This is a genomic window from Telmatospirillum siberiense, from assembly GCF_002845745.1.
Lineage (GTDB): Bacteria > Pseudomonadota > Alphaproteobacteria > Rhodospirillales > Magnetospirillaceae > Telmatospirillum > Telmatospirillum siberiense.
The window spans coordinates 284,926-342,596 of the sequence record NZ_PIUM01000001.1 but is presented as its reverse complement, the minus strand read 5'-3'; the positions used below and the strand labels follow the sequence as shown (position 1 = coordinate 342,596).

Genomic DNA, 57,671 nt, shown 5'->3' with positions numbered 1-57,671 from the left:
TCATGTAGATGAAATTTTCGGCATCGAAATAACCCCAAAGTTATGAAGATCTTAAAAATAGGAACTAGATTCCATAATTGAATTGAAAGTATACTTCGCTGCAAAATTAAAAAGTTACCAGAGATTGATTTATTGACAGATAACTTCCCGCAAAAGTCGTCAATGCTCAATGAAAAAATCCAAAGCGGAATGCCGGGAGAAGCGCATGTTGAACCTGCAGAAACTGTCGATCCGGACTATTCTTGGCTCTCTCGTCGGACTGATGGGAGTGCTGCTGGTCGCCCTGACCATCGGAACCTTGACCGACGCGGCCAAGTCCTGGCGTGACGCGGATCGCCTATCGACCCTCACCACGACCAGCCGCTTTCTTTTCAAGACGCTGTTGGCGACCCGCATGGAACGGGGGACGGAAATCGGCGCCAGCCTCAGCGAGGCGGCAGTCGATGGCGCGGCCCTGACCCGGATCACCGACAATCGCAAATTGGCGGAGGAAGCCTTCGCCGAATGCCTGAAACGGCTATCCGCCATCGAGCTTCCCGACTTGCCGTCCACCTTGTCGCGCCTGAAGGCGGCACATGACGACATGGTTGCATTGCGAACCAGGATCGATCCCGCCATTCAAAAACCCAAGGCCGACCGCGATCCCGAATTGGTGCGGGACATTCCGAAAGTCGGCAGCACCTATCTCGATGCCATCACCACCACCATCGATCTCCTCGACGCTTCGGCGCGGTTGACCGACCCGAACGTCGACCAGTTGCTGACGGTCAAGCGCTCCGCCTGGACGATCCGGGGATTCGGCGGAATGATCGCCGTCCGCATCGAAGGCGCGGCCGCCGCGAAAAAAAGCTGGACCTCCGCCGATGTCGTGGCGGCCGCCGAGGACGCCGGACGGGTGACCAACGCCTGGGCGGTGATCAATGAGGTCGGCATAAGGCCCGATACGCCGCGGACGATCGTCGACGGCATCGCCACGGCCAAGCAATATTTCACCGGCCCGATGGCCGACGAACGGAAATCCATCATCGACACGCTGAGCCGGGACGGCATCGTCACCATGCCGATGGCGGATCTGCAAAAGCGCGACACGGTCGAACTCAATATCGTCGTCGATCTGCTGAATACCGCCCTTGATGAAATGATTGCGCGGGCCAAGGAACTGGGAAGCCAAGCCACGACGACGCTCGTCGTCAGCGTAATCGAACTGTTGGCGGCGACTTTTCTGACGGTGGCGGGTTTTCTTCTGGTCTATCGCCGGGTCAGCCTTCCCCTTTTGCAAATGACCGAGGCGATGCGGCGTCTGGCCGAACATGATCTCGCCGTGGTCGTTCCCGGTGTCGGGCGTTCGGATGAAATCGGCTCGATGGCGCAAGCCGTGCAAGTCTTCAAGGACAACGCCATCAAGGCCGAACACATGGCCAGCGAACGGGAAACTCAAAGAAAAGTCCAGGAAAAGCGCGCCAGCACCCTGGAGACCTTGACCGGAGAATTCAACGACACGATCGAAAAAGTCCTGGAGACGCTACGCGGATCGGCGACGCATATGGAAACCAGCGCGCAATCCATGTCGAGCACCGCCGAACGGACCAACGCGCAGACCAGCGCCGTCGCGGCGGCCACGGAACAGACGTCGAGCAGCGTGCAGACGGTGGCCAGCGCCGCCGAGGAACTTTCGTCGTCGATCCATGAAATCGGCCGCCAGGTCGAACAGTCCAGTCAAATCTCACGGACGGCGTCGGAAGAGGCCGATCACACCAACCAGACCATCACCGGCCTGGCCGAAAAGTCCGCACGCATCGGCGACGTGGTCAAGCTGATCAACGATATCGCCAGCCAGACCAACCTTCTGGCCCTGAACGCCACCATCGAGGCGGCCAGGGCCGGCGACGCCGGCAAAGGCTTCGCCGTGGTGGCCGGCGAGGTCAAGAATCTGGCCAATCAGACGGCCAAGGCCACCGAGGAGATCAGTGAGCAGATCGGCGCCGTCCAGGTGGCCACCGGGGATGCGGTCGCCGCCATCGCCGGCATCGTCAAACGGATCGAGGAAATCAACGGCATCGCGACGGCCATTTCGGCCGCCGTCGAAGAGCAATCCGCCGCCACCGCCGAAATCGCCAGGAACATCAATCAGGCGGCGCAAGGCACGCAAGAAGTGTCCTCCAACATCAACGGCGTCACCGAAACGGCGAAGGAAACCGGCGCGGCCGCCGAGGAGGTCCTGACGTCCGCGCGCAGTCTCTCCCGGGAGGCGGGCTCATTGAAGGAGGTCGTGGAGAAATTTCTAACCGGCGTGCGGACGGCCTGACCGCCGCCGTGCAGCGCCTCGCGAAGAGAACCGGAGACCGGGAACCGAGAGATCGGTCGCGGACTCCGGCCGAAGCCTATGCCTGCCGAAACATGCCGGCGGCTCCCTCCATTGGAACGCAAGCCCTCCACAGAAGTTCTACATAAAATATACACAACACATAAATACATTTTCTGTGAAAACTTACGTAAGATTATAGAATGATGCCAATGTGCAATAAATAATATCCTGATTGAAGAATTAATAAACGTATGAATCACTTGATAAAAATTCGCATTTCTTGCTAAAAATCAGGAAATATCTCCAGTCTTATCAATTTAAACTAGAGATTGACTGTAACAAAACTTTTGCGCGCCGTATGTCTTGCCGAACCGGCCGCGCCAGGAGCGGCATATGCCTGATTTCAAGAAATTATCCATCCGGACCATTTTAGGATTCCTCGTCGGCCTCATGGGCGTGCTTCTGGTCTGCCAAACCATCGGCACCCTGACCGACGCGGCCAAGTCCTGGCGTAACGCGGATCGCCTGACGGACATCACCACCGCCAATCGTTTCCTGTTCAAGACGCTGCTGACGATCCGCGTCGAACGGGGAACGGAAATCAGCGCCAGCCTGAATGAACTGCCGGCCGACGGTGCGGCCCTGTCCCGGATCGCCGACAACCGCAAATCGGCGGAAGAAAGCTATGCCGAATGCCTGAAGCGGCTTTCCGCCATCAGCATTCCCGATTTGCCGGTCACCTTGTCGCGCCTGAAGACCGCACACGACGACATGGTGGCGTTGCGAACCCGGATCGACCCCGCCATCCAAAAATCGAAAGCCGATCGTGATTCCGGGTTGACCCGCGACATCCCGAAGATCGGCGGCGCCTACCTCGACGCCATCACCACTATGGGCGACCTTCTCGACGCCTCGTTACGGCTGGTCGACCCCATGGTCGATCAGTTGCTGACGGTCAAGCGCTCCGCTTGGACCATCCGCCAATTCGGCGGAGCGATCGTGGTCCGCTTCGAAAGCGCGGCTGCCGCCGGAAAAAGCTGGTCTCTCGCCGACATCATGACGACTGCCGAGGATAACGGCCGGTCGGCCACCGCCTGGGCGGCGATCAATGAGGTCGGCATACGCCCCGATACACCGCGAACGATCGTCGACGGCATCGCCACGGCCAAGCAATATTTCACCGGTCCGATTGCCGACGAACGCAAGTCTCTCATCGATACGCTGAATGGAAACGGCCTGATTACCATGTCGCTGGCAGATCTGCAGAAACGCGATACGGTGGAGGTCAATATCATCGCCGATCTTCTGAATACCGCCCTCGATCAAATGATCGTCCGAGCCACCGAACTGGACCGGCAAGCCACGACCTCTCTGATCATCAGCGCGATCCAGCTTTTCGGCGCCATTTTCCTGATGGTGGCAGGCTTTCTTCTGGTTCACTACCGGGTCAGTCTGCCTTTGACGCAAATGACCGAGGCGATGCGACGCCTGGCTGAACATGATCTCGCCGTGGTCGTTCCCGGTGTCGGACGTTCGGATGAAATCGGCTCGATGGCGCAAGCCGTCCAGGTCTTCAAGGACAACGCCATCAAAACCGACCGCCTGTCAGCCGAACAGGAGACGCAAAGAAAAGCGCAGGAAAAGCGCGCCCGCACCCTGGAGACCTTGACCGGGGACTTCGACGGCATCATCCAGCATGTCCTGAAGACGCTACGCGGATCGGCGACGCAGCTGGAAACCAACGCGCAATCCATGTCGAGCACCGCCGAACGGACCAACGCGCAGACCAGCGCCGTCGCGGCGGCCACGGAACAGACGTCGAGCAGCGTGCAGACGGTGGCCAGCGCCGCCGAGGAACTTTCGTCGTCGATCCATGAAATCGGCCGCCAGGTCGAACAGTCCAGCCAAATCTCACGGACGGCGTCGGAAGAGGCCGATCACACCAACCAGACCATCACCGGCCTGGCCGAAAAGTCCGCACGCATCGGCGACGTGGTCAAGCTGATCAACGATATCGCCAGCCAAACCAACCTTCTGGCCCTGAACGCCACCATCGAGGCGGCCAGGGCCGGCGACGCCGGCAAAGGCTTCGCCGTGGTGGCCGGCGAGGTCAAGAATCTGGCCAATCAGACGGCCAAGGCCACCGAGGAGATCAGCGAACAGATCGGCGCCGTCCAGGTGGCCACCGGGGATGCGGTCGCCGCCATCGCCGGCATCGTCAAACGGATCGAGGAAATCAACGGCATCGCGACGGCCATTTCGGCCGCCGTCGAAGAGCAATCCGCCGCCACCGCCGAAATCGCCAGGAACATCAATCAGGCGGCGCAAGGCACGCAAGAAGTGTCCTCCAACATCAACGGCGTCACCGAAACGGCGAAGGAAACCGGCGCGGCTGCCGAGGAGGTCCTGACGTCCGCGCGCAGTCTCTCCCGGGAGGCGGGCTCATTGAAGGAGGTCGTGGAGAAATTTCTAACCGGCGTGCGGACGGCCTGACCGCCGAACGCCACCCCATAAAAAGAAAAGGGGCCCTGGTTACCCAGGGCCCAAGTTTAGGGAGGAAACGTCCAAGAAAGACAGCAAGGGGACCATCGAAGACAGTCCGATTGCTGCAATGCAAAATATATTGCGGATTTTTGCCGCAGCGCAAGCGGAAAAATGCGCAAAAGTAGTAATACTTCCGAAAAATCAAGGATTTCTGCGGATCGGATGGGTCGCAACCCAGCCATGCAACGCTAAATAATCACCCAATCATCTAAGTGGCACGCTTATCGCATGGAACTTGGGGAAATTTGATCTCCAGCGAGAGTGACGATGCAGCGGCAAGCCCTTTACATCCTTCAGGCAATCTTGGTGATGGTCACGGCCGTTTGGCCGGCCGGCCCAGCCCATGCCATGGATGATGCCGCGGTTTGCGGGTTGGAAACAGCCCGCCAGGAAAAGGCCCTGGGCATTCCCGATCGTCTCCTCCATGCCATTTCCCTCGTCGAATCGGGCCGCTGGAACAGCGAAAGCCGGGCAAGTTTTGCCTGGCCTTGGACGGTCATGGCGGAAGGCGAGGGACGTTTTCTGCCGAGCAAGGCGGCCGCCATTGCCGAAGTGAGGAAATTGCAAGCCGCCGGAGTGCGCAACATCGACGTCGGCTGCATGCAGGTCAATCTCCTGGCCCACCCCGATGCCTTCGCCTCACTCGATGAAGCCTTCGAACCGGCGACCAATGTCGGCTATGCCGGCCGGTTCCTGGTCGGCCTGCACGACAGCACGCAGAACTGGCCCACCGCCGGGGCCTATTACCACTCCCAGACCCCCAATCTGGCCGCCGCCTATAAGGCGCGACTGCTCTCCACCTGGGAAAATGCGAAGCAGCATCCCGACCAGCGGCTGCAACTCGCCTCGGTTGAAAACTCCCGCCTCGGCCGCCCCTCCGTCGGCCTTTGGCCGGCCCTTGCGGAAAGCGAGATGGACAGTCGCCCGCTTCCGCAGGCTTCGAACAACAGCGCATTGAAACACATTCCCGAGCGCAAGATCGCGGCGGAAGCTCACAGTGCCGCCGAGCGGGCCGAAGCCAAGCGCATAGCCGATGCCTATCGGCAGGCCCGTCTGGAAGAGTACCGCATGCGCAAGGCCCAGATGTCGCACGGCTGAAGTTTCACCAGCACGCCGTCAATGATACCTAAGATTGTTTATTGAAAAGTTTTTCTCGTAACTGCATAAAATGCATTGAATTTTGATAGTTTTTTTTACTACAGGTTCACACAATCCCATGTAACACGTTCGCAAATCGGGAGTAAGCTCCACCACTCTGGCGATCATTCATGGCATCGCGGAAGGGTTGGACAATGTATTCTTATACCGTGCAAAATCGTTTCTTTCCGCTCGTCGCGGGGATCGCCTTGGCGCTTTGCCTGGCGGCCGCTCCGGCGCAGGCGAAGAAGCACGGTGGAAACGACACCGCCGACAGGGGTGGGCTTTTCCAGCCCCCCGCCCCGATCGCCAAGCCCAATCTGATCATCGATATGTCGACGCCAAAGGTCAGCACCCGAAAAGGCGACGCCATGCGCCAAACCGCGCCGGACGCCGCCGCCACCGTGACGCCTGCCGTGGCGACGACGGAACCGGTTGTTCACGGCACATCGGCGGTTCCTTCGGAGGGCATCGTGCCCGCCAGAGCCTTCGAACCGACCCGCAGCATCGAAAGCATGCGGCTGCATTCCCTTTTCGAATAAATCCGCCGGATCAAATCCAGAGATTGTCGAGCATGCGCTGGGTGACCAGCGTGATGCCCTTCTCCGTGCGAAAGAATCGCTTGGCGTCGAGAACAGGATCCTCGCCGACCACCAGATCGGTGGGGATGGAGCATCCGCTGTCGATGATCGCCCGCCTGATCCGCGAGTGGCGCCCAAGCTCGACTCCGGGCAGCAGCACGGAATCCTCGACGACACAAAAGGAATTCACCCGGACGTCGGAAAAGAGCAGTGACCGGCGGACCAGCGCCCCGGATACGACGCAACCGCCGGAAATGAGAGAATCGACGGCCGTACCACGACGATCATCGGAATCGAAGACGAATTTGGCCGGCGGGTTCTGACGCAAATCCGTCCAGATCGGCCAGTTCTCGTCATACATATTAAGCGCCGGCGTCACCCGGCAAAGATCGATGTTGGCCTCCCAATAGGCGTCCACGGTACCGACATCGCGCCAATAAGCCTCCTCGGCGCCGCCATCCATGACGCAGGAATTCTGGAACCGATGCGCGATGACCGTTTCGCGGCCAACCAGGGCAGGAATCAAATCCCGGCCGAAATCGTGCTGGGAGGCGGCCAGACGCGCGTCCTTTTCCAGAAGGTCGTAAAGCAGATCCGCGTTGAAGATATAAATGCCCATGCTGGCGAGAGCCACGTCGGAACGCCCCGGGACAGGCATCGGATTGGCCGGCTTTTCATCGAAGCGCAAAATGTTGCCGGCATCGTCGACGGACATGACGCCGAAATCGGAGGCTTTGGAAAGAGGCACCTCGATACAGGCGACCGTCACCGCCGCATCCTTCGCGATATGCTCGGCCAGCATCTTGCCGTAATCCATCTTATAGACGTGATCGCCGGCCAGGATCAGAACGTAGTCGGGCGCATGGCGCCGAACGATGTCGAGATTCTGGAAAACCGCGTCGGCGGTTCCCCGATACCAATTCTCCCCTTCCGTCCGCTGCTGGGCTGGAAGCAATTCGATGAATTCGTTGAATTCACCGCGCAAAAACCCCCATCCACGCTGGATATGCTGAATAAGGCTGTGCGCCTTGTACTGGGTCAGCACGCTGATCCGGCGGATACCGGAATTGATGCAATTCGACAGGGCAAAATCGATGATCCGGAATTTTCCGGCGAACGGAATGGCCGGCTTGGCATGCCAATCGGTCAAATCCCGCAGGCGGCTTCCGCGGCCGCCGGCCAAAACCAGGGCGAGGGTCCGTCGCAATTTTCGGGGGATATCGACACCCGCCCCCGTGGTTCGCTCCAAAGGCGTCATGCAATCACCATTGGCTGGCGTTTTTGAACGTTTCGTTAATATCATCTAACGGTGTCATAGTGCGCCACAAAGCTCAAGCATCAATGAGTAAGACAAATGGAAGGGATCGACTGAAATCCTTATCTTTTTCGCCCGAAAGCGCTTTTGCGGGGCTCTTTCGTCGGGTAGGCTGGCAGCCGGCTCGATTTTGAAAGCCCGGTGGACCTGCGGGCGGAAAATGGAAATTGGGGGTGCCTCCTGATGAAGCTATTGTTCGCATCGTCGGAAATTTTCCCCCTCGCCAAAACCGGCGGCCTAGCCGATGTCGCGGGTGCGTTGCCGATTGCTCTTGAGCAAGCCGGGATCGATATCCGCCTGTTGATGCCCGCCTATCGAGGCATCGCCGCCCAAACCGGCGCCCGGCCGGTCGCCAATCTGGGCGATCCGTTCGGCCTGGGCGCCACGACCATCCTTGAGGGACGCGTCCCCGGCAATCGGCTGCCGATATGGCTCGTCGACACTCCGGGCCTTTTCGATCGCGACGGGGGCCCCTATCAGGGCGCCGGGGGAACCGACTGGCCCGACAACGACATGCGATTCGGTCTCTTGAGCTGGGCCGCCGCCCGTCTCGGACAGAAGAACAGCCCCCTCTCCTGGAAACCGGACATCCTGCATGCCCACGACTGGCAGACCGGATTGGCTCCGGCCTTTTTGAAGGCGTGGAACGAACCGGACGGGCCGGGCGTGGTGTTCACCATCCACAACATGGCCTATCAGGGATTGTTCCCTCCGGCACTGGTGTCCAGGCTGGGACTGCCCTGGTCCCTCTACACCATGGAAGGCTTCGAATATTGGAACCAGCTTTCCTATTTGAAGGCGGGCCTCGTCTTCGCCGATAAATTGACCACGGTCAGCCCCACCTACGCCCGGGAGATCCAGACCGCGGCCTTCGGTTTCGGAATGGACGGCGTGCTCGCCCGTCGCGCCACCGATCTGTCCGGCATCCTGAACGGGGCCGATTACACCATTTGGGATCCCCGACGGGATCCCCACCTGCCCCACCATTACGGCGTCGACGACGCCGGTCCCGGCAAGGCCGCGAACAAGGCCGCCCTCCAACGGGAGATGGGATTACCGGAAGACCCGGCGGCACCGCTCATGGTGGTGGTCAGCCGGCTGTCCGATCAGAAGGGAATGGACCTGTTGCTCGCGGTGATGCCGGCGATCATCGCGCAAGGCGGACAATTGGCCGTGGTGGGATCCGGCGAACACGCGCTGGAGGAGGCCCTGCTCAGCCTGGCCAAGGCGAAGCCCAGCCATGTCGCCATCCGTGTCGGCTATTCCGAAGAGCTGGCGCACCGCCTGCAGGCCGGCGGCGACATCCTGCTGATGCCGTCCCGCTTCGAACCTTGCGGCCTCACTCAGATCTACGCGCTGCGCTACGGCACCCTTCCGATTGTGCATCGGACCGGTGGGCTGGCCGATACCGTCGTCGATGCCAGTTATGACTCCCTGACCCAGGGGGCGGCGACCGGTTTCCTCTTCGAGCCATCCCTGGCAAGCGCCTTGCAGTGGGCCATCGAACGGGCGATCGGCCTTTACCGTCATCCCGCGCAATGGGCGCGCCTGCGGACCACCGCCATGCGCCAGGATTTCGACTGGAACCATTCCGCCTTGCGATATTTGAGCCTGTACCGGACGCTGAGACCAACGGCGGAAACCGACCAGGCGAAATCACGCCCGCGAACGGAAGGCCACGCCACATGACTCAACACACCTCCCGGCTGATCGCCGACATCGGCGGAACCAACGCCCGCTTCTCGCTGGTCTATCCCGGCGTCGCCGAACCTCAGGACACGCGCGTTCTGCCTTGTGACGATTATGACGGCCTGGCGGAAGCGGCCACGGCCTATCTCGAAGAGATTGCCCCCCCGGTTCACCCGCTCGCCGGAGCCTTCGCCGTGGCCTGTCCGGTCCTGGGCGATCGTGTCGAACTGACGAACCGCGACTGGATCTTCTCGGTCGCCGAGTTGAAGGAACAGCTCGGCCTGGAACGACTGGAGGTGGTCAACGATTTTATCGCCGTCGCCCTTTCCGTTCCGCGGCTCACCGATGAGCACAAGATTGCCGTCGGTGGAGGCACATCCGTCTTCGGCGCGCCGATCGCCGTCATCGGTCCGGGTACCGGACTGGGCGTCGCCGGGCTGCTGGCCGGTGAGAGCGGCTGGCAGGCGCTTCCCACCGAAGGGGGGCACGTCACCATGGCGGCCGCCACGGAAAAGGAAGCCCGGATCCTCGACTGGCTGCGCGACCGGCATGGTCATGTCTCGGCCGAGCGCGTTCTGTCCGGTCCGGGCCTTCTCAATCTCTATCAGGCGCTGGCCGCACTGGAGGGACGGACGGCGGAGTTCACCTCGCCGCACGAGGTGACGCAAGGGGCCCAGGCGGGCGATTCCCTGGCCGGCGAAACCTTGGCGACGTTCTTCGCCATGCTGGGCACCGTGGCCGGCAATCTGGCCCTGACGCTGGGAGCCCGCGGGGGGCTATTGATCGCTGGAGGCATCGTTCCCACCCTCGTCAAACAGCTGCCGACGTCCGAATTCCGCAGCCGCTTCGAGAGCAAGGGGCGATTCAAATCTTATTTGGCGGCAATTCCAACCCATGTCATCACCCACCCCTATCCGGCGTTCGTCGGCCTCGCCGGGCTGGCTCTTCGGGCCAATTAAACCTTTTTACGGGCCCTTAGGGGGGGGCTCGATCGTCCAGCGCATCGGACATTCGCCGGCATGTCCGTCACGGACGTCCTTCGCGAAGACCCCTCGCTGTTCGTCGACCATCCGATCACGGGCGTCCTGCACGACCTGACGCGCGACATAAGTCTGAATGGCGAAATGATTGCTGTCGAAATGCGCCGCGCCGTGGGTGCTGGGAATTTCCACGCGTCTCAAGGCCGTCCGCAGAACGTCTTCCCCGATATTCTTCTTGTCGGCGGCTCTCAAAGCGCTATCCAGCAACATGGCGGCATCGTAGCCGATCGCCGCATAGGCCGAGGCCATGCGTCCGTAATCGCTTTCAAAGTCAATCTGCATGCGCCGGTTGACCGGACTATCCATATCCTCGCTCCAGAAACCGATGCTGCCGATACCCAGGGCAGCCGGTCCGGAAGCGGCCAGCAGCGTCTGATCGATCAGCGAAGGCGGCCCGAACAGGGGAAAACGGTCCTTGCCGAACATTTCGGCCGATTGGCGGATGAAATTGACAGCCATGCCGCCGGTATGCAGCAGATAGACGGCATCCGGAGCGGCGCTGCGGATGGTCCTGAGATTGGATGAAAAATCCATCTCGCCCCGCCTGCTCGTCATCTCGGTGATGTCGCCTTTGAACCCCCGGCGCAACGCCTGCAGCGCCGCACGCGACGCCGGGGTATCGGGACCGGCCACCACCAGCGTCTTGATTCCGCGCTGCTGCAGATATTGCCCGCTCAAATCATTCATGGTCTCGGTCAAGCCGGCCAACGAAAAGAAGGAGGGGCTGCAATCCCTTCCAGCCATGGAGGCCGGCGGACTGTTGAGACTGATCACCAGGGTCTTGCCGGCGACCGCCGGCGCAAGAAGCTGCGCGATGTGGGAGGGGGAGAGCGAAACCAGAAGAAATTCCAGGCGGTCGTTCTGCTGCATGCGGTCGAGCGCCTGCCGGGTGAGCTTCGCGTCATGCCGGCCATCGGCGACGATCAGACCGAATTCATTGCCGCCGATCCGCCCCCCCAGATGCTTGATGGCGAGACGAAAACCGTCCAGTTGATCCTGCGCCACATTGGCCCCGGGCCCCGACAGGTCGCCGATGAAGCCGATGGTGAGATCAACCGCCCCCGCCACTCCGGCCCACATGCCCGCGCAAAGGGCCATCCCCGCCAGCACACCTCGCCACGCCCTCGTCATTCGCCCATCCCCAATCTTCCGGCGTTCAGCGCTTCTTGGCCCGGGCAAAGGCCTCGGCCAACGCCCCGCCCCCCATCGAGGAGGAAGGTGCGGCCGGGGCCGCCGGCTTCCGAGGCGGCGGCGCGCCATCCGGGCGACGCGCACGCCCCTCCTCGCGCCGTCCCGTCTCGCGATCCCGGAGTGCACGCACCGCCGTTTCGTCGAGACGCATCGACAGGGCGATCCGTTTGCGCCCGAGGTCGACCTCAAGCACCTTGACCTTGACCACATCGCCCGCCTGCACGACCGTGTGCGGATCTTTGACGAACTTGTCCGCCATCATCGAAATATGGACCAGTCCGTCCTGATGGACGCCGATGTCGACGAAGGCGCCGAAATTGGTGACATTGGTTACCGTGCCCTCGAGAATCATGCCGAGACGCAGATCCTTCAGTTCCTCGACCCCTTCCTTGAAGGCCGCGGTCTTGAAGGCGCCGCGCGGATCGCGGCCGGGCTTTTCCAGTTCGGCCATGATATCGGTGATCGTCGGCACGCCGAAACGCTCGTCGGTGTAGTCCGCCGGATCGAGCGATCGGAGGAAAGCACCGTCGCCGATCAATCCCTTGATGTCGCGCCCGGTGCGCCGGGCGATCCGTTCGACCACCGGATAGGCCTCGGGATGCACCGCCGAGCGGTCCAGGGGATTTCCCCCCCCGACGACCCGCAGGAAGCCGGCGGCCTGTTCAAAGGCCTTCGGCCCCAGACGATCGACCTGCTTCAAGTCCAGACGGCTGGCGAACGGCCCATTGGAATCGCGGTGAGTCACGATATTGCGGGCAAGCACCGGCCCCAGACCGGCGACACGGGCCAGAAGCGCGGCCGAGGCGGTATTGACGTCGACACCGACGCCGTTCACGCAATCCTCGACCACCGCATCCAGGCTCCGTCCCAATTGTTGCTGGTCGACGTCATGCTGATACTGGCCCACGCCGATCGCCTTGGGATCGATCTTCACCAATTCGGCCAATGGATCCTGGAGCCTTCTGGCGATCGAGACGGCGCCGCGCAATGTCACATCCATCTCGGGGAATTCCAGCGCCGCCGTTTCGGAAGCGGAATAAACCGACGCACCCGCCTCCGAAACCACGACCTTGGTCAAGCCGAGGGCGGGGTAGCGGTGGATCAGATCGGAGGCGAGACGGTCGGTCTCGCGCGACGCGGTCCCGTTGCCGATGGCGATCAGTTCCGGTTGGAAACGTTCGGCCAAAGCGGCCAGGGCATGGATCGATCCCTCCCAGTCGTTACGGGGCGGATGGGGATGAATGACGCCGGTGTGAACCACTTTTCCGGTTCCGTCGATCACCGCCAGCTTGACGCCGGTGCGCAGTCCGGGATCGAGCCCGATGGTGGGTCGCATGCCAGCGGGCGCGGCCAGCAGCAGGCTTTTCAGATTGCGCGCGAAGACGTCGATCGCCTCCCGTTCGGCATCTTCCCGCAGCCGGGCCATCAATTCGATTTCAAGATGCAGATGAATCTTCACGCGCCAGGCCCAGCGAACCGTATCGTTCAGCCAGGAATCGGCGGGCCGGCCCTTTTCGACGATGCCGAAGCGGGCCGCGATGCGACGCTCGCACTCTCCCGGCAAACGGGATCCCTCCTCTTCATCGGCCGGGGATAACTTCAAAAGAAGTACATTTTCATTACGACCCCGAAACAAGGCCAGAGCGCGATGCGATGGAATCGCGCGAATCGGCTCGCGGTAGGCGAAGTAGTCGGAAAACTTCGCACCTGACTCGGCCATGCCGTCGGCCACTTTCGACGTGACGATGCCGGAGTCCCACAGCAGGTTCCGCAGACCGCCCAGAAGATCGGCATCCTCGGCCATCCGTTCGATCAGAATCTGGCGCGCCCCGTCGAGGGCGGCCTTGACATCGGGGACCTCCTTCGCCGGATCGACGTAGGATTGAGCGACGGCCGACGGATCGAGCGACGGATCTCCCAACAAGGCGTCCGCCAAAGGCTCCAGCCCCGCTTCGCGGGCGATCTGGGCTTTGGTCCGGCGCTTGACCTTGTAGGGAAGGTAAAGATCTTCAAGCCGGGCTTTGCTGTCCGCCGCCTCGATCTGCGCGGCCAGGGCTTCGGTCAGCTTTCCCTGTTCGGCGATGGACTTCAAAATGGCTGCCCGCCGCTCATCCATCTCGCGCAGATACCCCAGACGCTCGTCCAGTTTGCGGAGTTGGCTATCGTCGAGGCCTCCCGTCGCCTCCTTCCGGTAACGCGCGATGAAAGGCACGGTATTGCCTTCGTCGATCAGGCGAACGGCGGCGTCCACTTGGCTGGTGGCGACTGAAAGTTCTTCGGCCAAACGGCGGGTAATGGAAATCATGGTCTCCCAGCGGTCCATTGAATGGTGTCATGCCTTTACCCCAAACCACCCCTCGGGCGCCAGCCCCGCATGGCCCCACAGATCAATCCAACCGGGTCAAAAATTCCACAACACAACTTTAACGAGTTTAACCATCACATATTGTTGTGACATTTTCTTAACTTAAGATAGAATATCTTGTGAAAAATACACCATTCATGGAAATCGATGCTTTTTGCACAACATGAAATGATAAAAAATACTCAGAAATATACTGACGCAAAAAACGGCGTTAGTGAATATTACAAAGCATTTTCTAATGAGAGCAGATTATTATTAAAATGTCTTTCAGCCACTTGTGCCACAATTTTTCTATTCATATCTATTTTATATGCTTCCGCAGTCCTTCGAATACCAGAAGAAACAAATAAATCTCGCGACTGGATTGAACACACAGATCAGATATTACTTCAAACACAGTCTTTGTTGTCCGCTCTCACGGATGTGGAGACTGGTCAACGCGGCTACCTGCTGACACACGACCGCAATTATCTGGCGCCCTTCGAATCGGGTCGGATCCAAAGTCGAAAACTGATCGATTCGGTCAGCCACCTGACCGCCGACAACCCTCTGCAGCAAGCCCGCGTAGCCGAACTGTCGACCCTCGTCGAACGCAAGATCGCCGAAACGAGCGATACGATCGCGCTGGCCGAACAGGGAAATCCTGACGGCGCCCTGCAAAGGGTACGTTCCAATGGCGGCCAGCAAATCATGGACGGGATCCGCCGGGTCGTCGCGGCCATGATCGAGGAGGAGAATCGTCTCGTCGGCATTCGCCGGATCGAGGCCCAAAGGGCCGATTCCGCCATGGAGACCTTTCTGTTCGGAAGCGGTATCGGCCTGTTGGCGATGCTGGTCATCGTCCTGGGAATCTGGGGATATTCCCTGAAGCGCACCACCGAAATATCCCGGGCCAACGAGGAACGGCAGCAGCGGTTGCTCGCCGTTCTCGACATGGCGACGGCGCACATCCGCGATCGGGACGGCGCCATCCGTTTCTGGTCGACGGGCTGCCGGGATCTTTATGGTTACGACGCCACCGAGGCGGTGGGACGCTGTTCACACGATCTGCTGGCCACAGTGTTTCCCCTGCCCCAAGCCGAGATTGAAGCCTTGCTCGAAAGCGACGGCACATGGCGGGGAGAACTGCGGCAACGGACCAAAAGCGGCCGGGAGGTTCTGGTGGCGACGCACTGGACCTTGCTCCGGGCGACAGCCGACCAACCGGACGTGGTGATGGAAACGGACGTCGACGTCACGGAAATGAGGCGCCGAACCGCCGAACTGCGGTCGGCCAACCAGGAACTCGACGCCTTCGCCTATGCCGTGGCCCACGATCTGCGCGCCCCTCTCCGCGCCATGCGTGGTTTCAGCCAGGCTTTGATCGAGGATTATGGAGAGAAATTCGAGGACGAGGCCAAACTCTATCTTGGCCAGATCGACCAGGCGGGACGCCACATGGGAGAACTCGTCGATGGCATGCTGGCCCTTTCACGCAGCGTGAGGGGCGAGATGTCTCCGGAGGACATCGACCTCTCCGCCCTGGCACGGCGCATCGCCGTGGAAATCTCTCAAGCCGAGCCGAGCCGGCAGGTCGACTGGCAGATCCAGCCGGATTTGAAGGCATGGGGTGCGCCGGACATGATCGAACTGGTCGTTCGCAATCTGCTCGAAAATGCCTGGAAATACACCAGCCGCACGCCGAAGCCCGAGATTCGCTTTTTCGCCGAGCGGCAAGCGGACACCTTGTTTTTCTGCGTCTCCGATAATGGAGCGGGTTTCGACATGGCCCATTCCGACAGGCTCTTCAAGCCGTTCCAACGGCTTCACCGCCAAGACGAGTTTCCGGGAACCGGCATCGGGCTGGCCGCCGCCCAACGCATCGTCAAACGGCATGGCGGCATGATCGACGCCAGGGCCGCCCCCGGAAAAGGCGCGACTTTCCGATTCTCCCTGCAACTTTCATCCGGGACGGAGGTTCATCCATGACCATGAGGCCATTGCTGCTGGTCGAAGACAACCGGCAGGACGAGTTGCTGACCCTGCGGGCTTTAAAGCAGATCAAGGTCGCCAACGGCGTCGATGTCGTGCGCGATGGACAACAGGCGCTGGACTATCTTTTCGGCGAGGGCGAGTTCTCCAATCGAGCGGGAGCCGAATTGCCGGCATTCGTCCTGCTCGACATCAATCTTCCCCGGGTCAACGGCCTGGACGTATTGCGCCGCCTGAGGGACAACCCGCGGACCCGTCTGCTGCCCGTGGTGATCCTGACGTCCTCCGACGAAGAACGCGACATGCTGAGCAGCTATGAAAGCGGCGCCAACAGCTTCGTCAGGAAGCCGCTCGATTACGGCGAATTCGTCGAAACCGTCGCCCATCTCGGCGTCTATTGGATGGCGATCAACCATCCGCCGACTCCCGCCTGACGGCATCGCGCTCTACCTTATTGATATTGATATAGAGGCGGATTGACATTCGCTATCACCTCTCCCGCCAAGGGCTACGGCATTCACACATCTTTTTTTCGGTGGAGAAAAATCTGCCGTTTGCGAGCCAAAGACGAAGCAATCCTTCAGTGGCACCGGCGTCCCTGCCGGTGTTCCGGCGGGAACCGGAAAGGGTCCGCCTTCGGCGGATCACCGGCACGGAGGCCGGTGCCACTGTTTTATCAAAGGCTGGCAATGCACTGATAAAACTACGAAATTTGAGATATGTGAATCCTCTAGCCCGCCAAGGGCGGGAGAGGTGATCATCTGAATATCCACACCCCCTTGATGGGGGCGCCTTAAGGCTTCTCCCGTTGCCTCTGGTTCCCCAATGGCATGAAAGGAAACCCAGGATATTTTGAACCACCAAGGCACCAAGACACCAAGGCGACTTTCGGATCAGCCGGCGGCGGTCAATCGGCGCCGCAGGCATTCGGCCGACAGCCGATGACGGGACGGGAAAATGCCGGTGGTATGCTCCGCCACCTTGGTGACTTGGTGCCTTGGTGGTTAATCAAAAGCCGGAGCGCACCGGAACGATCAAGAGGACGAAGAGAATCTGGCCGATTGCCAAATGTCAACACGCCCTAGGAGGCGCCGCCCGTTCACATGTGTTCATAAAATTTTACATGCTGTTCGCTTCAAAACGTAACGCCATTCACCTTCCCTGCTTAAGCTAAAAGTCATATCCACAGTGTGGTCTTTCGCAAGGCCGGCGCTGCAGGCGGCGCCATCCCTCGCGGGTGGCGCCTCCGCCGGCGAATGCCCGAAAAACCCCGCTCGTTAAAGGTTTCCATGATGAAGAGTATCGGACTGAATGGAGTGGACCGTCGGACGGTCTTGAAATGGTGCAGCGCTCTTGGCGGCTTGAGCGCCCTGGGAAGCGGCGCCGGGTTGCTCCGCCCCGCCTTGGCCGATGCCGGCGCCGCCGCGACCGCCGCCGAGGCGATCATCACCAGTTCCTGCAACGTGAATTGCGGCAGCCGTTGTCTGCTGCGCACCCATGTCGCCAACAATGTCATCACCAGCATCGAGACGGACGAGTCCGGAAACGATGAATATGGCATGCACCAGATTCGCGCCTGTCTGCGCGGACGCTCCATGCGCAAGCGCGTCTACTCGCCCGACCGCTTGAAATATCCGATGATCCGCACCGGCAAGCGCGGAGAGGGCAAGTTCAGGCGAATCTCCTGGGACGAGGCCCTGGATACCATCGCCGCCAAGATGAAGGACATCAAGGAGCGCTTTGGCAACGAAGCCTTCTACCTGCAGTACGGCAGCGGCAGCACCGGCGGCCTGATGTCGCGGGCGAACGCCTTCACGCCGCTGGTCAGGCTGATGAACTGCTACGGCGGCTTCCTCAATCAGCACAATACCTACAGCACCGCGCAAATCGCCACGGGCATGCCCTATCTTTACGGGATCAACGCGGGCAACGCCATGTCGGACATGGCAAACAGCAAGCTGGTCGTCATGTTCGGCAACAATCCCGCCGGGACGCGGATGAGCGGCGGCGGCATCGTTCACGATATGCTGGTGGCGAGGGAGAAAAGCGACGTCCGCCTGATCGTCGTCGATCCCTGCTTCAGCGACACCGCAGCAGTGGCGGACGAATGGATCCCCATCCGGCCCGGCACCGACGGAGCCCTGAGCGCGGCCATCGCCCATGTCCTGATCAGCGAGAACATGGTCGACCAGACATTTCTCGACACCTATTGCCTGGGATTCGACGAGGCCCATATGCCGGCCGACGTGCCGGCGAACTCCTCCTACAAGGCCTATGTCATGGGCCAGGGACCGGACGGATTGGTCAAGACGCCGTCCTGGGCGGCTTCCATCTGCGGGATACCGGCCGAGACGATCGTCCGGCTGGCTCGCCAGATCGGCCAGGCCAAGCCCTGCTGCATCAGCCAGGGATGGGGCCCGCAACGTCATTCCAACGGCGAAGACGCCTGCCGGGCCATCGCCATGCTGGCGATCCTGACCGGCAATGTCGGCATCCCCGGCGGCAATACCGGCGCACGCGAGGTCGGCTACGTCAATCCGTTCTCGTCCTTCCCGGTGCTGACCAACCCCGTCACGGCCAAGCTGCCCGTCTTCCTGTGGACGGACGCCATCGAGCGCGGCCCGGAAATGACGGCGTTCAAGGACGGCATCAAGGGAACGGATCGGCTGAAGGCGCCGATCAAGTTCATCTGGAACTATGCCGGCAACACCTTGATCAACCAGCATTCGGACATCAATCGCACCGCCGGGATCCTGGCCGACGAACGGAAATGCGAGATGATCGTGGTGCTCGACCATTTCATGACGCCGAGCGCCCGCTTCGCCGACATCCTGCTGCCCGGCACGACCAATCTCGAAGAAGACGAATTCGCCCGTTCCGATTATGTCAGCGAAATGGGCTACGTGATCTTCGGCAAGAAAGCGATCGAGCCACTCTTCGAATCCCGGGGGCTTTACGAGGTTTGCGCCGACCTCGCCGGCCGCCTGGGCTTCAAGGACAAGTTCACCGAAGGCCGGACCCGCGATCAGTGGCTGCAATATCTGCTCGACCAGTCCCGCGCGAAATTGCCCGATCTCCCCCAGACGCTCGAGGAAGCCTGGAAGATGGGCGTCCTCAAGATCAGAAATCCCGGTCCTCCCGACGTGCCGCTCAAGGCCTTCCGCGAGGATCCGGCCGCCCATCCGCTGAAGACGCCATCCGGCAAGATCGAAATTTTCTCGAAAAGACTATGGGATATCGGCCATACCTGGGAATTGTCCGAAGGCGACCGGATTCCCGCGCTTCCGGAATTCAACGAGGGGTTTGAGGGCTATCTCGACCCGGCGCGCAAACGCTTCCCCTTGCAAATGATCACCCACCACTACAAGCAGCGGACCCATTCCACCTACGGCAACATCCCGTGGCTGAAGGAGATCGCGCCCCAGGAACTTTGGATCAATCCCATGGACGCCGAACCCCGGGGTATCCGCCATGGCGACCTGGTCCGCATTCATAACGATCGCGGCGCCAGCGTCATCAAGGCCAAGGTCACGCCACGCATCATCCCGGGCACCGTATCCCTGCCGGAAGGCGCCTGGTACGCGCCCGATGCGCATGGCGTGGACCAGGGTGGCAGCCCCAACGTCCTCACCACGCACCGCCCCTCCCCCTTGGCCAAGGGCAACCCCCAACACTCGACCCTGGTCGAAATCGCCAAGGCCTAAAGGACGGATATCATGTTGAAACGCCCCGCCTTTCATATCGACCTCAAGACCTGCACCGGCTGCAAGACCTGCATGGTCGCCTGCAAGGACAAGCACGATCTGCCGGAAGGCGTCAAATGGCGCCGCGTGACGGAATACAGCGGAGGCAACTGGGTTCGACAAACGGACGGAACTTTCGCCCAGGACGTCTTCGGCTATTACATGTCGATCTCCTGCAATCATTGCGAGGATCCGATCTGCGTCCGATCCTGCCCGACCACCGCGATGCATAAGGATGAATGCGGCATCGTCAAAGTCGACCACGCGAAATGCGTCGGCTGCCGCTATTGCGAAATGGCCTGCCCCTATCGCGCGCCGCAGTTCAACCCGCAGATCGGCATGATGACCAAATGTGACTTCTGCGAGGATTTCCAGTTGCAAGGCAAGGCCCCCGCCTGCGTGGCCGCCTGCCCCTGCCGCTCGCTGACCTTCGGGGAGTATGACGAGTTGAAGGCGCGCTTCGGAGAGGCGACCACCGTGGCTCCACTGCCCGAACCGACGATTACCCAGCCCAGCCTCGTCGTCACACCCGGCCGGACCGCCAAGGCCGCGCATTCCGATCGCGGTCGAATCCGCAATCCGGAGGAACTTTGATCATGAATACCGCCGAATGGCCGTTGGCCGTCTTTACCCTGGTCGTACAGATGGCGGCGGGAATGATGGTTCTGTCCGAACTGGCTCGCATGAGGGCGGGAGCCGCCGCAAAGCGGCTGTTCGCCGGACGGGACATCGTCTGTTTCGCGCTGGGCGCGGTGGGCATGCTGATTTCCCTCGCCCATCTGGGCAATCCCCTGCACAGCCCCTTCACCATTTTCCACCTCGGCCAGTCCTGGCTGAGCCGCGAGGTTCTCTGCACCGGCCTCTTCGTCGCCACCCTGGCAGTCCTGGTCGCGGTGCGCGTCTTTCCTCCGCTCACCAGAACCATTCCCTTCCTGGCCAGACTCGTCCCCCTCATCACCGTCCTGTCCTGCCTGGCCGGATTAGCCACGGTCTACGCCATGGCGCGGGTTTACATGCTCGTCACCGTGCCGGCCTGGAACTCGCCCTCGACGCTGCTGAATTTCTTCGGAGCCGCTTTTCTGCTGGGCTCCCTGGGAATCGGTCTGCTCGCCAGCGTCAACTGGACCGTGAGCGTTCCCGCCGACGAGAAAGGCCCGGGAAATTGGGTGATCGCCACGATCCTGCTCGGCCTGGCCTTGGGACTTGGCCTGAAATTCGCCGAAATTCCCTTCGACCTCCTGGCCGGGGCGCAGCATAACGCCCGCGGCGAGTCCATCCTGACGATTCTGTCCGATATCGGGATGCCGGTCTTCGCCCTGCGGCTGGTCCTGCCGGTTCTGGCTTCCGCCCTGTTCCTGCGCGTGCTGATCCCCGCCTTCAAGCGAGACGGCAATGGCCTTTCGGCGCCACTGGCCGTCTTCGCGCTGTTTTTCGGAATGGCGGGGGAATTCCTCGGCCGCCTGATTTTCTACAGCACTCACATCCTCATGGGCCTTTGAGCATCGTCATGGAAACAGACCTCCTCTTCGCGCACGGCGCGGCCCTCGGGTTCTGCGCGAACCTCTTTCATCCGGAATTCAACCGGACCCTGCTGCACCGCTGCGCCGAAGAGGGACTTTCCGGTAGCTGGCCACTACCCCTGACCGATGAAACCACGAGGGAAAACCAGGCCGCCGTGCTGGACGCGCTGGACACCCCGACAGAGGAATATCTCTCGGCGATCGAGGCCGACAACACAGCCCTGTTCATCGGACCCGTCGAACCGGTGCCGATGTGGGAATCGGTCTGGCGAACCCGGGAACGGCTGCTCTACGGCGACTGCACTGAAGAAGTGAGACTGGCCTACGCCCAAGCCGGGTTCACGACGCCGGACGACATTCACGAACCCGAGGATCACCTGTCCCTCGAACTCACCTTCCTGGCCGCCCTATTGATTCGTTCCGGACAGATCCTGGAGGACGGGCGGCCGGACGCCGCCGCAGGGGAATTGGAGACCGCCCGCGCCTTCCATCATCTCCATACCTCCCTGTGGGCCTTTGACTGCCTGCGGGAAATCGGCCGCCTCGCCGCGACGCCGTTTTATCGGGGCGCCGCCGATCTCTGCGCGCGGACGCTCTTCAGTCTGGAAGCCCTTTTCGGGCGCTAATGCGAAGCTTTACCAGCCCTGCGCTTCTCGCATGAGCCACCCTCTTCGCGCCTCTCGACGGGAAGCGGGTGATCGGCTATAGTCCGGCCCGCTCCATCCGGACAGATGAACAGGTCGGCGCCCTTGCCCGCCGATGCCGGATGACGGGCCTGGCACGAAGAGGTAAACCCCTGCCGGCACGGCCAACCGGCACCCATATCATCGTTCAACTTGGATGCGCTGCGTGGAAGCGGGTATGCTGCTGACGCGGGATCGCTTCTTGCAATGGATGGGACCGGCCGTTTCCTGGTCTGGTAGCGAATAGAAGACTGTCAATATGCGCCGTATCTCCGGTTTCGTCGTTCTGCTTGTGATCATTCTGGTCAATCTCGGTGTGTGGTGGCTGATGAATCGCCCGCACTCCGACGTCGCCTGGCACGGCGAGATCAGCAGTATTTCCTTCAGTCCCTACCGCAAGGACGACGATCCGCTGGCGGACCGCGAACCGCCACCGGAATCGATCGACAAGGATCTGGCGCAGGTCGCCCCGGTGGTGAACTCCATCCGGCTCTACAATGCCAAGCCGATGACCCAGACCATTCCGGCCATGGCGGCGAAATACAATCTGACGGTCACGGCGGGCGCCTGGTTGTCCGGAGCGCTGGCCGACCCCAACCTGCGCCTCGACAAGCCGGTTGGACAGATGTCCCCGGACGAGCTGAAAGCCTATCAGACGCAGATGCACGATCTCACCGCCAACGAGGAGGAGATCAACGGCGTCATCGCCATGGTGCGCGAAAACCCCAACATCAACCGCGTCATCGTCGGTAACGAGACCATCCTCACCGGGCAGACCACCGTCCCGCAATTGATCCGTTATATCCGGCAGGTCAAAGCCAAGGTTTCGCTGCCGGTCTCCACCGCCGAGCCGGCGTCCGTATGGCTGTCGCATCCGGAACTGGTCCGCGAGGTCGATTTCATCGCCTTGCACGTCTTGCCCTATTGGGAAGGCATCCCGGCCGAACATGCGGTGGATTTCGTCTTCGGCCAATATGACGCCTTGCGGCGCATCTACCCCGACAAGCACGTCATGCTGGCCGAGGTGGGGTGGCCGTCGGCCGGCAAGGGCCGCCAGAAGGCCGAGCCTTCCGTGATCAACCAGGCTCTCTTCCTGCGCCGCTTCCTGAACCGCGCCACCGAGGAGGGCATCGACTACAACGTCATCGAAGCCTTCGACCAGCCCTGGAAGAAAGCCTTCGAATGGACGGTGGGCACCCATTGGGGTGTCTGGGACGCCGACCGCAATCCAAAATTCTCGATGGTCGAGCCGGTGCTCGAAATGAAGCAGTGGCCGATCCAGGCCATCGCGGCGACCATTCTCGCCCTGCTGCCGGTAATCTGGTTCCTCTATAACTGGAGCCACCTGCGGACGCGCGGCAAGATCTTCTTCGCCGCCCTGGTGCAGGGGGCGGCCTCGCTGGTCATCTGGACCATGTCGGTACCGATGATCCGCGACTTCGCGCCATCGACCGAGTTGATGTATTCGGTCCTGCTGCCGGCCCAGTTGATCCTGCTGGTGGTCGTCCTGATCGCCGGCTATGAGATGACCGAACTGACCTGGGCGCGGCAGATGCGCCGCACCTTCACGCCGGAAACCTCGCCGCACGCCACCCGCTTCCCCAAGGTTTCGCTGCATCTGCCCTGCTACAACGAACCGCCCGAGATGGTGAAGCTGACGCTCGACAGCTTGAACGCCCTCGATTACCCGAATTTCGAGGTTCTGGTGCTCGACAACAACACCAGGAACCCGGAAGTCTGGAAGCCGGTCCAGGATTATTGCGCCCAACTTGGCGATCGCTTCCGCTTCTATCATTTGGGAAAATGGCCGGGCGCCAAGGCCGGCGCGTTGAACTTCGCCCTCACCCAGACCGATCCCGAGGCCGAGGTCATTGGCGTCATCGATTCGGACTATCAGGTCAACCCCGATTGGCTGAAGGTGCTGGTTCCCTATTTCGAAAATCCGAAGGTGGGCTGGGTCCAGGCGCCGCAGGACCACCGCGAATGGGAATTCGATCTGTTCAAGGAATTCATCAACTGGGAATATGCCGGATTCTTCGACATCGGCATGGTGGCCAGGAACGAGGACAACGCCATCATCCAGCATGGCACGATGACGCTGATCCGGCGCCAGGCCCTGGAGGAAACGGGGAAATGGGCCGAATGGACCATCGTCGAGGACGCCGAACTGGGCTTGCGGCTTCTGGAGAACGGTTATGAATCGGTCTATCTCAGCCACCGCTTCGGCCACGGCCTGACCCCCGACAACTTCACGGCCTATAAGAAGCAGCGGTTCCGCTGGGCCTATGGCGCCTGCCAGATTCTCAAAGGCCATTGGCGGGCGCTGATCCCCTTCCGCAATACCGGACTGACCGCCAGCCAGAAATACCACTTCATCACCGGCTGGCTACCCTGGTTCGCCGATGCGCTTTATGTGATGTTCACCATCCTGTCGGTCTTCTGGACCATCGGACTGGTCGTTTCACCGCGCACCTTCGATTTTCCCCTGGCCATTTTCGTCATGCCGACCGTCGGCGTGTTCGTGGCCAAGATGATCCATCACCAGTTCCTTTATTCCACCCGAGTCAAATGCAATTGGCGCCAGCGCATCGGCTCGGCCATCGCCGGCATGGGCCTGACCTATTACATCGGCCGCGCCATGTGGCAGGGCGTCTTCACCAAGACCATCCCCTTCCTCAGGACCCCGAAATGCGAAGACAAGGCCGCCTGGACGGCCGGCTTCATGATGGCGTCGGAAGAAACCGTACTGATGCTGTCGCAATGGTTCTGCGCGGGGCTGATCCTGGCCGTCAAGGGATGGAACGATTTCGACGCGCGCATCTGGGCGCTGGTATTGAGCGTGCAATCCATTCCTTATCTGGCGGCGCTGACGACGGCGATGATTTCCGCATTGCCGACGGAAGGCTTCATGCGCTGGCTTCTCGGCAAACCGAAGGCCCCGCCCCTCGCCCCGACGCAAGCGGCGGAATGACATCCATCGCGATCACCCTGCCCCACCGGCTGCCGGAGACGCTGGCCGTTGGGGCCTTTTTGAAAAACACGCTGTGCGCCATCCAGGGCAATCTGGCCCTGATAACGCCGGCCATCGGCAATCTGGACAGCAGCGAGACGATCGCCACCTTCGAGCGGGCGGCGGCGGAACTGATCCGGACTCTCGGCCTGAAACCGGCCCTGATCGCCCACGACCTGCACCCCGATTTCTATTCGACCCGCTGGGCTGAAGGCCAGAGCTCTCCCGCCCTGGCCGTGCAGCATCACCACGCCCATATCGCGGCCGTCGCGGCCGAACATGGTTTGGAGGAAACGGTCATCGGACTGGCCCTCGACGGTTTCGGCCTGGGCCCGGGCAACCAATCCTGGGGAGGCGAACTGTTGCTGGTCGACGGACCGGATTACCGTCGCATCGGTCATTTGGCGCCCCTGGCACAGCCGGGCGGGGATCTGGCGTCGCGCCAACCCTGGCGGATGGCCGCCGCCGTCCTGCATCGGTTGGGCCGCGACGGCGAGATCGCCGGCCGCTACGGCGCCCAACCCGGCGCCGCCATGCTGGGACATATCATCGGGCGAAATCTCAACAGTCCCCCGACATCGAGCGCGGGCCGGCTGTTCGACGCCGCCTGCGGTCTTTTAGGCGTTCACCTCGTGGCCGACTTCGAAGGCCAGGCGCCGATGGCGCTGGAAGCCATGGTGCGCAGACCGCGTGTCCTGAAAGACGGCTGGTCGATCGACGAGGGAGTCCTCGATCTCCTTCCCACCATGGAAGCCCTGCTCGACCGCGACGCCGCCGACGGCGCCGATCTGTTTCACGGCACGCTGGTCGCCGCCATGCTGGATTGGGTTTGCCAGGCGGCGGAGGCGACCGGCATTCGCAAGGTCGCCATGGGAGGCGGTTGTTTCTTCAACAAGGTGCTGCGGCAGGGCCTGGAGGATGGCCTTGCCGAGCGCGGCCTGATCCCGCTGTTGCCCAAGGCCGCCTCGCCCGGCGATCCGGGAGTCAGCCTGGGACAGGCCTGGGTGGCGGCGCTGGAGGCCGGCCGCGCGCGATGACCGGTCGCCCATCCATAACGCTCCGCCTTTCTTTTTATTACGCCGCCCTGTTCTCGGTCATCGGCATCCAGCTCCCCTATTGGCCGCTTTATCTTTCCTCGAAGGGTCTCGCCGCGGCCGAGATCGGCTGGATACTGGCCGCCTCCTATCTGGTCAAGGCGCTCACCAACCCCTTGCTCGGGCACATCACCGACCGCCATGGCGGTCGCCGCAAGGGCCTGATCATTCTCGCCATCCTCAGCCTGTCGACAACCACCCTATTCTTCTGGGCGGATGGCTTCGCCGCCGTACTGCTGGCGACATTGCTGTCGTCGGCAGCCTTCACCGCCATGTTGCCGCTGGGCGACAGCCTGACCTTGCAAAGCGCCGTGCGCCATCGGCTCGATTATGGACGTATTCGCCTGTGGGGATCGTTGAGCTTTATCGTCATTTCGGGTCTGGCCGGCCAGTTTCTGATCGACGCGCCCCGCTCCGCCATTTTGCTAAGCTGTCTGGCCGGCCTCGTCCTTGCCCTTCTCGCCGCGGCCCAACTGCCCGACCTGCCGCAAGCGCCGGGGAAAAGCCGTCAGCAGCCGATCGGAGAGTTGCTGTCGCGCCCGGTCTTTCTGCTGTTTCTCGCCGTTTGCAGCCTGATGCAGGCCAGCCACATGATCTATTACGGTTTCGCCACCCTGCATTGGCATGCAGCCGGTCTTTCCGGCACGGTCATCGGCGGCTTATGGGCGGAAGGCGTGATCGCGGAAGTGGTCCTGTTCGCCTGCGGCGCCCGATTGATCGCCCGCTTCGGACCGGGTCGCCTGATCGCCTGCGCGGGTATCGCCGGAGCGATCCGCTGGGCGGTTCTCGCCGCCACCACCGATCCCTTGTTTCTGGCGCCGGCGCAATTGCTCCACGCCTTCACCTTCGGTGCCGGCCATCTGGGAGCCATGCACTTCATCATGCGGGCGATTCCGGCTGGCCTGTCGGCCCGCGCACAGGGAATCTATTCGGCGGTGACGACCGGCATCGTGCCGGGCGCGGCCATGTTGATGTCGGGGCGGCTTTACCAGTCCCTGGGCGGATACGCCTTCCTCGTCATGGCCTCGCTTTCGCTCGCCGCCTGGGCGCTCGCCCAGCCGATGCGCCGACGCTGGACCGGCGGGCTAATCTGCGGGCACCAAGAGGGTTAGAGTTTTCCGCTTTTAACTCAATCAAACCGCAAAAAAATCTAACCATACAATATATTTAATTATAGGATAACTCGTGAAGGGGTCCTCCACGGCAAGCTTACGCGTCAGCTCATATCTTGCGCAGCATCGTGACTTCATGGAATTACTCACTTATCAAAAATAACGCCTGATATTATATGCTGCGGGACGCAGGGACTGTGAGATGTCGACATCAAGCATCCATGGAAAATCACCATCCCTACGCCACAGGCTATCCACCCGTCATGCTTTTTTTACTGTCATTATCGCCCTTCTTGTTGGCTTCGGAGTGAGTTTTGTCGAATTCTTCCTCAACTTAAGGGAGGAAAGAGCACGATCGGAAGAAGCCATTCGCCTTGTTCTCGATATGGTGACGGAACCCGCCGCATCTGCGGCCTATACCATCGATAAAACCCTGGCACAGCGTATCGTCAGCAAACTCATCAACGACCACGAGATCCTTTCCGCCGAAATCAGGGACGACTTCGGCGGAATTCTGGGGCAAGCCAAACGCTCCCCCGCCGATCAGAATTTGACCAACATTTCAAATTACCTCGTGACGCCGATTCCGCCGTTCCAAATTGCGCTGTTCAACGACAATTACGTCGGCGAGCCGATTCATGTCGGAGAACTGATGGTCGCCATCGATAGCGGAGCAATTCTCGACAATCTGGAGAACGGTTTTTCGCGCATGGCTCTCTCCAGCATGATCCGCGCCGTCGCGATCGCCACGATCATGGCGATGCTTTTTCATGTCCTGACCACGAAGCCGCTGCTGCGACTTGCCGGCAGCGTCGCTGAGATCGAGCCAAGCCAACCCATCCGGCAGATGCTAACCGTTCCGCAAGGGCACGCGGAAGACGAACTTGGCATGATCGCCGAAGCCGTCAATCGTCTCATCACGGCGTTCCAGAAAAGTCTCGCGGAACAAGATCGCATCGGCGAGGAACTCCGCCAATTGGCCGCCTCCCTGGAACGTCGGGTCGAAGAGCGGACGGCCGAGCTTGCCAAGACGAACGAAAACCTGCGTCTGGCCATGGACCACCTGGTCAACGCCGAAAAGCTCGCGGCGCTGGGGCAGTTGGTGGCCGGCGTGGCGCACGAACTCAATACACCGCTCGGCAACATATTGACCGTGGCCACCACATTGCGGACCCGCGCCGAAACGTTCGCGGAACGTATCCGTTCCGGTTCCATACAACGGTCGGTTCTCGACAATTTCGTGGCGGAAAACCTCGAAGCGACGCGCATCCTGATCCGCGGGGCGGAAAGTGCGGCAGGAATGATCGGCAACTTCAAACAGGTCGCCGTTGACCAGGGTAGTTTCGGCCAGCGGCGCTTCCAGCTTGCCGCAATCGTACAGGAAATGCTGTCATCCCTACACAACAAACTAAAAAATACGGGAATTTCAGTAAAAATTGATATTCCAGATGACATTTTACTCGATAATCATCCAGGACCTATTGAACAGATATTAATAAATTTCATCACAAATAGTATATTGCATGCATTCGATGCCGAGCATACCGGCACCATTACCATCACGGCTCGGGCGGAAGACGGCGATCTGACGCTGACCTACCAGGATGATGGAAAGGGAATGTCTGAGGAAACGGCGAGGCGGGCCTTCGATCCTTTTTTTACGACGAAATTTGGCCAGGGCGGGTCCGGACTGGGACTTTATATCGTCTATAACCTGGTAACCGGGGCATTGAACGGCAACTTGCGGATGTCCTCGCATCCCGGCGCGGGAACGCGCTTCGATTTGTCCTTTCCCTTGGACGCCATCAAAAAACCGAACCAATCCGGGGAGAAAACATGATCCCACCGTCCCGACACGACACCGAAGGGTCGCAGAACGACGACGTCGTGCTCATCCTCGACGATGACGCGGCACAAGAAACAATTTCCGACGACCATTGGCTCATCCTGGTGGTCGACGACGACGAGGAGGTGCACCAGGCCACCGATTACGCCTTGAAGGACGTCCGGATCATGGGACGTCCGCTGCGGCTGCTTCATGCCGGTTCGGCCGCCGCGGCCCGCGATATTCTCGACCATGAAACGAATTTCGCCGCGATCCTGCTGGACGTCGTCATGGAGACCAGCGACGCGGGACTTCACCTGACCGAACATATCCGCAATGTCCGCGGCCTGACGGAGCCCCGCATCATCCTACGGACCGGACAACCGGGCTACGCGCCCGAACTGCAAGTCTTCGAGCATTACGACATCAACGACTATCGCACCAAATCCGAGTTGACCCAGACCCGGCTGGTGACCTCCTTGATGGCGGCCATTCGCTCCTACCATCAAATCAGAACCATCGCCGAAAATCGGCGTGGACTGGAATTGATCATTCACGCCGCCGCCGATCTGATGGAGTTGCGGGCGATCAACACCTTCGCGGAAGGCGTGCTGACGCAGATCGCCGCCTTGCTGGACGTTCCTGTCGACGGGTTGGTCTGCGTCCAGCGCGGCATGCGCGTCGCTCCCGCCGACAACGAGGAACTATATATCGTCGGCGCGGCCGGACGCTTCTCCAAATATCTCAGCTTGCCGCTGTCGCAGATGGTCGATAGCCCGATCCCCGATCTGATCGCCGCCGCGATGGCGGCGCGCCGCCATCAGTTCGGCGAGCGTTTCACCGTGCTCTATTTACGCAGCGACCAGATAGAAGGTGCGATCTACATCCATACGACGCGCAACCTTTCGCCGAACGATCGCAGCCTGATCGAGGTCTTCACCACCAATATCTCGGCCTGTTACGGCAATGTCCATCTTGTCGAAGAATTGAACCACGTGGCCTTTCACGACCTGCTGACGGGACTTTGCAACCACGGCGGCTTTACCCGCATCCTCGATTGTGCCGAAGAGCGGGACGCGGGCCTCGTCGTGGCTCTGATCGATCTGGCCCATTTCCACGACGTCAACGACGGACTGGGAGAGGATTTCGGCAATGCCCTGCTGCGGGCGGTGGCCTTGCGATTACGTCAGGGCCTGCCGGAAAGCTGCCGCCTGGGTCGCATCGACGGCAATATTTTCGCGGTCGCCGGACCGGAAAGCGCGGTCAATCCCAGCGTTCTTCTGGATCTCTTCAAGGCGCCGCTTCCCTGCGAAGGGCATATGCTGCCGATCTCTGTCACGCTCGGATTGTGCCGCGCCACCGACGAGTCCCAATCCGGAGCCGTCTTGCTGAGCCGTTCCAACATCGCGCTCAGCCTGGCCAGGTTCGACCCCCATTTGCACTACGCCTATTTCGCCCTTGAGATGGAGAACAAGCTCCGTCAGCGATTGAGCGTCATCGGCGATCTGCATTTGGCGTTTGAAAAGCGCGAGTTGTCGGTCTGGTATCAACCCCAGATCGAGTTTCAGACCCAAACGATGTGGGGCATGGAGGCTTTGATCCGCTGGCCGCAGGGCGGCGGTTTCGTGCAGCCGCCGGCGGTATTCATCCCCTTGGCCGAGGATTCCGGACTGATCGTCGAAATCGGCTACTGGGTCCTCGACCAGGCCTGCCGGCTATTCACCAAGGTCCAGGCCTTGCCGGGCGCGCCGCCGCGCGTCGCCGTCAACGCCAGCCTGACGCAATTCCGTTCCGCCGATTTCGTGCGCCGCGTCGCCGCCATTCTGGAAAATCACGGCATGAAACCCACACAGTTGGAACTGGAAATCACCGAAAACCTGACCATGAACGACCCCAAGCAGGTTCTGGCGACCTTGGCCGAACTCAAGCAACTTGGCGTCAGCGTCGCACTGGATGATTTCGGCACCGGCTACTCATCTCTGTCACGCCTCGATTTCATGCCTATCGGCACATTGAAGATCGACAGGAGTTTCGTGAGCGAAATCGGCCAAGACCGGGGCGGGAATCTGACCGAAACCATCGTGACGCTCGGTCGAAAGCTCAACCTGACCACCGTCGCGGAGGGCATCGAAACCCCTGAGCAGGCGAAATATCTGCACGACATCGGCTGCGATGTCGCGCAGGGTTTCCTGTTCGCCAAACCAATGCCGGAAGAAAACCTGGTGCTGTGGCTGAAGCAGGAAAGGCAAAATACGGTCTTTTAATAAAAGAAGAGCCCCCATTCACGGACCTTGCCTGGCCAGCCAACCATAGCCGTAACTGTTGACGATCCGTTCGTAACTGCCGTCCGCCTTCATGGAATCGAAGGCCTTGGCCAGCCGCCGGGCGATAAGCGGCGAGAAATCCCGCGACGCCGCCAGATAGCTCGGCGGCGCATCGACGACGAATCCACGGCGCAGTCGGGCCGGGCTCTCGCCCAATCTGGTCATCGCCAATTTGGCTTCCGCCTCGCGGGCGAACCAAACATCGAAGCGGCCGGCCAACAACTTTCTGGCGTTGATGATATTGTCGGTGGACAGATCGAGATACCGCAGTCCGGCTCGCCTCAGGATGCTCTCGGCGGGAGCATTGGCCATGCCGCCGATCACCGAATTCCTCACGGCTTCGAAACTGGAAATGTCGACGTCGGGACGTATCGCCAGAAGATAAAATGGCTCGCCCGGCATGATCGGCTGGATCCAGCTATAGAGTGCTTCCCGCTCGACCGTCCGCACGACGGGCACGATGGCGACATCGTGCCCCAGGCTTGCCTCCAGCAACGCCCTTTGCCAGGGCATGAAGTTGATCTCGACATCGATGCCGGCCCGCCGTCCCATTTCCTGGACGATCTCGATGGCGAAACCCGGACGCGGACCGTTCTCGATCGCATAAGGCTCAATATTTCCGGTCAGAACCCTTACGGTCTCGGCATGGCAATAGGCCCCCGCCAGGAGAAACGACATCAGGAAACAGAGAAATGCGACCATCCGGGACATCGCATCATCCTTAGCCAAAGAACGAAAGGAGATCCGTCAACGATGCCGTCCGATAAATTCTACACCTCAATCGGGAAAGGCCCCAAACGGTTCCTACGCCGTGGCCAGGGCCCCCATGATCACCACCAGCCAGGGCGGCAACCGCCAGAAAACCAGCAGCAGGAAGGCCACCAGGGCAAGACCGAAATCGGCCGGCGCGAAAATCGCGCTGGTCCACACCGGCGAATAGAGGGCGGCCAGCAATACGCCGACCACCGCCGCATTGACCCCCTGCAACGCCGCCCGGGCCCAAACTTTCCGGCGCAGCCGATCCCAGAACGGCAAGACGCCGATCACCAGCAGAAAGGACGGCAGGAAAATCGCCCCCAGGCAGATCACACTCCCCAGCCATCCATGCGGCGCCGGCTTCATCGCGGCCCCCAGATAGGCGGCGAAGGTGAACAACGGACCGGGAACGGCCTGAGCGGCGCCGTAGCCGGCCAGAAAAACATCCCCCTCGATCCAGCCCGGTTGCACCACTTCGGCCCGCAGCAACGGCAGCACCACATGCCCCCCGCCAAAGACGAGGGACCCGGAACGGAAGAAACCGTCGATCAACCGCCAGGTCTGACTGCCCGTGCCGGCGGCAACCACCGGCAACAATGCCAGCAAGGCGACGAACAGGATGAGGGCGGAGCACGCCAGGGCGGGGGGCACCTTCGGCAAGGCGCTACCATCGTCCCTGGCCGGCGGCCGGGGCAGTCCCATAAGGCCGACCGCGCCCCCCAGGACCATGGCTCCGATCTGGCCGATGACCGTCGGCGCGATGAGCGACAGCAAGGCCGCACCGACCGCCAGACTGATCCTCAGCCGGTCGGGACAAAGGCTCCGGGCCATGCCCCACACGGCCTGGGCGACGACGGACACCGCGACGATCTTCAATCCGTGCAACCACGTCGCCTGCCGTAAATCGCCCAGGGCATCTATCCCGCAGGCAAACGCCCAAAGAACCAGGGCGGACGGCAGGGTAAAACCCAGCCAGGCGGCCAAGGATCCCGCCAGCCCCGCCCGCTGGAGGCCGATGCAAATGCCCACCTGACTGCTGGCGGGACCGGGCAGAAACTGGCACAAGGCGACGATATCGGCATAGGCGGCCTCGTCGAGCCACATTCGCCGCCGGACGAATTCCTCGCGGAAATAGCCGAGATGAGCCACGGGCCCACCGAAACTGGTCAGGCCCAGACGCAAAAAAACCAGGAAAACCGAACATACCCGTTGAAAAATCCCCGCCCGGCCGCCCTCCACGCCGATGGAATATTCCGGCATGATTCCCCACATCATATTGATCCCCTCCACTCACATGGGGAGGGTGACGAATGACGTCAGCGGAGAAATTCCGGATTTCACGCAGCCGTAACGCAAAAGAGCATTTTCCTGATGAAACCCGAGGATAAGCAGTCAATTTTTCGAAACTTCGCTCGGCAACTTGGCCGAAGTGGTTATAATTAGGTGTAACATTTATCTTGTGGGGCGAATCTTGGGTTCCGTACGTCTTCCTGTTCTTCCGGCGCCCATTTTGCGGGCGATCGTCATGGCCGCGCTGCTGCTGGCGAGCGAAGGCGCCTCCGCGGCACCGCCGGTCGCGCCGACGGATCCCGCCGCCCAGGAAATCCAGAAGCGCCTGACCGGCACCGCCGAGACCACCCGGATCGCCGGCGAAGAGGTCGACCTGGGTCAACTCCGCGCGTTTTATCAGCCGCGCGGATGGCGCCCGGCCTGGAACGACACCGCCGACAAGCTGATCGGCACGCTGAGCGCAGCCGACCAGGAGGGCCTGCCGACCGAGGGGCTGCATCTGACGGCGATCGCCCAACGCCGGACGGCGGGCGGAACCCCCGGCCTCGCCGACCAGGATATGCTGATCACCGACGCGCTGCTGCGCTACGCCAATGCCATGCGGGGCCAAAGGGTCGACCCCACCCACATCGAGGACGACTGGTTCCTGCCCACCCCGCCCTTCGACGCCCAGGCCTTCCTGCAAGAGCACGCGCGCGACATGGCGACCGCCTTGCGCGGCTTGCAGCCACCCTACGCGGGCTACCAGTTGCTGCGACAGAAACTGGCCGAATTGAAAGCCATAGCGGCGGCCGGCGACTGGCCGAAAGTCCCCGCCGGACCGACCATCAAGCCGGGTGATATCGATGACCGCATCCCGGCCATCCGCGCCCGCCTGATGGCCACCGGCGAATTGCCCCAGGGCGATCGGGCCCAGACGCTCTACGACGAGCAGTTGCTGGCCGCCGTGCAATTGTTCCAACGCCGGCACGGCCTGGCCGACGAGGGAGCGCTCGGACGCCAGACCATCACCGCGATGAACCTCTCGGCCGCCCAGCTGGCTCGCCAGGTCGCGGTCAATATGGAACGCTGGCGCTGGTTGCCGCAGCGCCTGGAAGACAATCATATCGTCGTCAACGTCCCTGGCGCCTGGCTGGAAGTGGTCGACGGCGGACGGGCGATCCTGAGCATGCGCGTGGTGGTGGGCGATCCCGATCATCCGACCCCGGCGATGCATGCGCAAATGACATCGCTGGTGTTGAACCCCACCTGGAGGGTGCCCGCCTCCATCGCCACCGACGAGATCCTGCCCAAGCTGAAAAAGGATCCCGGCTATCTGATCGCCAACGACCTCGAACTGGTCTCCGACGCCTTCCCCTCGGGAAGCCCCGAAAGCCAGGGCGTCGGCATCTCCTGGCAAGACCGCAGCAGCATTCCCTGGCCGATCCGCCAAAGAGCGGGGTCGGACAACGCGTTGGGACGGATCAAGTTCAACATCCCCAACAATGACGACATCTATCTCCACGACACCCCCAATCACAAAGCCTTCACCCGGGCTCTGCGGGCGCTGTCGCATGGCTGCGTGCGGTTGGAGAAGCCGGACCAACTGGCCCTTTACGTTCTCAAGGACAAGGATTGGTCGCAAGAAAGGCTGGACAGCGAAATCGGCGCGGGAAACACCCGGACCCTCACGCTGGGCAAGCGCCTTCCCGTCTGGCTGCTTTACTGGACCAACTGGGTCGATGCCGAGAGCGTATTGCAGATCAGGGACGATGTGTATGGCCGCGACCAACGTCTGGCCGCTGCCCTCGCCCGACCCTTGCGTTCCGGCTCGGTCCTGTCCAGCAACGCCACCGCCATCCCCAAGGAAGTGCGCTGTGATGGTTGCCGTGTCCCTTGAAATGATGTTATGACGGATGAAATAGGATGTAAAAAGAGACGAAGGGGAAAACCATGACCGATCGGAAACGAGGTGACCGATGCTGAGTCGCCGGCAGTTTCTCGTTTGTGGCGCCGCGGCGACCGCCGCCGCCGCCTTCATCCCCTTCCCCGCCGAAGCAGCACTCCGCACCAAAATAGAACGTTCCGTCGCCCTTCATAACATCCATACCGGTGAGAGCCTCAACACCACCTACTGGACCAACGGTCAGTATCAGCCCAGTTCGCTCCGCCAACTCAATCGCATCCTGCGCGATCATTATTCCGGCGACATCCACTCCATCTCTCCCCAGGTCATCGACCTCCTTTGCGCCTTGCAGCATCGCCTGGGCACCAAGAAACCCTTCCAGATCATTTCCGGCTATCGCTCACCCGAGACCAACGCCATGTTGGCCGCCGAAACCGATGGCGTCGCCCAGCACAGCCTGCATATGGAAGGCAAGGCGATCGACATCCGGATGGATGGCGTCTCCGTAAGAACCTTGGGCCGCGCCGCCAAAAGCCTGAAATCCGGCGGTGTCGGGCAATATCCCAGTTCGAACTTCGTCCATGTGGACGTCGGCCGCGTCCGCTGCTGGTAAGCCGCGCCGCTTCGGCAACAGCCCGTAATCGAAGGGTTAAATAGCCGCCTCGCTTGTCAGCGGTGCGGGAAATCCCAATTCCGTCGTCTTTTTCGCACGCCCTCAATTCTCCACCTCAATTCTGTAAATATATAAAACCAGTAGAATTTGCAAAAAAATCACATTACGCTGCCGTCCATTGCCAGTGATCAACGTGATCAACTGCGGAAATGAGGTGGCGATGATACGGCGCGCGATGTTCTGGTTGGTTTTACTGGGCCTGGGCTGCTTCGCCCAGACAGCCGCGAGGGCCGATGCCACCCTCGACAAGATCAAGGAACGCGGCGTTCTGGTGGTCGGCGTCATGCTGTCCGGCCCCCCATTCGGTTATATCGACCCGACGACGCAGGAACAGCGGGGCGTCAATATCGATCTGGCGAAAAGCCTGGCGGACCATCTGGGCGTCCGGCTGGAAACCGTGCCGGTCACGCCTCCTACCCGCGTCGCCTTCCTCCAGCAGGGCAAAGTCTCGCTCCTGCTCGCAAATATGCAATGGACGCAGGATCGCAGCGAAATTCTGACCTTCGTGCCGACCCCTTATGACGAAGTGGGCGGCGCCGCCGTGGTCCGCAAAGGCAGCGGCATCAAGGAGTGGGCGAATCTCAAGGGAAAACCGGTCTGCGTGTCCCAGGGCAGCAATTTCACCAAGCCGCTGGCCGAGGATTATGGCGCCCAGGTCAAGGGGTTTCCCAGCCAGCCCGAATCCCTGCTGGCCCTCAAGGGCGGCAATTGCGTGGCCGCCGTCCACGATGGCGCCGCCGTCAAGCTGATGGTCGAGGACAAAAAGAGCGAATGGGGCGAATACGAAATTCCCATCCCAAACGATCTCATCCCCTCGCCGTCGGTAATCTGGCTGCGCAAAGGCGAGACCGACACCCAGGCGGCCCTCGACGCCATCGTCAAGGAATGGCACCGGACCGGCTGGCTGATCGAGACGGCGAAAAAGAACCGCCTCCCCTTGTCGCCCCTTCTCAACCGGCTGCATGAACAGTTCAAGGCATCCTGATGACCATCCTCACCCATCCGACGCAAAAGCGGGACCCCGAGATTCCTCTCTCGCGCCGGGCGCGGGAAACCCGGCTTCCCCCAAACGCCGCGGCCAGTCTCAAAGCCAAGGCGTTGCGTGCCGAAGGACGCGACATCATCGACCTGACCATCGGGGAGCCCGATTTCGATACGCCGGAGCACATCAAGGACGCCGCCATCCAGGCCATGCGCCGGGGCGAGACGAAATACACGCCGGCCGCCGGCACCCAGGCCCTGCGGGACGCGGTCAGCCGCAAACTGGCGCGGGAGAACGAACTGGATTACCCCGCCCGGCAGATCGCCATCGCCAACGGGGCCAAGCAGATCATCTTCAACGCCTTTGCCGCCACGCTCGATACCGGCGACGAGGTAATCATTCCGACACCGGCATGGTCATCGTTCCAGGACGCCGCCGCCTTCAACGACGGAACGCCGCGTCTCGTTCCCTGCCCGGCCTCAACCGGCTTCAAACTGACGCCGGAAGCCCTGGAGCGCGCCATCACCCCGAAGACCCGCTGGCTGGTACTGAATTCCCCCAGCAATCCGTCGGGGGCCGTCTACAACGCGGACGAACTCGAAGCGCTGGCCGACGTGCTGAGGCGCCATCCGCAAGTGCTGGTCCTGCTCGACGAGATCTACGAGCATGTCCATTTCCTGCCCGGGCCACCGGCCAGCCTGACCCGCGTCGCCCCGGATCTGCTCGATCGCATCCTGCTGATCACCGGGGTTTCCAAGACCTACGCCATGACCGGCTGGCGCATCGGTTTCGGCGCCGGCCCCCTGCCGCTGATCAAGGCGATGATCATGGTCCAGGCGCAGGCCTGTTCGGGCGTCAACGCCATCGCCCAGGCGGCCGCCATCACCGCGCTGGACGGCGATCAGTCCTTCGTTGAACGAGCGGCGGCGGCCTACAAAAGCCGCCGCGACATCGTGGTGAACGCCTTCGCCGGCAGCCCTCACATTGATCTGGTGGCTCCCGACGGCGGACTGTTCGCCTTCCCCAGTTGCGCCAGCGTCATCGGGCGGAAGACGCCGCAGGGTCGTCTGATCGACACCGACCTGGCCTTCGGCGACTATCTGCTGGAAACGGAGGGCGTCGCCTCGGTCAATGGCGGTTCCTTCGACCTGCCCGGCCATTTCCGACTGTCCATCGCCGCCGACGCCAATTCCATCGAGGAGGCGTGCCGCCGGATCGCGCGCGCCTGCGCGCGGCTCGGCTGACGGGAAAGGCCGCGCCATGCCGGACGCCATCCTGAGCCAACTGATCGGCGCCGCCAAACAGGCCGGTTTCAATTACGCCTTCATCAACGACGGCTATGAAAGCGGTATCTGGGCCGAAGGGCTGCTCACCACCCTGGAAATCGCCGGGCTGACCATTCCCATCAGTCTTCTCGTCGGCGTCCTGCTGTCGGCGGCCATCACGTCGCGGCGGAACTGGCTCGCCCTTCCGGCGCGCAGCTTCATCGAACTGACCCGCAACACGCCGACGCTGATCCAGCTTTATTGCGCCTTCCTCGTCCTCAACATGCTGATCAGCAACGCCTTGCAAGGGGCCGAGCACAATCCGCTGACGCCCTTCGCCTGGGTGGTGGGTGTGCTCGCGCTCCATATCGGGGCGTTCCATGCCGAGGCGTTCCGCGCCGGCATCGAAGCGGTCCCCGGCGTCACCACCGAGGCCGCGCTTTCCCTGGGCTTCAGCCAACGGGCCATCTTCTGGCGGATCACGCTGCCGCTGGCCTTCCGATTTTCATTGCCGTCGCTCGTCAACAATCTGGTCAATCTGCTCAAGCTGACGACCCTGGGCTCGGCGATCGCCGTCGGCGAGGTGACCTATGCCTCCATCATGATATGGACGCAGCATGACAATGTGCTGGAGCTGATGATTCTGCTACTGCTGTTCTTCAGCGCGCTGGCCTACGGCCTCGCCCGCGCCGGCCATTGGCTGGAAAACCGGTTAAGGATTCCCGGCTATGACGTCGGCTAGGCTGACGCTCCGCCTCGCTCCGGGCAGGGGATGGAACTGGGCGGCGCTGTCGGGCGCCATAGCTTTGGCGGTGATCGCCGTCGCCCTGTTGCCGGCGCCGCCGCTGCTGTCGACATTGTTGCGCTGGCTGCCGCATCTCGCCCAGGGCTTCGCCATGAATGTGCTGATCAGCGTGCTGGCCGTCGGGCTGGGCACCCTGGGAGGCATCGTCCTCGGCGGACTGGAGTTGTCGCCCTTCGCGGCGATCAGGCGGCCCACCCATTGGTTCGTCCAGACCTTCCGGAATGCGCCGCTGCTCGTCATGGTCTATTTTTCCTCATACATCTTTCCGTTCGAAATCAGCATTCAGCATCATTACGTCGCCTTCCCCGACTGGCTGAAGGCGACCCTGGGCCTGGCCCTGCCGGCCAGCGCCTACGTCGCCGAAATCGTTCGCGGCGCCGTCCGTTCGATTTCCACCGCCCAATGGCAATCGGCGAAGGCCCTGGGATTTCGCCGCATTCAAACCCTGCGCTGGGTCATTCTGCCGCAATGCGTCAAGCGCGCCCTGCCGCCTTGGATGAATCTCTACGCCACCATCACCATGGGAACGACGCTCGCCTCCCTGGTCGGCGTCGCCGATCTGCTGAACGCCGCCAACAACGCCAGTGCCGCGGTGCACAGCACCAATTTCACCATCGTTGTCTATCTGTCGATCCTGGTCTGGTTCTTCCTTTATTGCTACGCGATCTCGGCAGTGACCAAAGCACTCGAGAGGAAATATGCCTTCCACTGAAGCCAAGAACCGCAAGACCGAACGGGACCGGACGGTCCACGACGCCTTGGCCCGCATCCGTGGCCTCGCCGGCGGATCTTCTCCGGACCGATCCGGCCTATCGCGCATTCTGGAGGTACTGCTGACCGTGGCCGCCCGGCGTCCCTTGTGGACGGCCGAGGATTTTCCCCCGCCGGAGGGCGCGGCGCGGCATGCCCGCTATCTGATCAGCGAGGATCCTGACCAAAGCTTCGCGCTCTATCTCAACGTCATGCGGCAGGGTAATCTGATCATCCCGCACAACCACACCACCTGGGCCTGCATCGCCGCCGTGGAAGGCAGCGAGCACAACCATCTCTACCGCCGGCTCGACGACGGCACGCGGTCCGGCATCGGCATCCTGGAACAGACGGACACGGTCGAAGTGGGACCGGGCCAGGGCATCGCCCTGCTGCCCGACGACATTCATGCCGTGGAGATCAAGACGGACCCGGAAATCCGCCATCTGCATCTCTACGGCCGGTCATTGGAAACCCTGAGCGAACGCATCCGCTTCGATCTGGCAAACGGACGTACCGAGAAAATGCCCATCGGCGTGGAGACCCGCCGATGAACACAGGCTTTGAAAGCGCGGCGCCCGGCCCCCGCCTGATCGATCCCGGCACTTTGAAAAACTGGCTGGACGACGACGGGGAGATCGCCCTGTTCGACGTCCGGGAGCACGGCCTTTACGGCGCCGGACACCTGTTTTTCGCCGTACCCCTGCCCTATAGCCGGCTGGAACTCGACATTCCCCGGCTGGCCCCCAGGCCGGGAGTTCGCGTCGTCCTTTACGGCGACGACGACGATCTGCCGGTCCGCGCCGCCCGGCAACTGGACAAACTGGGCTACCGGAACACGGTCGTGCTGAAAGGCGGCGCCCCGGCTTGGGAGGCGGCCGGGTTCGGCCTGTTCGCCGGAGTCAACGTCCCCTCCAAGGCGTTCGGCGAACTGGTCGAACAGACCTTCCATACGCCACATGTCAGCGCCGACGAACTGTCCGAATGGATGACGCGGGGCGAAAAACTGATCGTCCTCGACGGCCGCCCGTTCGAGGAATATGGCAAGATGAACATTCCCGGCGGCATTTGCTGTCCCAACGGCGAGTTGGCCTATCGGCTGGGCGAGCTGGTCGACGATCCGGACAGGCGGATCGTCATCAACTGCGCCGGCCGCACCCGCAGCATTCTGGGCGCGCAGACCCTCGTCAATCTGGGCATCCCCAATCCGGTCTATGCGCTGGAAAACGGCACACAGGGCTGGATGCTGGCGGACCTGCCGCTGGAACACGGCAGCCGGCGCCGGTGGCCCGACGGCGTTCCCTCGCGCGGGCTGAGCGAAGCGCGCAAGGCGGCCGGTGATTTCGCGTTCCGCCATCAAGTGCCCATCCTGACGGCGGCCGCCGTGATCGCCTGGCTGGCCGACGACGCGTGGACGACCTTTCTTTTCGACGTGCGCACCGCGCAGGAATTCCAGGCCGGCACCCTGGCCGGAGCCCGCCATGCGCCGGGCGGGCAATTGATCCAGGCCACCGATCAGTTCGTCGGCGTGCGCCGGGCCAGAATCGTGCTGTTCGACGACGAAATGATCCGCGCGCCGGTGGTCGCCGCCTGGTTGCGCCTGCAGGGCCACGACGCCACGGTCCTGGAAGGCGGCTTGCACGGCGGGCTGGACCTTGCAAAACCGGAAGACGGAAGCAAATCGGAGCCCCCCGGCCACTCACTGGACCTTCCCCTCGCGGCGCTTTCTTCCGCGACGCCGCCGCCCGTACTGGTCGACGTCCGCCCCAGCAGGGATTACCGGCAGGGCCACGCGCGGGGCGCCCTCTGGTCGATTCGCCCCCGGTTGGCGAAGCAGTTTGCCGGTGAACGGCGGACGGTGGTGGTGATCGGCGACGATCCCGCCCTTGCCCATTTGGCGGCGCGGGAACTGCTCGACGCGGGTATTTCCGCCAGAACCCTGGGCGGCGGATACGCCGCCTGGATCGCCGCTGGCCTGCCGGTGGAGGCCACCCCCGCCGAACCGCCCGACAGCGAACGCATCGATTTCCTGTTCTTCACCCATGACCGCCACGAGGGAAACAAGGCGGCGGCGCGGCAATATCTCGCCTGGGAACTGGGGCTGCTCGAACGACTCGACCGGCAGGAATTGGCCTCGTTTCGCCTGAAGCGGAACGCCGCCAGTCCCGGCTCGCCGGTGAAGGTGAGCGCGGAATGAACGACAAGACGTTGTTGACCCGCCTCGTCCACAGCGGGCGCCATAGCCCCGTCGAAGGCGGAATACCGGTCAATCCGCCGGTGGTGCGCATGAGCACGGTGCTTTTCGATTCCGTCGCCCATATGCAGGACATCCGCGCCCGGCGCGGCAGCGAACGCCTTCTCAGCTACGGCGCGCGCGGCAATGTGACGGGATTCGCCCTGGAGGATCTGATCACCGAATTGGAAGGTGGTTACCGGACCCGGCTTTTCCCGACCGGGCTGGCCGCCATCGCCCAGATGTTCATCGCCCTCCTGGAACCGGGCGACCATCTGCTGATCGGCGATTCCGTCTATGACCCGGTGCGCAATTTCGCCCGGCATTTCTTCGACAGGTTCGGCATCCGTTATGATTATTTCGCCGCCGACGGGCACGATCTGGAGGAAAAGATCCTACCGTCGACCCGGATGATCTATCTGGAATGTCCCGGCTCCGTCGTCTACGAATTGTGCGATCTGCCGAAAATCGCCGCGATCGCCCGGCCACGGGGAATCCTGGTGGCGGCTGACAACTCCTGGGGAGCCGGGGTGCTCTACCGGCCGCTGGCGCTCGGCGCCGACATCTCCGTCTCGGCGGCGACGAAATACCTGGGTGGACACGCCGATGTGATGATGGGCGCGGCCACCTGCACCGAAGCCCTGTGGCCACGACTGGGCGCCTGCTGCGACGCCATGGGGGTGGCGGTCAGCCCCGACGATTCATGGCTGGTGCTTCGCGGCGCGCGCAGTCTGGCCGCGCGCTTACAGATGCACCAGGAGCACGCCCTGCAGGTGGCGAAATGGCTGCAAAACCATGAGGCGGTGGAAGCGGTCTTCTGCCCGGCCTTGCCGGAACACCCCGGTCACGCGCTGTGGCGCCGCGATTTCAGCGGCACCAATGGACTGATTTCCGTCTCCTTGAAAGACCGCTCCCGCCAGACCGCCGCGGACGTCATCGACCGCCTGGAGCTTTTCGGTATCGGGGCGTCGTGGGGCGGCTTCGAAAGCTTGGCGACGCTTTCCGAGATGACCGCCATCCGCAGCGTGACCGACTGGCGGGAATGTCCGGCGGTGATCCGCCTGCATATCGGCCTGGAGGATCCGTCCGCCCTGATTGCCGACCTTGCCCGAACGCTGGCGCTGGTGCCGAGGCGAGCCAAGGCGGAGGCGCTATGAGCATCGCCCCTTGTGGGAGAGGGCGGCGAGCGTGAGCGAGCGGGTGAGGGAGAAGGCTATGAAGCCCGCCCCCTTGCCCCTCTCGCTAAGCGATCAGTGGAGGCCGAGCTTGGCGAAATCGAGGGGCAGCCCCTTGTAATCGGCGGGCAGCACGAAGGCCGCGTTGTCGGCTTTGACCCGCAGGACGTTGGACAAGGCGGTCTCCACCGGGATCTGGCGACCGTTGAAGGCGACCTTGCCGACCAGCTTCATCAGGATGCCATCCTTCGTGACCCACATGCGGCCTTGGAAACTGCCGCCGCCGGAGCTGTCGCCGGACACCTGGTAACGGGTGGTCATTTCACCCGAGATCCTTTCCGTTCCATCCGCCTTGCGTTCGACGCTGACACCGTCGAAACCGCCGATCATGCCGGCAACGGACAGGAAACTGGTGGCGACGTACCATTTGCGTTCGGGCCACATCATCGCCGCCTGATCGATATCGCGGCGCAGCAGCAAGGCCTGACGCCCGCCCGTGGTATCAAAATCGCGCCGCTCGCGGCCCGGCGCGTGGATCACCGATCCCTGAAAACGGCCCTTGTCGGAGACAAGATAAAATTCGGCCGTATACTCCACCTGCGCATCCAAAAGCTCGGGCAGGCCGACCGCCGCGGCCCGGCTTTCGGGCATGCGCGAAAAAAGGGCGCCGATGGCGAGGACAAACATCAGAAGAAAACGGGACACCGTGAACGACCTCCTTGGCAGGAGGCATACTATAGCGGCAAATAAGGCGAAAATCGGAACTTCGGAAATAAAATGATCCTGACACCCATTACCATCGACGATCTGCCGGCCCTGCTCCACCGTTTTGAACACAGCCTGGCCGGAGAGGATCTGGCGCGGACGGTATTCCGCCGCATTGCCGCCAGCCTGGATCTGGTCGAGAGCGACGCCCTCTCGCTCTCCGAAGACCCCCGGCATCATCGGCAGGCGGTCGCCCTCTGCCATCGATTTCACATGGAGACCATCGACGAAACGCCGCGCGCCGGATTTACCTGGGATGGCCAGGCAGTGCGCGCCGGATGCGAACCCAGCGTGATCATCCACGAAGTGGGCCATCTGCAATGCGCGAGCCCCGATCGCCGAAGCGTCTATGATTTCGGCCTGGGCGCCGGACCCGAGACGGGACGGCGGGCCGAAGCCGACGCGGCGGCGACGGTTTTCGGCGTCGAACGCGACCAGGAGGAGGCGTTGGCCTCGCTGCAGGGAATTCTGTGGGAGGCGGCCCTGGATCAACCGGCCATTCTGGCGTTCATCGAACAGAACTGGCTGGAAGGCGGAGACCGTCCGGAAAACCGCGCCCATTTCCTTAAGAATTTACGGATCCTGCGCCATCATGGCCTGATCGATGAAGACGGGCTGCCGACCGAACGCCTGCGTGAGGAAAGCTCAGCCCTTCGGTTTTACTGCGTTTGAATAGTTGACAGGGTTGCGACGTGACGGCCGGAACTTCAGGATGATTTGCAGGCGGGGCCTCATCCGGTAGCGTGGCGGATCCACCAGAAATCGGTGCCCGGTTTCTAAGGGACTGGAGGCCGAAAGGGTCGGATGGAACCAATGAGTAACACACCGACGACAAAACCGCCGCGCGGCGCGGCGCGGCCGGCAGTCGAACTGGAAGCCCGGGAACGCGAATTGCTGCGCGTCAACCGCGCCCTGGCGACGCTGACCCGAGCGACGGAGGCCCTGATCCGGGCCACGGACGAACAGCAGCTCCTGAACGAGATCTGCCGCATTCTGGTCGAGGTCGGCAGCTATGCCTTCGCCTGGGTCGGCTATGTCCAGCATGACGACGAATGCTCGGTCTGGCCGGTCGCCCGCTTCGGCAGGGACAACGGCTATCTGGCGGAAACCCGGATGACTTGGGGCAAGAGCGATCATGGCGGCGGGCCGGTCAGCCGGGCCGTCCGTTCGGCCCAGCCGCAGCTGACCTATGTCAATGCCCCGGAATTCGCCCCCTGGCGCGATGCCGCCTTGCGCCGCGGCTTCCAGGCCACCGTCTCCCTGCCGCTGGAGGTCGAGGGATCGGTGATCGGCGTCATCGGGCTTTATTCCGGCGACACCGCCCCCTTCGACCCGGACGAGCTGCTTCTGATGGCGAAGCTGGCCCGCAACACCGCCTGGGGCATCGGCATGCAGCGGATGCAGTTCGAAAAGCGGCGCGCCGCCCAGGAGCTGAAGGAATCCGAGGGACGGTACCGGTCCCTGGTGGAATTATCGCCGGATGCCATCATCGTTCATACTCAAGGCATCATCATCTTCTCCAATTCGGCCGCCGATACCCTGTTCCACGCCGCGCCGGGCACACCGCTGGTGGGCAAGAGGATGATCGATCTGATGCAATCCGAACCTTCCGGCGGTCACCATCCGCATCTGGAGGCGGAAGGCATCCCCGAGGGAGTGGTCGAGGAGCGGCTGACCCGTCTCGACGGCGGCGTCTTCGCCGCGGAAGTCACCGCCGCCTCGATCATTTTCCATGGCGTCCATGCCCGCCAGGTGGTGATCCGCGACATCACCGAGCGCAAACAGGTTCAGGAACAACTGGTGCAGACGGCCAAGCTCGCCACCTTGGGTGAAATGGCGGCCGGCATGGCCCATGAGCTGAGCCAGCCGATCAACATCATCCGCATGGCCGCGGAGGGCGCCCTTCTGATGATCGACCGGCGCAAGGCGAGCCAGGAATATCAGGAAAAGCAATTCGCCCTGATGGCGGCCCAAGCCGGCCGCATGGCGGAGATCATCGACCACATCCGCATTTTCAGCCGCCAGGACACCGGCTCCGTGGCCGTCTTCGACGCCCGCGATTCCGTGTCGATGGCCGTGCAACTGATGGAATCCCAACTGCAGGCCGACGGTATCGAGGTCACATCGGCCGTGCCCGGCCAATCCTGCCCCGTCCTCGGACGGCCGGTGCAACTCGAACAGGTCATCATCAATCTGCTGACCAATGCCCAGGATGCCGTCAAAACCGTCAACACGATGGCGGCGCAGGCGGGCAGGATCCTCGTCGAGACGGCCCTCTCTCCGTCCGGCGATCTGAGGATCGTCGTCGCCGACAATGGCACGGGCATCGGCGAGCCCCATCTCGATCGCATCTTCGAACCGTTTTTCACCACCAAGGAGGTCGGCAGCGGCACCGGTCTCGGCCTTTCGGTCAGCTTCGGCATCATCACCGCGATGGGCGGACGCCTGGAGGCGCGCAATCTGTCGCCGCGAGGGGCGCAGTTCACCATCACCCTGCCGCTCGCCGGCGAACAGCCTCGCAGCACCGGCGGAGCGGATCCGGCGCCTGTGGATACCGCCTTCCCGGCCGGCCCGGCGCGTCGCCATATCCTGCTGGTCGATGACGAACCGCAGGCCATCGATACCATGGGCACCTATCTTCGGGAATTCGGCTACCGGGTCAGCCAGGCGACCAGCGGCAATACCGCCTTCCATCTGTTCGAGAGCGATCCGGCGGACGTCGTCGTGACCGACGTTCGCATGCCGGATGGGGATGGCGAGGAATTAGTCCGCAAGTTACGAAAGGTTTCTCCCGCCCTACCGATAGTCGTAGTCACGGGTCATATTGGGACTACCGAAAGTCTGGAAGACGCCGCGGCCCCCGCGCTGACTATTTTGAAAAAGCCCATCAGTTTGGCGGCCATGGCCAAGGCGATCGAGAATTTACTGCATAGTCCCTGAACAAAGTTCAAAGTGGTCCGTAAGTTTTTTTGCTTTCCATGTAACAGCTTTTGTATAGTGAGTTTCCTTAACGTGGTTCTACCGGAAAGAGGTCAGATGCATATCCTCGTGGCCGACGACCACAATTTAATCAGGGATGGCCTCAAGCCTTTCCTTTACGAGCTGGACCACGAAGCGACCATTCTCGACGCAGCCAATTTCGATGACGCCTTTGCCATGGCGAACGCATCGGAAAGCCTGGATCTGGTTCTTCTGGATTTGAAAATGCCCGGTATGAACGGCCTCCAGGGGGTCGAAAGGATGCGTCGCGCCCATCCGAACGTTCCCGTCGTCATCCTGTCCGGACATGTCGAACGCGACGAGGTCCTGGCCGCCGTCAAGGCCGGCGCCGCCGGCTATATTCCGAAGACCATCAGCGGAACTGCGTTGATCAACGCCTTGAAGCTGGTTCTGGAAGGCGAATCCTATCTTCCGTCCAGCATTCTGCTGGACAACACGCCCATCGAACGCAAGATACCGACCTCGCCCCTGGCCACCCTGTCGGCCCGCGAACGCGAGATCCTGGGTTATCTGATCGAGGGGATGACCAACAAGGAAATCGCCAGGCGCCTCGATCTGCAGGAAATCACCATCAAGATTCATCTGCGCAACGTCTACCGCAAGATCGGCGCCATCAACCGCGCCCAGGCGGTCCGCATCGCCATGACCTCCGGCTGGCAGACCTCCACGCCGAGCTGAAGAAGCACGCCTCGAAACGGGCCCCGACCTTTTGCACAGGGATTAGGCTTTTCTCTTCGAGGGGAAGGAGCTATTGCTTAATCTCCGGGCAAGGCCGCCGGCCTGATGCGATCACGAATCTCAGCGGCGGAGCCGCCCGCGGCTTTGGCATCCTAATTGCTTGATACAGCTTACAAAGGCCGATCAGCAGGAGAAGAGCCTATGGCGTTGAACGGCATTTTCGATGAGATGTACGGTTCGGACGGAGCGCTTCGCCCGCCCTATGACAAGATCGCCAAATGGCTTGAAGCCACCCCCTCCAACACCTTCGCCACCAAACGGGAACAAGCGGATCTGCTGTTCCAGCGCATCGGCATCACCTTCGCCGTCTACGGCAGCGCGGCGGGCACCGAACGGCTGATTCCCTTCGACATCATTCCCCGCGCCCTCGCCCACGAGGAATGGAAAATCCTCGAAAAGGGCCTGTTCCAGCGGGTGCGCGCCCTGCAAATGTTCCTGGGCGACATCTATCACGGCCAGGAGATCATGCGGGCCGGCATCATCCCCTCCGGACATATTCTCAAAAACGACCTTTACCGGCCCGAGATGAAGGATGTCGACGTCCCCGGCGGGGTTTACGTCCATATCGCCGGCATCGACGTGATTCGCGTCCGCGAGGGCGAATTCCATGTTCTCGAGGATAATCTGCGGACGCCCTCCGGCGTTTCCTACATGCTGGAGAACCGCGCCGTGATGATGCGGCTGTTCCCGCATCTTTTCTCGGAAAACCGCGTCGCGCCGGTCGACCATTACCCGTCCGAGCTGCTGCGCCAGTTGCGCTCGGTGGCGCCGGCCGCGGCGCGCCACAGCCCGACGGTGGCCGTACTGACCCCCGGCCCCTACAACAGCGCCTATTTCGAGCACGCCTTCCTGGCCGAGGAGATGGGCGTCGAACTGGTCGAGGGCCAGGATCTGTTCGTCCGTGACGACGCGGTCTGGATGCGCACCACCCAGGGCCCCCGCCGGGTCGACGTCATCTACCGCCGCCTCGACGACGATTGCATCGATCCCCTGGCCTTCAATCCCGACTGCCTGCTGGGCGTGCCCGGACTGCTTTCGGTCTACCGCAACGGCGGTGTGACGCTGGCCAACGCCATCGGCACCGGCGTCGCCGACGACAAGTCGACCTACCCTTACGTGCCCGACATCATCCGCTTTTACCTGGGCGAAGAACCGATCTTGAAAAACGTCGAAACCTATCGCTGCAATCGCCCCGACGACCGGGCCTATGTGCTGGAGAACATCGCCGATCTGGTGGTCAAGGAAACGCAAGGTTCGGGCGGCTACGGCATGCTGATCGGCCCCAAGGCAACCAAGGAGGAGCATGAGAAGTTCCGTCGCCTGATCATCGACGATCCGGACGGCTATATCGCCCAGCCGACGCTGGCGCTGTCGACCTGTCCGACCTTTGTCGAGGAGGGGGTGGCCCCCCGCCATGTCGACTTGCGGCCTTTCGTGCTGACCGGGCGCGACGGAATGGCCGTCGTTCCCGGCGGCCTGACCCGCGTGGCGCTGGGCGACGGATCGCTGGTGGTGAATTCGTCGCAAGGCGGCGGCACCAAGGACACCTGGGTGCTGGAGGGCTGACCATGCTGAGCCGTACCGCCGAACAGCTTTACTGGACCGGCCGCTATGTCGAGCGCGCCGAAAACATGGCCCGCATTCTGGATGTCAGCCAGCGCCTGTCGGTCCAGGGCCGCGCCCGCTCACGCGACGCCAATGAATGGGTGGCCGTCCTCGACATCCTCTGCGCCGAAAGGCAATACGCCGAGATCCATGGCGAAGTGACGGAGGCGGGGGTGATCGCCTTCCTCACCCTCGACCGCAGCAACCCGTCGTCGATCTATTCCTGCCTGCGCACGGCGCGCGAAAACGCCCGCGCCTTGCGCTCGGCCATTTCCGCCGAGATGTGGGAAAGCCTGAACACCACCTGGCTCGCCATCCGCGACTTGACGGAGGCGGACATGCAGGCGCAGGGCCTCAGGGAATTCTTCGACTGGGTGAAGGTCCGCTCCCACCTGTTCCGGGGCGTTTCCTACACCACCACCCTGCATGACGACGGCTTCGCCTTCATCCGCCTGGGCACTTTCCTGGAACGGGCCGACAACACCACCCGCCTTCTCGACAGCAAGTTCCACATTCTGGCCGACAGCGGCACCGACCCGGCCGCCAACTATTACGAATGGGGCGCCGTGCTGCGGGCTGTCGGCGCCTTCCGCGCCTATCATCAGCTTTATCACGACGTCATCACGCCCAGCCGGGTGGCGGAACTGCTGGTGCTGCAGCCGCAGATGCCCCGGTCGCTGCGTTTCTGTTTCGACCAGGTGACCTATCTGCTGGGAACCTTGAGCCTGGGCCGCAAACTGGAAAGCGAACGCATGGCCGGCGAGTTCTGCGCCCGCCTGCGCTATGGGCAGATCGAGAAGATCCAGGCCAACGGCCTGCACGACTTCCTGATGGAAACGCTGGACCGCATCGCCGAGCTTTCGGTCCATATCTCCCACGATTTCTTGATGACGGTATAGGAGGGCATCCGATGCGCGTCGCCATCAACCACGAGACCATCTACCGTTATCAGGCCGAGACCAATTACTCCATTCAATATCTGAGGATGTGCCCGATCTCCGGCGCCGGCCAGCGGGTCCTGTCGTGGAAATTGGCCAGCCCCGGAAATCTGCGGCCCTGGACGGACGGGTTCGGCAATGCCGCCCATGTCCTGGTCGTCGAAGGTCCCCACCGGGAAATCCGCATCAAGGCCACCGGGGAGGTCGAACTCTCCGATGTCGGCACGCCCCTGCTGGCCGACATCGAGCCGCATCCGCCCGAACTGTTCCTGCGCTCCACCCGGCTGACCACCGCCGACGAGCGCGTCACCCGTTTCGCCGGCGGCTTCAAGCCCGCCGTCACCGGCAATCCCCGCAAGGGCCTGGACAATCTGGTCGCCGGCATCCGCCAAAACGTCGAGACGAAACCCGGCCCGGCCAAGCCGGCGCCCACCGCCTCCCAGGTGCTGGAACGCAAGACGGGCGGCAGCCAGGAACAAGCCCATCTGTTCATCTCCTGCTGCCGCAGCCTGGGCGTGCCGGCCCGTTACGTCAGCGGCTATCTGTGCTCGGACTCCCGCGACGAGACGGCCGTTTCCGGCCATGCCTGGGCCGAGGCCTGGATCGAGGGGGCCGGCTGGTTCAGCTATGACGTGGCCAACCGGATGTCCAACGCCAAGGCCCATGTCCGCATGGCCGTCGGCCTCGACCACCTCGACACCTCCCCGGTTCGGGGACTGCGCCGGGGCGCCGGTCCCGACGACATGGAGGTCAGCGTCACCATTTCGGACGCCCGCAAGCTGAAGCCGCAACGGGATCAGCAGTAGGCCGATCAGCACCGCATGCGATAACGCCTCATGGTAAAAATCTGACGGATGGCACCCCCCATCCGTCAGATTTTTGCCATGAATTCAATTCGTTGGCGGTCAAACCCGGACGCCTGGGCACCAAGCGTCCGGGTTTGGACTACGAGGCTCGCTCTTGAAGACGCGCCCCGGCGGCCGTATAGTCTTCGTAGATACATGGAGGCTCTATGCGCACGCAAATCGCTCGGTGGGGCAACAGTCTGGCGGTCCGCTTGTCACGGCAGGTGGCGGCCGATGCCGGGCTGGGCGAAGGGACGGCGGTCGATGTCGATATCATCGATGGCGTCGTCCGGGTGACACCGGCCCGGCCGATCTATTCGCTCGCCGAACTTCTGGCCGGGGTAAAACCGGACAACATCCCGGAAAGTTTCGATGATCGTCCCGTGGGCCGGGAGTTGCTGTAGTGGCGGCTCCCGATCGAGGCGATCTGGTGTGGATCGATTTCGATCCACAGACCGGACATGAGCAGGCGGGACGTCGACCAGCCTTGGTTCTCAGTCCCAGAGCCTATCATCAGGTTTCACCTTATGCCGTGGTTTGTCCCATCACGCGCACGGTCAAAGGTTATCCGTTTGAAGTGGTGCTGCCGGAGGGGTTAGCCGTCTCTGGCGCGGTTCTCGCGGATCAGATAAAGAGCATCGATCGGCGTTCGCGCCGAATCGAGTCGGCGGGAAAGGCCCCGGAATCCGTTGTCCAGGACGTGGTGGCGAAGATCTTGCCGCTTCTGACAGGCGATATGCCGGCAAACGGCATCATCACATAAAAATCACCCGAAACATCGACAGGGGAACGGTAAATGACTTACTGCGTCGGCGTGTTGCTCGACGATGGCTTGGTGATGGCGTCAGATTCGCGAACGAGCGCCGGCGTCGACAATATCGCCACCTTCCGCAAGATGACCATTCTGGAAAAGCCGGACCGACATCTGATCTGCCTGCTTTCGGCCGGAAACCTGAGCCTGACCCAGTCGGCGGTGAGTTTGATCGGCGAGTGGGCGACGGGCAAGAAGGCCGAACTCAACATCAACAAGGCCAAGACCATGTTCCGCGTCGCCCGCATCGTCGGCCAGGCGCTGCGCGAAGTCTATCAGGACGACGCTGAATCGCTCAAGGCGCATGGCGGCGAATTCAACGCCAACTTCATCCTGGGCGGCCAGATCAAGGGGGAGCGGGCGCGCCTGTTCCACGTCTATTCCGCCGGCAATTTCATCGAAGCCACCGCCGAGACGCCTTTCTTTCAGATCGGCGAGACCAAATACGGCAAGCCGGTGTTCGACCGCCTGCTGAAGCAATCGATGCCGCTGGCCGAGGCCGCCAAGCTGGTGCTGATCTCCTTCGATTCGACCATGCGGTCCAATCTTTCTGTGGGCCTGCCCATCGATCTTCTGTGCTACGAGGGCGGCTCGCTCGCCGTCGAGCATTACCGCCAGTTGGATGAGGCCGACGGCTATCTGGCCGGCATCCGTCGGCAATGGGGCGAAGGATTGAAACGCGTCTTCACCGGCATCGCCCCGCCCGATCTGGACGGGTGACGCCGTTGACCCCGCCCAACCGACAAGACCACCAGGAGGGAGCGGCGCTCATCGTTCTGGTGCTGGGCCTGACCCTGCTCGCCCTGGCGATGGTGGGGGCCTTGCGGTTTTGGGGGCCGAGGGACGATCTGCGGCGGGCCACCGGCAACAACGCCAACACCCGGGTGGCGGCCGCCATCGACCGTTATGCGGCGGCCAACGGCAACCTGCCCTGCCCCGACGTGAATGGAGAGGGAACGGCGGAACCATCCTCCTCCTGCGGAACGGTAACGACCTGGGGGCTGGTGCCGTGGAAAACCATTGGCCTGGGACCGCAGGACGCCGTTGACGCCTGGGGACGCCGGCTGACCTACGCCCTGGCCGCCAACAGTACCAGCGCCCCTTACGCCTGCAATGTGAAAGCCTCCGCCAACAGCGGCGGGGGACTTGCCACCTGGAGCAGTCTCACCCCCGTCTCGGGCGGCACGTCGGCAGCCTATGTTCTCGTCAACCACGGCCCCAATGGACGCGGCGCCTTTCAGCAGAACGGAGCGGCCATCGGCAGCCAGCTTTCCGTCCCGACCGATGCCAACGAGGCTTACAACTGTCCGAGGGATGTCGGGACATCGAGCGTCTGCAAATCAGTCGACCGTACCAGGTATTGGGCGGGTCCCTATGTCGCGCAAGGCTCGAACACGACGACTTGGTTCGACGACACGGTGTCGGCACGAACAGGACAGACCTACGCCTGTCTTTGCGTTCAACCGACCATATCGACCAATTTCAACTTGTCGTCGGGAACCGTCATCGCAACGGCGGCGCTGGTCTCCCCTGCAACCTGCGACACAGCCTGGACGACCAGCGTCGGGCAGGGGTCAAACTGGGGAAGCGCGACCCGGACACCGACCAACTGTGCAGGAAATCCCGTCGTTACGAGGGCCGGCAACAGTTGTTCGGTATCTGCGGCACTTACTCCGCCGGGTATCGTCGCGGCCTCGAACCTGGAAAATGCCGGCTGGCCAAGTGCCGCCACACCCAAATCACCATCGTTCAAATTTCTTGCCTCACCCAGCGCAACCGGTTCGCCTTCTTCAGGAGGAACATCCTCGTCCATGCCGGCCATGGATGAGCTGAATCTGAGCAACAACGGAAATGGCTCGTTGGACTCCTATTCGAATGGCAGAGGCACGACGACGGAGACCACTGGCACGAAAACCCTGACTTATACGGACGTTATCGGCATCATTACTATCCAATCGAACGGCGCCAATCTTTGTTATGAGGCGGATACGGAAACCCTTGGTGTCGTACATCAGGATGGGTGCTACCTCGCGACATCAGACAGCTTGACCATCACTTTACCGACAAGCCTCTCCTTCTCAGTTTTTGCCATGATTCTCGACTTCAAGACCGCAGGTTCGGTGAGCATCAGCGAACTCAACAGTGCTGGAAATACCTGCGATACGGGCATGACCTGCTCGAATCCGCTTTCGTTTCCCACTGTGGAGGCCGGATACATGATCATCCCCTGGCAGGCCGTGACCGAAACGACGTCCGGAGGCAGCATATCGACCTTCAAATTCAATACGTTGATAATTCAACCGACCGGAACAGGAACTCCTAAAATCGGTCTTTTTGCATTTTTCGCGAGCACATAGTCCTCGGCTCTCTCAATCGAGGGCGAGATTTCGGATATCATCTGTCATTGTATGTAAAGTAAGAGGGGCAAAAGCCTGGGCTTCATAGCTTTCTCCCTCGCCCCTTGTGGGAGAGGGAGGGGCCCGCGTTAGCGGGAGGGTGAGGGGGAAAGTCGCACAGAACCTGAATATTTTCTTCCGCCTGTTGGCGGAATGCCCCCTCATCCCACCCCTTCTCCCACGAGGGGAGAAGGGCTTTTGCCCGTCCTTTTGCCCCTCTTACTATATTAAGTGCGGAAGTCTTCTTCTTTATTGGCTTAATTCTCGTGCAAATTGACGAAGAGATGACCAGACAAGACGGTTTCACCCTCATCGAGATGGCCATCGTGCTGGCTTTGGTCGGCCTTCTCGTGGGCGGCGGGATTTTCGCGACCGGGGCGGTGATCGAACGCAGCCGGATCATCCAGACGAACAACAATCTCGATCAGGCCGAGGCGGCCCTGGAACTGTTCGTCGTCCGCAACAACCGGCTTCCCTGCCCCGCCGACGGCGGCTTGGCCAGCGGAGTGGCGAATTATGGCACGGAGATCCCGAACCCTGTTACCTCCGGCACAGCTTGTTCAGTGACGATGGCCAATTCGGTCCTTCCCTGGGTCACCCTCGGCCTTGACGAAGCAACGTCAGTCGATGGCTGGGGACGACGCTTATCCTACGTCCCGGCAGGAGCTCAGACTACCCCGGCGTGGGACTCTCTGGTTGATCCCGGCTTGAAGGGAAGCGGCGCATCGGCAACGGCGACATTAAACTCCAGCAATGTGGTCTCCGCAGTTACTGTGGTCTCCGCAGGTTCAGGCTACACGACGGGCGCCTCATACACACTTTCCTTTGTCGGTGGCGGTGGAGCTTGGTCCACTGCGACGATCACGACGGCAGGCACCACGATGACTGGGGCGACGGCCACACTCTCCTCAACGCAAGCCTACAGCTCTCCCCCGAATGTCGTTTTCCATACCGCCGGCTGCATGACCCGCACGTCCGGCCTTACCAGCACCGGGCGTTCGCCGCTTTGCGACGGCGCGACCCAGGCGCTCGCCCCGTCCTATCCCTACGGCAATTACATCGCCGTCTATTCGGCCACCAACACCGGCACCGAACTCACCACAGGCCAACCTACCGCCGCGACGTCTTGCAACGGCGCCACGGCTTCATCGTCGGTCGGCGCGACCAACGTCGCCTGTGCCGGCGGACGGGCGGCCTACGTCCTGATCAGCCATGGTCCCAGCGGATGGTACGGCTGGCAGAAAGGCGGCGGCCGGATACCGCCCCCGGCCGGGACCACCTTCACCTTGAAGCAATACAACAGCGATGCCTCGGCGGGCTCCCCCGGCAGCTACGGTTTCGTCCAGGGACAGTCGCAGGGACTGCTGCGCAATCCCACCGCCGGCTATTTCGACGACATCGTCCGCTGGCGGACGCCGGCGATGATGATCCAGCTTTGCGGGGCCGGCGCATGCGGCAATCCATAACCCTCGCCCTGCTGGGCGCCGCGTTTCTGGGCGCGGCGGGGACGCCGGTCCGGGCGGCGGCACCGGCGCGCGAACCGCCCTCCTGTCTGGTCGAGATCGCCAAGGCCGAGCAGCGCCACCGCCTGCCGCCCGGCCTGCTGGTGTCCATCGCCCTGGTCGAATCGGGGCGGCACGACGCCATGACCGGCCTGACGACGCCTTGGCCCTGGACCATCAATTCGCAAGGGGCCGGGCATTTCTACGACAGCGCCGACGACGCCCTTCAGGAAACCGGACGCTTGCTGGCCGACGGCATCGGCGTCATCGACGTCGGTTGCATGCAGGTCGATCTGTACCATCACCCCCATGCCTTCCGCACGCTGGCGGCGGCCTTCGATCCGGAAACCAACGTCGATTATGCCGCCCGCCATCTTCTGGCGCTCCACCACCGCCTGGGATCCTGGCCGGCGGCGGCGGCGGCCTATCACGCCGGGGACCCGGCCCAGGGGCTCGATTACGCCGCCCGCGTCCTTTATTACTGGAGGACGCTGCACACCACGGCGGATTCCGCTCAGCCGGTGCCGGGCAATCCCCGGCGGCGGGGGTTCGTCGTCACTGCGGCGCCGGGACCGCTCGATGTCGCCAGCGCCTTCTTCGTCAAAAAGGATTACGCGGCGGCCCTCGCCATCTATCGCGCCAGCTTGCAAATCCGCCCCGACGACCAGACCGCCCTGCTGGGTATCGCCGAATGCCTCGGACAGACCGGCCATGACGAGGATGCCCGCTTCTATTACGAACGCGCCCTGATCGCCGAGCCGCGCAATGCCGTCGCCCTCGACGGGCTGCTGCGCCTGATCGACGCCGGACCGGCGGAAAAACGCTTCCCCCGCCTGCTGTCGGCCCGGCAGGTGGCCCCGGACGCGGCGCCGGTCCACGCCCGCCTGGCGATGATCGAAGCGGAACACGGCCGCCTGGCCGACGCCGTCGCGGACATGGCATCGGCGGTCCGCCTGTCACCCGATAACGCCACGCTGGCGCTGAATTACGCCCTATTGCTCGACCGCGCCGGGAATCCGGCGGCGGCTCAAGCCTATGACGCCTTCCTGCGTCTCTACCGTCCCGGCAATGCCACCTTAAGCGTTTCCCTGCACAGCATCCGGGAACGGCAAGCCTATCTTCAGGAGCATACGCGCTAGGCCGAGCGGGCATGACGAAAGAGTGGCGGTTGGCCCGTCAGGGGCCCGTCCGCCTCGACACACTGGATAAAGAGGATCCGATGGAGATCACCGAGTTACTGGCCTTCACCCTGCAAAGCAAGGGATCGGACCTGCATCTTTCCAGCGGCAATCCGCCGCTGCTGCGCATCGCCGGCGACCTGAAGCCGCTCAAATGCGACCCTTTGACCGCCGACGAGGTCGCCGCCATGCTTCATTCGGTGATGAGCGACGAACAACGCGCCGATTACCAGCGGGACCACGACCTCGACTTCGCCATCGCCTTCGGGGAACAGGCGCGCTTCCGGGTCAACGCCTTCACCGTCAATCGGGGACCGGCGGCGGTGTTCCGCACCATCCCGACGGCCATCCCGTCGCTCGACGAATTGGAGGCGCCGGCCATCTTCAAACAGTTCGCCGAATTGGAAAAGGGCCTGGTGCTGGTCACCGGACCGACGGGCTCGGGCAAGTCGACGACCCTGGCGGCGATGATCGACCACATCAACCGGACCTTCCACAAACACATCCTGACCATCGAGGATCCGGTGGAGTTCGTTCATACCTCGGAGCGATCGCTGGTCAACCACCGGGAAGTCGGCAAACATACGCAGTCCTTCGGCCGGGCCTTGAAAAGCGCCTTGCGGGAGGATC

Annotated in this window: 45 protein-coding genes (1 of these 45 running past the window's edge); 39 read left to right on the top strand and 6 right to left on the bottom strand. The window is 62.1% G+C overall.

Annotated elements, in window-relative coordinates:
- Window positions 1-205: 205 nt before the first annotated feature.
- The 4 genes from CWS72_RS01590 (at window position 206) to CWS72_RS01575 (ending at window position 6,528) form a co-directional block, all read left to right on the top strand.
- A complete protein-coding gene (locus CWS72_RS01590; protein ID WP_158240459.1) occupies window positions 206-2,305 on the top strand; it encodes a methyl-accepting chemotaxis protein in 2,100 nt (699 codons plus the stop codon).
- Between the two features lie 393 nt (window positions 2,306-2,698).
- Window positions 2,699-4,798, top strand: a complete 2,100-nt coding sequence (locus CWS72_RS01585) for a methyl-accepting chemotaxis protein (RefSeq protein WP_146002590.1) — start codon at window positions 2,699-2,701, stop codon at window positions 4,796-4,798.
- A 318-nt stretch (window positions 4,799-5,116) separates the two neighbouring features.
- On the top strand, window positions 5,117-5,947 hold the full coding sequence (locus CWS72_RS01580) for a lysozyme family protein (RefSeq protein ID WP_241911525.1): 831 nt from the start codon (window positions 5,117-5,119) through the stop codon (window positions 5,945-5,947).
- 194 nt (window positions 5,948-6,141) lie between these two features.
- Window positions 6,142-6,528, top strand: coding sequence for a hypothetical protein (locus CWS72_RS01575; protein ID WP_101248789.1), 387 nt, complete (start codon window positions 6,142-6,144; stop codon window positions 6,526-6,528).
- Between the two features lie 10 nt (window positions 6,529-6,538).
- Here the strand turns inward: CWS72_RS01575 and glgC are convergent, their stop codons facing one another.
- The gene (gene glgC, locus CWS72_RS01570) at window positions 6,539-7,816 is read right to left on the bottom strand and encodes a glucose-1-phosphate adenylyltransferase (RefSeq protein ID WP_199175510.1); all 1,278 of its coding nucleotides are present in this window, start codon (window positions 7,814-7,816) and stop codon (window positions 6,539-6,541) included.
- Between the two features lie 249 nt (window positions 7,817-8,065).
- Between glgC and glgA the strand changes: the two genes are divergently transcribed.
- Both glgA and glk read left to right on the top strand, forming a co-directional pair.
- On the top strand, window positions 8,066-9,571 hold the full coding sequence (gene glgA, locus CWS72_RS01565) for a glycogen synthase GlgA (RefSeq protein ID WP_101248787.1): 1,506 nt from the start codon (window positions 8,066-8,068) through the stop codon (window positions 9,569-9,571).
- Complete coding sequence (gene glk / locus CWS72_RS01560) at window positions 9,568-10,530, top strand: glucokinase (protein WP_101248786.1); 963 nt, start codon at window positions 9,568-9,570, stop codon at window positions 10,528-10,530. Before glgA ends, glk begins: the two co-directional genes overlap by 4 nt.
- A gap of 6 nt (window positions 10,531-10,536) precedes the next feature.
- On the opposite strand, the gene CWS72_RS01555 is transcribed toward glk, so the two are convergent.
- Both CWS72_RS01555 and CWS72_RS01550 read right to left on the bottom strand, forming a co-directional pair.
- The gene (locus CWS72_RS01555) at window positions 10,537-11,742 is read right to left on the bottom strand and encodes an ABC transporter substrate-binding protein (protein ID WP_158240458.1); all 1,206 of its coding nucleotides are present in this window, start codon (window positions 11,740-11,742) and stop codon (window positions 10,537-10,539) included.
- 25 nt (window positions 11,743-11,767) lie between these two features.
- Window positions 11,768-14,107: a Tex family protein gene (locus CWS72_RS01550; RefSeq protein WP_101248900.1), complete on the bottom strand. Its 2,340-nt coding sequence runs from the start codon at window positions 14,105-14,107 to the stop codon at window positions 11,768-11,770.
- Window positions 14,108-14,314: 207 nt separating this feature from the next.
- Here CWS72_RS01550 and CWS72_RS01545 point away from each other — a divergent pair, with 207 nt between their 5' ends.
- From CWS72_RS01545 to CWS72_RS01495, 11 genes are all read left to right on the top strand, one after another.
- Window positions 14,315-16,135, top strand: coding sequence for a sensor histidine kinase (locus CWS72_RS01545; protein ID WP_101248784.1), 1,821 nt, complete (start codon window positions 14,315-14,317; stop codon window positions 16,133-16,135).
- Window positions 16,132-16,572 (top strand): response regulator, encoded by a 441-nt coding sequence (locus CWS72_RS01540; RefSeq protein ID WP_101248783.1) that lies wholly within the window; start codon window positions 16,132-16,134, stop codon window positions 16,570-16,572. Before CWS72_RS01545 ends, CWS72_RS01540 begins: the two co-directional genes overlap by 4 nt.
- An 855-nt stretch (window positions 16,573-17,427) precedes the next feature.
- Complete coding sequence (locus tag CWS72_RS01535; protein ID WP_101248899.1) at window positions 17,428-19,842, top strand: DMSO/selenate family reductase complex A subunit; 2,415 nt, start codon at window positions 17,428-17,430, stop codon at window positions 19,840-19,842.
- 12 nt (window positions 19,843-19,854) lie between these two features.
- On the top strand, window positions 19,855-20,475 hold the full coding sequence (locus CWS72_RS01530) for a DMSO/selenate family reductase complex B subunit (protein WP_101248782.1): 621 nt from the start codon (window positions 19,855-19,857) through the stop codon (window positions 20,473-20,475).
- Between the two features lie 2 nt (window positions 20,476-20,477).
- Entirely contained in the window at window positions 20,478-21,380 is a 903-nt protein-coding gene (locus CWS72_RS01525; RefSeq protein ID WP_101248781.1) for a dimethyl sulfoxide reductase anchor subunit family protein, read from the top strand.
- Between the two features lie 8 nt (window positions 21,381-21,388).
- Window positions 21,389-22,027, top strand: coding sequence for a TorD/DmsD family molecular chaperone (locus CWS72_RS01520; protein ID WP_146002589.1), 639 nt, complete (start codon window positions 21,389-21,391; stop codon window positions 22,025-22,027).
- Window positions 22,028-22,343: 316 nt separating this feature from the next.
- Window positions 22,344-25,055, top strand: coding sequence for a glycosyltransferase (locus tag CWS72_RS01515; protein ID WP_101248779.1), 2,712 nt, complete (start codon window positions 22,344-22,346; stop codon window positions 25,053-25,055).
- A complete protein-coding gene (locus CWS72_RS01510) occupies window positions 25,052-26,131 on the top strand; it encodes a Kae1-like domain-containing protein (protein ID WP_101248778.1) in 1,080 nt (359 codons plus the stop codon). Before CWS72_RS01515 ends, CWS72_RS01510 begins: the two co-directional genes overlap by 4 nt.
- Window positions 26,128-27,300, top strand: a complete 1,173-nt coding sequence (locus CWS72_RS01505) for an MFS transporter (protein ID WP_101248777.1) — start codon at window positions 26,128-26,130, stop codon at window positions 27,298-27,300. Before CWS72_RS01510 ends, CWS72_RS01505 begins: the two co-directional genes overlap by 4 nt.
- 202 nt (window positions 27,301-27,502) lie before the next feature.
- Window positions 27,503-29,140 carry an ATP-binding protein gene (locus CWS72_RS01500; protein WP_101248776.1) on the top strand — a complete coding sequence of 546 codons (1,638 nt, stop codon included), beginning with the start codon at window positions 27,503-27,505 and terminating at the stop codon, window positions 29,138-29,140.
- Entirely contained in the window at window positions 29,137-31,389 is a 2,253-nt protein-coding gene (locus tag CWS72_RS01495) for a GGDEF/EAL domain-containing response regulator (RefSeq protein WP_101248775.1), read from the top strand. The genes CWS72_RS01500 and CWS72_RS01495 overlap by 4 nt, the downstream gene beginning before the upstream one ends.
- An 18-nt stretch (window positions 31,390-31,407) precedes the next feature.
- Here CWS72_RS01495 and CWS72_RS01490 read toward each other — a convergent pair whose 3' ends face one another.
- On the bottom strand, window positions 31,408-32,160 hold the full coding sequence (locus CWS72_RS01490; RefSeq protein ID WP_101248774.1) for a substrate-binding periplasmic protein: 753 nt from the start codon (window positions 32,158-32,160) through the stop codon (window positions 31,408-31,410).
- A gap of 93 nt (window positions 32,161-32,253) precedes the next feature.
- Window positions 32,254-33,480 (bottom strand): chromate efflux transporter, encoded by a 1,227-nt coding sequence (chrA, locus tag CWS72_RS01485; RefSeq protein WP_476718205.1) that lies wholly within the window; start codon window positions 33,478-33,480, stop codon window positions 32,254-32,256.
- Window positions 33,481-33,676: 196 nt separating this feature from the next.
- Between chrA and CWS72_RS01480 the strand changes: the two genes are divergently transcribed.
- The 9 genes from CWS72_RS01480 (at window position 33,677) to metC (ending at window position 43,245) form a co-directional block, all read left to right on the top strand.
- Window positions 33,677-35,374: a L,D-transpeptidase family protein gene (locus CWS72_RS01480; RefSeq protein ID WP_146002588.1), complete on the top strand. Its 1,698-nt coding sequence runs from the start codon at window positions 33,677-33,679 to the stop codon at window positions 35,372-35,374.
- Between the two features lie 79 nt (window positions 35,375-35,453).
- Entirely contained in the window at window positions 35,454-35,993 is a 540-nt protein-coding gene (gene mepK / locus CWS72_RS01475; RefSeq protein WP_101248772.1) for a peptidoglycan L,D-endopeptidase MepK, read from the top strand.
- A gap of 220 nt (window positions 35,994-36,213) precedes the next feature.
- Entirely contained in the window at window positions 36,214-37,038 is an 825-nt protein-coding gene (locus CWS72_RS01470; RefSeq protein WP_199175498.1) for a transporter substrate-binding domain-containing protein, read from the top strand.
- Entirely contained in the window at window positions 37,038-38,279 is a 1,242-nt protein-coding gene (locus tag CWS72_RS01465; protein ID WP_101248771.1) for an aminotransferase class I/II-fold pyridoxal phosphate-dependent enzyme, read from the top strand. The genes CWS72_RS01470 and CWS72_RS01465 overlap by 1 nt, the downstream gene beginning before the upstream one ends.
- Window positions 38,280-38,295: 16 nt before the next feature.
- Window positions 38,296-39,042 (top strand): amino acid ABC transporter permease, encoded by a 747-nt coding sequence (locus tag CWS72_RS01460; RefSeq protein ID WP_101248770.1) that lies wholly within the window; start codon window positions 38,296-38,298, stop codon window positions 39,040-39,042.
- Complete coding sequence (locus CWS72_RS01455; RefSeq protein ID WP_101248769.1) at window positions 39,029-39,817, top strand: amino acid ABC transporter permease; 789 nt, start codon at window positions 39,029-39,031, stop codon at window positions 39,815-39,817. The genes CWS72_RS01460 and CWS72_RS01455 overlap by 14 nt, the downstream gene beginning before the upstream one ends.
- A complete protein-coding gene (locus tag CWS72_RS01450; RefSeq protein ID WP_101248768.1) occupies window positions 39,804-40,409 on the top strand; it encodes a cysteine dioxygenase family protein in 606 nt (201 codons plus the stop codon). Before CWS72_RS01455 ends, CWS72_RS01450 begins: the two co-directional genes overlap by 14 nt.
- Window positions 40,406-42,052 (top strand): rhodanese-like domain-containing protein, encoded by a 1,647-nt coding sequence (locus CWS72_RS01445; protein ID WP_101248767.1) that lies wholly within the window; start codon window positions 40,406-40,408, stop codon window positions 42,050-42,052. The genes CWS72_RS01450 and CWS72_RS01445 overlap by 4 nt, the downstream gene beginning before the upstream one ends.
- The gene (gene metC, locus CWS72_RS01440; protein ID WP_101248766.1) at window positions 42,049-43,245 is read left to right on the top strand and encodes a cystathionine beta-lyase; all 1,197 of its coding nucleotides are present in this window, start codon (window positions 42,049-42,051) and stop codon (window positions 43,243-43,245) included. The genes CWS72_RS01445 and metC overlap by 4 nt, the downstream gene beginning before the upstream one ends.
- A gap of 93 nt (window positions 43,246-43,338) precedes the next feature.
- Here metC and CWS72_RS01435 read toward each other — a convergent pair whose 3' ends face one another.
- A complete protein-coding gene (locus tag CWS72_RS01435; protein ID WP_146002587.1) occupies window positions 43,339-43,968 on the bottom strand; it encodes a hypothetical protein in 630 nt (209 codons plus the stop codon).
- A 72-nt stretch (window positions 43,969-44,040) separates the two neighbouring features.
- Here CWS72_RS01435 and CWS72_RS01430 point away from each other — a divergent pair, with 72 nt between their 5' ends.
- From CWS72_RS01430 to CWS72_RS01370, 13 genes are all read left to right on the top strand, one after another.
- Complete coding sequence (locus tag CWS72_RS01430) at window positions 44,041-44,700, top strand: hypothetical protein (RefSeq protein WP_101248764.1); 660 nt, start codon at window positions 44,041-44,043, stop codon at window positions 44,698-44,700.
- Between the two features lie 141 nt (window positions 44,701-44,841).
- Window positions 44,842-46,968 carry an ATP-binding protein gene (locus CWS72_RS01425; protein ID WP_158240456.1) on the top strand — a complete coding sequence of 709 codons (2,127 nt, stop codon included), beginning with the start codon at window positions 44,842-44,844 and terminating at the stop codon, window positions 46,966-46,968.
- 96 nt (window positions 46,969-47,064) lie between these two features.
- Entirely contained in the window at window positions 47,065-47,706 is a 642-nt protein-coding gene (locus CWS72_RS01420; RefSeq protein WP_101248762.1) for a response regulator transcription factor, read from the top strand.
- A gap of 201 nt (window positions 47,707-47,907) precedes the next feature.
- Window positions 47,908-49,332 carry a circularly permuted type 2 ATP-grasp protein gene (locus tag CWS72_RS01415; RefSeq protein WP_101248761.1) on the top strand — a complete coding sequence of 475 codons (1,425 nt, stop codon included), beginning with the start codon at window positions 47,908-47,910 and terminating at the stop codon, window positions 49,330-49,332.
- A gap of 2 nt (window positions 49,333-49,334) precedes the next feature.
- On the top strand, window positions 49,335-50,270 hold the full coding sequence (locus tag CWS72_RS01410; RefSeq protein ID WP_101248760.1) for an alpha-E domain-containing protein: 936 nt from the start codon (window positions 49,335-49,337) through the stop codon (window positions 50,268-50,270).
- Window positions 50,271-50,281: 11 nt separating this feature from the next.
- Window positions 50,282-51,115 carry a transglutaminase family protein gene (locus CWS72_RS01405; protein WP_101248759.1) on the top strand — a complete coding sequence of 278 codons (834 nt, stop codon included), beginning with the start codon at window positions 50,282-50,284 and terminating at the stop codon, window positions 51,113-51,115.
- A gap of 206 nt (window positions 51,116-51,321) precedes the next feature.
- Entirely contained in the window at window positions 51,322-51,558 is a 237-nt protein-coding gene (locus CWS72_RS01400) for an AbrB/MazE/SpoVT family DNA-binding domain-containing protein (RefSeq protein ID WP_101248758.1), read from the top strand.
- Window positions 51,558-51,917, top strand: a complete 360-nt coding sequence (locus CWS72_RS01395; RefSeq protein ID WP_101248757.1) for a type II toxin-antitoxin system PemK/MazF family toxin — start codon at window positions 51,558-51,560, stop codon at window positions 51,915-51,917. Before CWS72_RS01400 ends, CWS72_RS01395 begins: the two co-directional genes overlap by 1 nt.
- 33 nt (window positions 51,918-51,950) lie before the next feature.
- Window positions 51,951-52,685: a proteasome-type protease gene (locus tag CWS72_RS01390; protein ID WP_101248756.1), complete on the top strand. Its 735-nt coding sequence runs from the start codon at window positions 51,951-51,953 to the stop codon at window positions 52,683-52,685.
- A gap of 5 nt (window positions 52,686-52,690) precedes the next feature.
- Window positions 52,691-54,322: a hypothetical protein gene (locus CWS72_RS01385; RefSeq protein ID WP_146002586.1), complete on the top strand. Its 1,632-nt coding sequence runs from the start codon at window positions 52,691-52,693 to the stop codon at window positions 54,320-54,322.
- 323 nt (window positions 54,323-54,645) lie between these two features.
- Entirely contained in the window at window positions 54,646-55,827 is a 1,182-nt protein-coding gene (locus tag CWS72_RS01380) for a type II secretion system protein (protein ID WP_101248754.1), read from the top strand.
- On the top strand, window positions 55,812-57,002 hold the full coding sequence (locus tag CWS72_RS01375; RefSeq protein WP_158240455.1) for a tetratricopeptide repeat protein: 1,191 nt from the start codon (window positions 55,812-55,814) through the stop codon (window positions 57,000-57,002). Before CWS72_RS01380 ends, CWS72_RS01375 begins: the two co-directional genes overlap by 16 nt.
- Before the next feature lie 11 nt (window positions 57,003-57,013).
- Window positions 57,014-57,671, top strand: partial view of a type IV pilus twitching motility protein PilT gene (locus tag CWS72_RS01370; RefSeq protein ID WP_274540576.1) — the 5' portion only. It continues 560 nt past the right edge of the window; 658 of the gene's 1,218 nt are visible here — the first part of the coding sequence; the start codon lies at window positions 57,014-57,016; its stop codon lies off the right edge, out of view.

Excerpts from the sequence above, each read along its gene's own strand:
- CWS72_RS01455 (WP_101248769.1), top strand. The coding sequence starts at position 39,029 with ATGACGTCGGCTAGGCTGACGCTCCGCCTCGCTCCGGGCAGGGGATGG.
- CWS72_RS01405 (WP_101248759.1), top strand. The coding sequence starts at position 50,282 with ATGCGCGTCGCCATCAACCACGAGACCATCTACCGTTATCAGGCCGAG.
- CWS72_RS01425 (WP_158240456.1), top strand. The coding sequence starts at position 44,842 with ATGAGTAACACACCGACGACAAAACCGCCGCGCGGCGCGGCGCGGCCG.
- CWS72_RS01445 (WP_101248767.1), top strand. The coding sequence starts at position 40,406 with ATGAACACAGGCTTTGAAAGCGCGGCGCCCGGCCCCCGCCTGATCGAT.
- CWS72_RS01550 (WP_101248900.1), bottom strand. The coding sequence starts at position 14,107 with ATGATTTCCATTACCCGCCGTTTGGCCGAAGAACTTTCAGTCGCCACC.
- CWS72_RS01555 (WP_158240458.1), bottom strand. The coding sequence starts at position 11,742 with ATGACGAGGGCGTGGCGAGGTGTGCTGGCGGGGATGGCCCTTTGCGCG.
- CWS72_RS01390 (WP_101248756.1), top strand. The coding sequence starts at position 51,951 with ATGACTTACTGCGTCGGCGTGTTGCTCGACGATGGCTTGGTGATGGCG.
- mepK (WP_101248772.1), top strand. The coding sequence starts at position 35,454 with ATGCTGAGTCGCCGGCAGTTTCTCGTTTGTGGCGCCGCGGCGACCGCC.
- CWS72_RS01520 (WP_146002589.1), top strand. The coding sequence starts at position 21,389 with ATGGAAACAGACCTCCTCTTCGCGCACGGCGCGGCCCTCGGGTTCTGC.
- CWS72_RS01575 (WP_101248789.1), top strand. The coding sequence starts at position 6,142 with ATGTATTCTTATACCGTGCAAAATCGTTTCTTTCCGCTCGTCGCGGGG.
- CWS72_RS01510 (WP_101248778.1), top strand. The coding sequence starts at position 25,052 with ATGACATCCATCGCGATCACCCTGCCCCACCGGCTGCCGGAGACGCTG.
- CWS72_RS01515 (WP_101248779.1), top strand. The coding sequence starts at position 22,344 with ATGCGCCGTATCTCCGGTTTCGTCGTTCTGCTTGTGATCATTCTGGTC.
- CWS72_RS01585 (WP_146002590.1), top strand. The coding sequence starts at position 2,699 with ATGCCTGATTTCAAGAAATTATCCATCCGGACCATTTTAGGATTCCTC.
- CWS72_RS01535 (WP_101248899.1), top strand. The coding sequence starts at position 17,428 with ATGATGAAGAGTATCGGACTGAATGGAGTGGACCGTCGGACGGTCTTG.
- CWS72_RS01500 (WP_101248776.1), top strand. The coding sequence starts at position 27,503 with ATGTCGACATCAAGCATCCATGGAAAATCACCATCCCTACGCCACAGG.
- CWS72_RS01470 (WP_199175498.1), top strand. The coding sequence starts at position 36,214 with ATGATACGGCGCGCGATGTTCTGGTTGGTTTTACTGGGCCTGGGCTGC.
- CWS72_RS01450 (WP_101248768.1), top strand. The coding sequence starts at position 39,804 with ATGCCTTCCACTGAAGCCAAGAACCGCAAGACCGAACGGGACCGGACG.
- glk (WP_101248786.1), top strand. The coding sequence starts at position 9,568 with ATGACTCAACACACCTCCCGGCTGATCGCCGACATCGGCGGAACCAAC.
- CWS72_RS01590 (WP_158240459.1), top strand. The coding sequence starts at position 206 with ATGTTGAACCTGCAGAAACTGTCGATCCGGACTATTCTTGGCTCTCTC.
- CWS72_RS01540 (WP_101248783.1), top strand. The coding sequence starts at position 16,132 with ATGACCATGAGGCCATTGCTGCTGGTCGAAGACAACCGGCAGGACGAG.
- CWS72_RS01465 (WP_101248771.1), top strand. The coding sequence starts at position 37,038 with ATGACCATCCTCACCCATCCGACGCAAAAGCGGGACCCCGAGATTCCT.
- CWS72_RS01420 (WP_101248762.1), top strand. The coding sequence starts at position 47,065 with ATGCATATCCTCGTGGCCGACGACCACAATTTAATCAGGGATGGCCTC.
- CWS72_RS01495 (WP_101248775.1), top strand. The coding sequence starts at position 29,137 with ATGATCCCACCGTCCCGACACGACACCGAAGGGTCGCAGAACGACGAC.
- CWS72_RS01415 (WP_101248761.1), top strand. The coding sequence starts at position 47,908 with ATGGCGTTGAACGGCATTTTCGATGAGATGTACGGTTCGGACGGAGCG.
- CWS72_RS01505 (WP_101248777.1), top strand. The coding sequence starts at position 26,128 with ATGACCGGTCGCCCATCCATAACGCTCCGCCTTTCTTTTTATTACGCC.
- CWS72_RS01410 (WP_101248760.1), top strand. The coding sequence starts at position 49,335 with ATGCTGAGCCGTACCGCCGAACAGCTTTACTGGACCGGCCGCTATGTC.
- glgA (WP_101248787.1), top strand. The coding sequence starts at position 8,066 with ATGAAGCTATTGTTCGCATCGTCGGAAATTTTCCCCCTCGCCAAAACC.
- chrA (WP_476718205.1), bottom strand. The coding sequence starts at position 33,480 with ATGATGTGGGGAATCATGCCGGAATATTCCATCGGCGTGGAGGGCGGC.
- metC (WP_101248766.1), top strand. The coding sequence starts at position 42,049 with ATGAACGACAAGACGTTGTTGACCCGCCTCGTCCACAGCGGGCGCCAT.
- CWS72_RS01530 (WP_101248782.1), top strand. The coding sequence starts at position 19,855 with ATGTTGAAACGCCCCGCCTTTCATATCGACCTCAAGACCTGCACCGGC.
- CWS72_RS01460 (WP_101248770.1), top strand. The coding sequence starts at position 38,296 with ATGCCGGACGCCATCCTGAGCCAACTGATCGGCGCCGCCAAACAGGCC.
- CWS72_RS01380 (WP_101248754.1), top strand. The coding sequence starts at position 54,646 with ATGACCAGACAAGACGGTTTCACCCTCATCGAGATGGCCATCGTGCTG.
- CWS72_RS01525 (WP_101248781.1), top strand. The coding sequence starts at position 20,478 with ATGAATACCGCCGAATGGCCGTTGGCCGTCTTTACCCTGGTCGTACAG.
- CWS72_RS01375 (WP_158240455.1), top strand. The coding sequence starts at position 55,812 with ATGCGGCAATCCATAACCCTCGCCCTGCTGGGCGCCGCGTTTCTGGGC.
- CWS72_RS01490 (WP_101248774.1), bottom strand. The coding sequence starts at position 32,160 with ATGTCCCGGATGGTCGCATTTCTCTGTTTCCTGATGTCGTTTCTCCTG.
- CWS72_RS01580 (WP_241911525.1), top strand. The coding sequence starts at position 5,117 with ATGCAGCGGCAAGCCCTTTACATCCTTCAGGCAATCTTGGTGATGGTC.
- CWS72_RS01430 (WP_101248764.1), top strand. The coding sequence starts at position 44,041 with ATGATCCTGACACCCATTACCATCGACGATCTGCCGGCCCTGCTCCAC.
- CWS72_RS01400 (WP_101248758.1), top strand. The coding sequence starts at position 51,322 with ATGCGCACGCAAATCGCTCGGTGGGGCAACAGTCTGGCGGTCCGCTTG.
- CWS72_RS01545 (WP_101248784.1), top strand. The coding sequence starts at position 14,315 with ATGCTTTTTGCACAACATGAAATGATAAAAAATACTCAGAAATATACT.